We start from the raw sequence: 54,812 nt of genomic DNA, 5'->3' as shown, positions 1-54,812 counted from the left end.
GACGAGAGACACACATGGCAAAGATCATTGCTTTCGATGAGGAGGCCCGTCGCGGCCTCGAGCGTGGCCTCAACACGCTCGCCGACGCGGTCAAGGTGACCCTCGGCCCGCGCGGCCGCAACGTCGTGCTCGAGAAGAAGTGGGGCGCCCCCACGATCACGAACGACGGCGTGTCGATCGCCAAGGAGATCGAGCTCGACGACCCGTACGAGAAGATCGGTGCGGAGCTCGTCAAGGAGGTCGCGAAGAAGACCGACGACGTCGCCGGCGACGGCACCACGACCTCGGTCGTGCTCGCCCAGGCGCTCGTGCGCGAGGGCCTCCGCAACGTGGCCGCCGGCGCCGACCCCATCTCGCTGAAGCGCGGCATCGAGAAGGCCGTCTCGGCCGTCTCCGAGGAGCTCCTCGCCGCCGCCAAGGAGGTCGAGACCAAGGACGAGATCGCCGCGACCGCGTCCATCTCGGCGGCCGACCCGCAGATCGGCGAGATCATCGCCGAGGCGATCGACAAGGTCGGCAAGGAGGGCGTCGTCACGGTCGAGGAGTCGAACACCTTCGGCACCGAGCTCGAGCTGACCGAGGGCATGCGCTTCGACAAGGGCTACCTGTCGGCGTACTTCGTCACCGACCCGGAGCGCCAGGAGGCGGTCTTCGAGGACCCGTACATCCTCATCGCCAACCAGAAGATCTCGAACATCAAGGACCTGCTCCCGATCGTCGACAAGGTGATCCAGTCGGGCAAGCAGCTCCTGATCATCGCCGAGGACGTCGACGGCGAGGCCCTGGCCACGCTCGTCGTGAACAAGATCCGCGGCATCTTCAAGTCGGTCGCCGTCAAGGCTCCGGGCTTCGGCGACCGCCGCAAGGCCCAGCTCCAGGACATCGCGATCCTCACGGGCGGCCAGGTCATCTCGGAGGAGGTCGGCCTCAAGCTCGAGAACGCGACGCTCGACCTGCTCGGCCAGGCTCGCAAGGTCGTCATCACCAAGGACGAGACGACCATCGTCGAGGGTGCGGGCGACCCCGACCAGATCGCGGGCCGCGTCGCCCAGATCCGCTCGGAGATCGAGAACACGGACTCGGACTACGACCGCGAGAAGCTCCAGGAGCGCCTCGCCAAGCTCGCCGGCGGCGTCGCCGTCATCAAGGCGGGCGCGGCCACCGAGGTCGAGCTCAAGGAGCGCAAGCACCGCATCGAGGACGCGGTCCGCAACGCGAAGGCCGCCGTCGAGGAGGGCATCGTCGCCGGTGGTGGCGTCGCCCTCATCCAGGCCGGCAAGGTCGCGTTCGGCAAGCTCGAGCTCGCGGGCGACGAGTCGACCGGTGCGAACATCGTCAAGGTCGCCATCGAGGCTCCGCTCAAGCAGATCGCGCTCAACGCCGGGCTCGAGCCGGGCGTCGTCGCGAACAAGGTCTCGGAGCTTCCGGCGGGCCACGGCCTGAACGCCGCGACCGGCGAGTACGGCGACCTGCTCGCTCAGGGCATCATCGACCCCGCCAAGGTGACCCGCTCGGCGCTGCAGAACGCCGCGTCGATCGCCGGCCTCTTCCTCACCACCGAGGCCGTCGTCGCCGACAAGCCGGAGAAGGTCGCTGCCGCTCCCGCCGACCCGACGGGCGGCATGGACTTCTAGTCCGACCGCGGATCCCGATCCGCAGCGCGGCATCCGCCGTACCACGCGCGAAGGGCGCCTCCCCACGGAGGCGCCCTTCGTCGTGTACGGATGCGCCGTCGGCGAGCGCGCCGCCCGGCGACTCAGCGCACGAACAGCCGCGCGTTCGCCTGCTCGGCATCGGCGTAGTGCATCGCGGCGGCCCCGAGCGCCTGGTTCAGCCCGGCGAGACTCTGCTCGACGTGCTGCTGCGTCACCCGCCAGTCGGCGACGGCGGCCTGGAACGCCGACGACGCCTGCCCGGACCAGGACCCCTGCAGTCCCGTGAGTTGGGCCAGGAGGGCGGCCACCTCGGACTGGATGCGCCCGATCGTCGCCTGCATGCCCTGCGTCGCGGCGTGCACCTGCTCGCTGTCGACCTGGTATCTCGTCATGGTCATCCTCTCGTCGTGACGGTGCGACCGTAGCGGCGCCTCGCGCGACCGCGCCGCGGCGCGTGGCCCACGGGAGGCGACGGACGACGCCCGCACGCGTGTGGAGGACGAGCTGGGCGGTGGACGATCGGCCGGGCGCCGCGTCTCACGCCTGGGTGACGGACTGCGGCGCAGCGCTCGACCCCGCGAGGGGGAGCGCCACCCGGAACGTCGCCCCGCCGCCCGGCGTCTCGACGACGTCGACATGTCCGTTGTGCGCCGAGACGATGGAGGACACGATCGCGAGCCCGAGGCCGGACCCACCGGTCTCCCTCGTGCGGGACGTGTCGGCGCGCCAGAACCGTTGGAAGATCTTCTCGCGGATCTGGGGCGGGATGCCCTCGCCGTGGTCGACGATCTCGAGGAGCGCGCGCTCGGCGTCGTCGTCGACCGACACCCGGATCTCGATCGGGCTCTCGATCGGCGTGAAGCGGATCGCGTTGCCCATCAGGTTCGTGATCACCTGGCGGATCTTGTTCTCCTCGGCGAGCACGATCGCCCGGCGCACGGGGACGACCGCTGCCTGAGCCTCGGCGGGCGCCGTCGTCACGGCGGCATCCGCCGGAGCATCCGCGGCTGCCGTCGCGCGTGCGGAGCCGCCCCGACCCGTCCGTGCCGTCGTGCCGCCGCGACCGCCACGGCGACCGCTTCGCGGCGTCGCCGCGTCGTCGGCGGGCTCGTTCGCTCGGCGTCCGCGCAGACGGGCGAGCGTCGCCCCGGCGAACGCCATCGGACCCGACGAACGCGCCGCGGTCGCGTCGAGGTCGACTTCGACGTCGGCGGACACCACCTCGGTCGAGCCGGTGGCGATCGCCTCGGGTGCGATGACGGTGACGGTTCGCCCCGGGTTCGCCGCCATGGCGTCGAGCGCGGCGTCGCGTGCGAGCGGCACGAGGTCGACCTCGGCGAGGTCCATGGGCTTCGCCTCGTCGAGACGAGCGAGGGCGAGGAGGTCCTCGACGAGGCCGCCCATGCGGATGGCCTCCTTCTCGATCCGGTCCATCGCCTGGGCGACGTCCTCGGGGTTCTGCAGCGCGCCCATGCGGTACAGCTCGGCGTAGCCGCGAACCGAGACCAGCGGGGTGCGGAGCTCGTGCGAGGCGTCCCCGACGAAGCGGCGCATCTGGTCGATCGTGCGTGCGCGGTCGCGGAACGCCCGGTCGATGCGGTTCAGCATCGTGTTGAGCGAACGGTTCAGCCGGCCGACCTCGGTGTTGGGCGTCGCGCCGCCGAGCCGCTGGCTGAAGTCGCCGTCGGCGATCGCGGCGGCCGTGGCCTCGACCTCGCGGAGCGGGGTGAAGGTCGTGGTGACGAGCATGCGCGTGAGCAGCGCGCCGACGAGCACCACGCCGATGCCGAATCCGAGGAAGATCGTGAGGTACGCCGCGAGCAGTCGTTCGGTGTCCTGCGACGAGATCGCGATGATGATCGGCGCGAGGTTGCCCTGTTCGTCGGCGTACATGACGGCGTAGACGCCGCGGAACGTGAGGTCGCCGTTGGCGTCGGGGAGGGAGAAGACGCGGTACCCGCCGCCGGCGTTCTGGGCGTAGACGTCCGCCTGCGTCAGCCGCTTCGGGATGAGCGGGAACGCCCCGGGCTCCCGCGTGCCCCAGTTGTGGTCCAGGAACACGCCCGTGTTCGCGTCGTAGATCGCGACGAACACGTCGTCGGAGGCGTTGAAGTCGAATGCGCCCTCGGACCCGGACGAACCGCCGTCACCGCGCGTGAGGTACTCGGAGATCCTGCTCGAGGCGATCGACTCGAGCTTCGCCTCGAGCTGCGACTCGACGTACGACCGGAGCATCGCCGCCGTTCCGATGCCGGAGACCAGCAGGCCGAGCGTCAGCATGAGGACGGTGACGCCCGTGATCTTGGTCCGGAGCGAGATCCGGCTCCAACGGTCGGCGAGGGTCTGGTGCATGGCGGGCCGAGTCTACGGATCCTCCCTGTACCGGGCCTGTACTACGACTTCGACTTCAGCATGTACCCGAAGCCGCGCTTGGTCTGGATGAGCGGTTCGGAGGAGTGCTGGTCGAGCTTTCGGCGGAGGTACGAGATGTAGCTCTCGACGATGCCCGCGTCGCCGTTGAAGTCGTACTCCCAGACGTGGTCGAGGATCTGCGCCTTCGACAGCACCCGGTTGGGGTTGAGCATCAGGTAGCGCAGCAGCTTGAACTCGGTGGGGGAGAGCTCGACGGGCACGTCGCCGACGAGCACCTCGTGGGTGTCCTGGTCCATGGTGAGTTCGCCGGTGCGGATCACCGCGTCCTCCTCGGCGTGCATCGTGCGACGCAGGATGGCGCGGATGCGCGCGACGATCTCGTCGAGGCTGAACGGCTTCGTGACGTAGTCGTCGCCACCGACCGTGAGGCCGGTGATCTTGTCCTCCGTGTCGTCCTTCGCGGTGAGGAAGAGGATCGGCGCCGTGTACCCGGCGGACCGCAGGCGCTTGGTCACGCCGAACCCGTTCATGTCGGGCAGCATGACGTCGAGGATGATCAGGTCGGGCTCCTCCTCGAGCACGGCCGAGATGGTCTGCGCGCCGTTGGCCACCGCGCGCACCGCGAATCCCGCGAACCGGAGGCTCGTCGTCAGCAGATCGCGGATGTTGGGCTCGTCGTCGACGATGAGGATGCGAGGTCCGTCACTCATGCAACGATTCTGCTGCGCGTGGGCTGAATCTTGGCTGGGAATTGCTCGAATGCGGTGCGAGCGGATGCCATGAGCCTTCGACGCCCGCACCCGGGCGTGAAAGACTCGCGGCATGGCACGCGAACGAGTGGTGGTCGTCGGTGGGGGCCTGACTGCGGCGCGAGCCGTCGAGTCGATGCGGGGGAACGGAGTCGACGACGAGATCGTGGTCGTCACCCGGGAGAACCGGCGGCCCTACGAGCGGCCGCCGCTCTCGAAGGGCTACCTCGCCGGCGACGAGCCGTCGAGCGCGATCTACCCGCTGGATGCCGCGTGGTACCGCGATCACGACGTCGAGGTGCGGCGCGGCGTGCGGGCGACCGCGCTCGACACGTCCGCGCGCACGCTCGCGACCGACGCCGGCGAGCTCACGTGGGACCGCGTGCTCCTCGCGACCGGCGCGTCCCCGAGGCGATTCGACGGACCGGGAGCGGGACTCCGCGGGGTCCACCTCCTGCGTTCGCTCCCCGATTCGACGCACCTGAGGACCGCGCTGCGGCACGGCGACCGGCGGGTCGTCGTCATCGGCTCGAGCTGGATCGGCCTCGAGGTCGCCGCAGCGGCGAGGGCGTACGGCGACGAGGTCAGCGTCCTCGGGCGCAGCGAAGCGCCGCTCGTCGGCGCGGTCGGACGCGAACTCGGCGGCATGTTCGCCGATCTCCACCGCGAGCACGGCGTCGAGGTGCGCACCGAGGTCGCGGTGTCGGCGATCGTCGGCGAGCGGGGCCGCGTGCGCGGTGTGGTGCTGTCGACGGGCGAGGAGGTGCCCGCCGACCTCGTGGTGGTCGGCATCGGCGCGACGCCGAACGTCGAGCTCGCGGCATCCGCTCGTCTCACGATCGACGACGGCATCGTGACGGATGCCTCGTTCCGCACGAGTGCCGACGGCGTGTACGCGGCCGGCGACGTCGCGAACGTGTTCAATCCGACGCTCGGCCACCGCCTGCGCGTCGAGCACTGGGCGAACGCCGACGCGAGCGGGCGGGCGGTGGGGCGCGTGCTCGCCGGCGAGCAGCTCGACTACGACGAGATCCCCTACTTCTACACCGACCAGTACGACCTCGGCATGGAGTACTCCGGCTACGGCGAACTCGCGGACCGGGCCGACCTGGTCGTGCGAGGCGACCTCGCGACACGCGAGTGCATCGCGTTCTGGGTTATCGACGGGAGGGTCGTGGCCGGCATGAACGTCAACGTGTGGGACGTGAACGACGAGGTGCAGCGACTCATCCGCGACCGCATCGCGGTCGACCCGGCGGCCCTCGCCGACCCTCGGGTGCCCCTCGCCGGGATCGGCGCCGCGTGAGCGGCACGGTCCGTCGCATCGGCCCGCGCGAGTTCGACTTCGCCCGTGAGGTCGCGGTCATGGCGATCGTGAACCGGACGCCCGACTCGTTCTACGACCGCGGTGCGACCTTCGCGCTCGACCGCGCGGTCGAGGCCGCTCGGGCCGCGGTGGCCGACGGCGCCGACTGGGTCGACATCGGCGGTGCGAAGTTCGCTCCGGGCCCGCCGATCCCGGTCGAGGAGGAGGCGGAACGCGTGGTGCCCGTCGTCGCCGCGCTCGCCGGATCGGGTGCCGTCGTCTCGGTCGACACGTTCCACCCCGAGGTGGCGCGGCGAGCGATCGCGGCGGGCGCGCACGTGATCAACGACACCACCGGCATCCACGACCCGGTCATGGCCGACGTCGTCGCGGACAGCGACGCGACGATCGTCGTCACCCACAGCCTCGCCGCACCGCGCAGGCCGCACCCGATGCCGCAGTACGGCGACGTCGTCGCCGAGGTCGGCGCGTTCCTCCGCGAGCGCATCGACCTCGCCCGCGCCCACGGCGTGCCCGACGAGCGCATCGTGATCGACCCGGGCCACGACCTGAACAAGAACACCCTCCACTCGCTCGAACTCACCCGGCGCCTCGGCGAGATCGCCGCGATCGGACCGCCGCTGCTCGTCGCCCTCTCGAACAAGGACTTCGTGGGCGAGAGCCTGGGGCGCCGCGATCGGCGCGACCGGCTGGCCGGGTCGCTCGCGGCGGCCGTGTACTGCATCGACCGGGGGGCGCGCATCGTGCGCGTGCACAACGTGCGCGAGACGGTCGACGCGGTTCGCATGGTGGAGGCGATCGAGGGATGGCGCGAGCCCGCCTTCCTCGAGCACAACGTCCGGACGGACGGCGCATCGTGAGCACCGGGATCACGGCATCCGACCGGGGGCCGTTCGACGCGGACCGGATGCACGCCGCGTACGCCGTCGACGTCGTCGACTCGGGCGGCGCGGAGGGGGTCTTCTGCCGGGTCAACATGGTCGAGAGCCTCGACGGCGCGGCGACGCTCGCCGGGCGCAGCGGCGGCCTCGGCGACGACGAGGACCAGCGGCTGATGTCGGTGCTGCGGTCGCACGCCGACGTGGTGCTCGTCGGGTCGGGCACGGTCCGCGCCGAGGGTTACGGCGGCGCCGCGGTCGTCGAGGCGGATGCCGCGTGGCGGGACGCGCGCGGTCGGGCCCTGCAACCGCGGTTCGCCGTGGTCTCGTCGCGGCTCGAGCTCGAGCCGCGACATCCGTTCTTCGCCGATGCCGTCTCGCGGCCGCTCGTCGTCACGAGCGAGGCCGCACCGACCGACCGTCGGGAGGCGCTCGCACGCGTCGCCGACGTGATCGTCGCGGGCGACCGGCGCGTCGACCTCGCCGCGAGCTTCGCCGAGTTCGGGCGGCGCGGCCTCCGCTCGATCCTCTCGGAGGGCGGGCCGGGTCTGCTGGGGGCGCTCGCCGAGGCCGACCTGGTCGACGAACTGTGCGCGACGCTCAGCCCGGTGCTGGTCGGGGGCACCGGCCCGCGGATCGCGGAATCGGCCGCGGAGCGTCCGCGCGCGATGCGGCTCGTGCACGCGATCCCTGGCGAGCGCATGCTGTTCCTGCGCTACGCGCGACGCTGATCGCCCCGATCGGCAACGCATTGACACGGTCCGACGGCGCCGCCTAGCCTCTGCGTGCGGTGCGCGACGCGCGCCCGGCGACGAGGAGAGGTGATGGGGTGAGCGTCGACGCCGCCGACCGGACCCGGCGCGAGGAGTACCCCGAGGAGGCGGCTCGCGTGAACGTCTGGGCGACGCCCGCGTTCTGGTGGCGGGCGGCGATCGTGCTCGTGGTGCTCTGGGGGCTGGTCGCGGGCGAGCGGCGACTGGCGTACTTCACGACCCAGAGCAACGTCATCGTGTTCGCGTACTTCGCGGGCGCGCTCTACTGGATGGCGCGGCGGGGGAGCGCAGCGCCCCCGGCGCCGATCCTGCGCGGCGGCGTGACCACCTGGATCCTCACGACGATGGTCGTCTCGCACGTCCTGCTCAACCACTTCGAGAACCCGCTCCCGGGTCTCCTCGTCGCGGACGCGACCGACCAGCTCGCCAACCGGGCGATCTTCGCGATGCACTACGTCGTGCCGCTCATGGTGCTCGTCGACTGGGTCGCGTTCGGGCCGCACCGCGTGGTGCGGTGGCGGGACGCCGCGTGGTGGCTCGTCTACCCCGCCGCGTACGGGTTCGTCTTCCTCTGGCGCGCGCTGGCGCTGCCCGAGGTGCCCGACCGCTTTCCCTACCCGTTCCTCGACACCGATGCGCTCGGCGCGCTCGGCTCGTTGCTGGAGATGCTCCGGGTCGTCGCGTACATCGCGGTGATCGGGCTCGTCGTGCTGGCGCTCGACCGGCTCGCCTGGTGGGCCGGAACGCGGCTCCGCCGCGCGCGGCCCGAGGCCGCCGCATCCGGCTGAACGCGGCTCAGGCGGCCTCGAGCGCGTGCGCGTCGAGGATCGTGTAGCTGTAGCCCTGCTCGGCGAGGAACCGCTGGCGGTTCAGCGCGAAGTCCTGGTCGACGGTGTCGCGCGCGACGAGCGTGTAGAAGTTGGCCGACAGCCCGGACTCCTTCGGCCGCAGGAGCCGGCCGAGGCGCTGCGCCTCCTCCTGACGCGAGCCGAACGACCCCGAGACCTGGATCGCGACCGTCGCCTCGGGGAGGTCGACCGAGAAGTTCGCGACCTTCGACACCACCAGTACCGGTGTCGTGCCGTCGCGGAACTCCTGGAACAGCCGCTCCCGCTCGTCGACGGGGGTGGCACCGGTCAGCTGCGGCGCGCCGAGCGCCTCCGCGAGCTCGTCGATCTGGTCGAGGTACTGCCCGATCACGAGGATGCGCTCGCCCGCGTGCCTGGCCACGAGCTCCTTGACCACGCCGAGCTTCGCGGGTGCGGTCGCGGCGAGCCGGTAGCGCTCGTCGTCGGCGGATGCCGCGTACGCGAGCCGTTCGGACTGCGGGAGGTCGATGCGCACCTCGTAGCAGGCGGCCGGCGAGATGAAGCCCTGCGCCTCGATCTCCTTCCAGGGCGCGTCGAACCGCTTGGGGCCGATGAGCGAGAACACGTCGCCCTCGCGGCCGTCCTCGCGCACGAGCGTCGCGGTGAGGCCGAGCCGGCGGCGGGCCTGCAGCTCGGCGGTGAGCTTGAACACGGGTGCGGGCAGCAGATGCACCTCGTCGTAGACCACGAGGCCCCAGTCGAGCGCGTCGAGCAGCGCCAGGTGGGCGTACTCGCCCTTCCGCTTCGCGGTGAGGATCTGGTACGTCGCGATCGTGACGGGCTTGACCTCCTTGGCCTGGCCGGAGTACTCGCCGATCTCGTCCGGGGTGAGGCTCGTGCGGCGCAGCAGCTCGTCTCGCCACTGGCGCGCGCTCACGGTGTTCGTCACGAGGATCAGCGTCGTGGTCTTCGCGGTGGCCATCGCGCCGGCGCCGACGAGCGTCTTGCCCGCGCCGCAGGGGAGCACCACGACGCCCGAGCCGCCCTCGAAGAAGTTGTCGACGGCCTTCTGCTGGTAGTCGCGCAGGTGCCAGCCGTCCTGTTCGAGGTCGATCTCGTGGGGCGTGCCGGGCGTGTAGCCGGCGAGGTCCTCGGCCGGCCAGCCGAGCTTCACGAGCTCCTGCTTGAGCGCGCCGCGCGCCCAGGCCTCCACGAGGAAGCTCGTGTCGTCGATCCGCTCCGTGAGCAGCGGCGCGACGCGCTTGGCACCCGCCACCTCGGTCAGCACGGCGAGGTCGTCGCTGCGCAGCCGCAGCTCGCCGTCGTCGGTGCGGTCGACCACGAGTCGGCCGTACCGCTCGACGGTCTCGCGCATGTCGACGGCGACCGTCTGCGGCACGGGGAACTTCGCGTAGCGCTCGAGCGTGCCGAGCATGTCGTCGGCCGTGTGGCCCGCCGCACGCGCGTTCCACAGGCCGAGCCGCGTGATGCGGTACGTGTGGATGTGCTCGGGTGCGCGCTCGAGTTCGGCGAAGATGGCGAGGTCGTGCCGCGCGTCCTCGGCGAGCGGGTTCGCCACCTCGAGGAGCACGGTGCGATCGCTCTGGACGATCAGGGGGCCGTCTGACATAGCGGACCAGTCTATCCGGGATTCCCGAGTCGTCCCCTCGGGTCAGCTCCCCGCTGGAGCCGGCGCTACCGCCGCGATCGCGGAGATCGGCAGCGTCCGCTCGATGTCGGACTTGCGGTCGCGTGCCCGGAGCCGGCCGTTCGCGACGCTCGCCGGGGCGAGGAGGTAGTCGGCGGTGTCGCCGCCCGGCATTCGCACTGTCACCGTGAGCGTCTCCTTGGCGCGCGCGGCGGCCTCGAGCTGACGCGCGAGCCAGGCCTGCTCCGTACCGCCCTCGGCGTCGGCCTCTGCAAGTCGGTCGAGCATGGCCTCGAGGGGGTCGGTTCGCGGCGCCGGGGTCGGCGCGTGGCCGACGTGATGGCGGCGCAGGCGCACGATTCGCCCCTCCGCGTCCTCCGCGGCGACCGGGTAGCGGGCGTCGCTCAGGCCCCAGAACACGACGTCGGGCGTGAAGCGGGACAGCAGGCGGTGCGCGCCGTCCTGTCGGAGCCCGAGCGAGGAGAGGGACTGGTCGACGAGGAGCGTGCCGATGAGCTGGGGGTCGTCGGATCGCACCGATGCGCGCGCGGGCGCCTCCGACGGATCGGCGGCACCGACCCGGACGGCGCCGAATCGCGTCGCCGACTCGCTCAGCAGGTAGGCGAGCGGCTGGGGGATGCCGGTCAGCGAGATCTGCTCGAGGAAGGCGCGGATGCCCTCCTCGCTGTCGCCCGCCGCGAGTGCGCGGTTCACGGATGCCGCGGTCACGCGGTAGCTCGACGCGAGGTCCCGACCCTCGACCTCGGCGAAGGCCCGCAGCCGGGCGTCGAGGGACGGCTCGAGCGGCCCGGGGGAGACGATGGTGAGGTCGTGCTGCACGTAGACCTTGTCGACCTGCTGGGGGAAGTGTCTGGCGAGGCGCTCGGCAGCACCGTCGAGGTCGCCGGAGAGCACGAGGGCCGCCGTCTCGAGGGGCTCGCCGCCGACGGCGAGGCCGAGCGCCTCGGCGTCCTCCAGCAGCCGGTCCATGCCGTCCCGGAGCCAGGCGCCCCCGCCGGGGTAGTACCAGGCGACGTCGTCGCGGATGGACGAGGAACTCAGTGCCTCGCTGCGCCGGACGACGAGGTCGCGCAGCGGGGCGGGGATGCGGGCCCGCCACGCCTCGGCGAGCCGGGTCCACCGCGATCCCGTTCCGAGCATGATCCATTCCGCGCCCGCGTCGGACTCGAGCCACACCGGCCCGTCGCGGACGATCAGCCCCGCCTCGGTCGCCCGGCGCACGAGGCGCGGGAACTCGTCGAGCTCGACCCCTGCGGCTTCGGCCAGTCGCTTGGCATCGGGCAGCGCGAAGCCGCCCTTGGCGAGCTCGCGAGCGGGCTGCACGGCGAGTCCGGAGAGCAGTTCGGCGGTGGCGGCCACGGTGCTGTGCGCCGTCTCGGCGGCTCGTCGATCGAGCAGGCCCGTATCGGGTCGTTCACCGGGAACGGCGACCGGCGGGGCGTGCGCCGCGAGGGATTCGAGGCTCGGCAGGTCGTCGTCGAGCCTCGAGTCCAGGCGAGCGACGATCTCGGTCGGCACGTGGATGCGGGTGCCGTCGCTCAGCAGGAGGAGACGCGCCTCGAGGCGATCGAGCACCGCGCCGGGGTCGCGGACCAGCGCGTCGGCGAGGTCGTCGGAGCCGAGCCGGCGCAGCTCGTCGGCGAGGCGATCGAGGTCGGTCCAGCCCGCGTCGTCGGAGGTCGCCGCGGCGGCGGCGAGCACCGCGAGCGACGGCCGCTCCAACCGATCGACGGCGTGGTCGATGGAGTCGGTGGCGGTGAGGGCCTCAGCGAGGTCGAAGAGATCGCGGACGCTCGAGTGATCGAGTTCGCGTGCGGCCAGCGCGGCTGCGAGGCGTTCGCGCGGAATCGCGCGGAGGCTCGCGGCGAGCACCAGCATGGCCGTCAGTCCGTGCCCTGCCGGGACTCCCGCGAGCGACGCAGGCCGTTGACGATGAGCAGTGCGACCAGCAGGACGAAGCCGATGGGCAGTCCGATGAGGGGGACCACGAGGACGAACGGCCAGATCCCCTCGCTGAACCCGTCGTCGGCGCCGACCCCCGCGAGCGTGCCGATCATGACCGCGAAGAACGCGATGATCGAGAGGCCCACCGTCGCGGCGACCATGTAGGCGAGGATGCGCTCGAGACGATGATCGGTGATCGGGCCCTGATTGCTCACGGTCCCAGAATAGGCCCCACGGCCGTTCCGATGGGTGCCGGACCGTAGACTGGGGGCCGACGTCGCCGCGGTTTCCGGCGCGCCCACCGAGACAGCGGGAGTTCCATCGATGCCCACCGGCAAGGTCAAGTTCTACGACGAGGAGAAGGGGTTCGGCTTCATCAGCGGCGATGACGGCCAGGAGGTCTTCCTCCACGCCTCCGCGCTTCCCGCCGGCGCGACCGTGCGCTCGGGCACCCGACTGGAGTTCGGGATCGCGCAGGGCAAGCGCGGCGCCCAGGCCCTGTCCGTGCGGGTCCTCGATGCGCCGCCGAGTCTCGCGCGCATGCACCGCAAGCCGGCGGACGACATGGCGGTCATCGTCGAGGACCTCGTGAAGCTCCTCGACGGGATCGGCGCGAACCTGAAGCGCGGCCGGTACCCCGACAATGCGCACAGCCGCAAGATCGCGGCCCTCCTGCGCAAGGTTGCGGACGAGCTGGATGCCTGACGAGGAGCTCCCCGGCGGAACGACCGACGCAACCCCCGAGGGCGAGGTCGAGGCATCCGAGCGCGGTGCGATCGCCGAGGAACCGTCTCCGATCGCCGCCGACGAGGTGCTGCTCGCGGCGGTCGACCTCGCACGCGGCGCGCTGCTCGAGGTCACGGCGCCGCAGACGGTCGGCTCGGTCATCGGCCACGTCGCGAACGACGACCACGTGCTCTCGCTGCACTTCGCCGCCGACCTGCCCGGCTACCCCGGGTGGCACTGGTCGGTCACCCTCGCGAGGGTCGAGGAATCGGACCCGACCGTGGTCGAGACGGAACTGCTCCCGGGCGAGCAGGCGCTCCTCGCGCCCGAGTGGGTGCCCTGGTCCGAGCGGCTCGCGGAGTACCGCGCATCCCAGCTCGCGGCCGCCGACGAGGGGGAGCAGGCCGACGACGGCTCCGATGAGGTCGACGCCGTCGACGACGGGTCCGACGACGCCGGACTCGACGACGAGTCCGCCGACGGCGCCGACGACGACTTCGGCGACGAGGACGCCGGCGACGACGTCTTCGACGGCATCGACATCGATGCACTCGACGCAGTCGGCGGGTCCGGAACCGACGACGCCCAGGGCGAGCGTGCCGTGGACGGCGGCGACGATGACGCCGAGGACGCAGACGACGAGGGAGCCGACGACGCGTACCGGACGGACGAGTCGGACTGAGCCGTCCGGCCCGCGTTCAGCGGGCCGGTGGTCGGTCCGGACCCGGGCGATCACGCCGTCGGCGCACCTGCACGACGACGAGCCCGACGAGCCCGAGCGCGACGCCCACGGCGGCGGCGGAGACGAACCATCCGAGCCCCCCGTCGGCCAGTGCGCCGGAGAACGCCAGCGCGAAGCCGAGCGCGACCAGCCATCCGATGGTCCCCGCGAGCAGCGCCTTGCGCGCGTCCGCCCGCACCGGCTCCGGATCCGGACGCCGCTCGGACTCGGAGAGCCACAGCCGCATGGCCGTCACCCTATCCGTTCTGCGCGAGCACCCAGTCCAGCGACGCGGTGAGCGCGCGCACGTCGTCGGGCTCGATCGCGGTGAACGTCGCGACGCGAAGCTGGTTGCGGCCGAGCTTGCGGTAGGGCTCGGTGTCGACGATCCCGTTGGCGCGGAGCGTCTTCGCGAGCGCAGCGGCATCCGTCGTCTCGTCGAAGTCGATCGTGACGACGACCTGCGAACGGTGCTCGGGATCGGCGACGAAGGGCGTCGCGACCGACGTGCGGGCGGCCCAGTCGTAGAGGATGCCGGACGACTCGAGCGTGCGCGCGTCGGCCCAGGCGAGGCCGCCCGACGCGTTCATCCACTCGAGCTGGTTCTCGAGGAGCAGGAGCGTCGCGAGCGCCGGCGTGTTCAGCGTCTGGTCGAGGCGGGAGTTGTCGACCGCGTTCTTCAGCGACAGGAAGTCGGGGATGTAGCGGTCGGATGCCGCGATCCGCTCGATCCGCTCGACGGCGGCCGGCGACATGATCGCGAACCAGAGGCCGCCGTCGGAGGCGAAGTTCTTCTGGGGTGCGAAGTACAGGACGTCGAACTCGGCCGGGTCGGCGGCGGCACCCCCCGCGGCGCTCGTGGCGTCGACCACCGTGAGCGCGCCGTCGTCGCCCCGTACGCGGCGGACGGGCGCCTGGACCCCGGTCGAGGTCTCGTTCTGCGGCCAGCCGTAGACGTCGACGCCCTCGACCGGCTCGGCGTCGACCCGGGAGCCCGGGGCGGCCGTGCGGACGTCGGGGGCATCGAGCCACGGGGCGGCGGCGGCCTTGGCGAACTTCGCGCCGAACTCGCCGAAGGAGCAGAGCTGCGCGCGTCGCTCGACGAGGCCGAACGCGGCGGCATCCCAGAATGCGGTCGAACCTCCGTTGCCGAGGACGACCTCGTAGCCGTCGGGGAGATCGTAGAGGTCGGCGATGCCCTGCCGGACCCGGCCGACGAGCTGCTTGACCGGCGCCTGCCGGTGCGAGGTGCCGAGCAGGCGGGGGCCGACCTCGGCGAGGTGCGCGAGCTGCTCGGGTCGGACCTTCGACGGGCCGCAGCCGAAGCGGCCGTCGGCGGGCAGGAGCGACGAGGGGATCACGAGCTCAGGCATGGTCCGATCCTAGACGCGGCGCGTTCGCCATGGCGGCGGATGACACCGCCCCCGTCGTTCGTCGCGTCCACCCGTGACCACGGCGGCATGCCGGTTGCGGCCAGTAGTCTGTTCTGATGCACGAAGCGCCCGACGGCCGAGGGGGAGCGAATTGACCGACCTCATCGACACGACCGAGATGTACCTGCGCACCATCCTCGACCTCGAGGAGGAGGGCATCGTGCCGCTCCGCGCGCGCATCTCCGAGCGCATCGGGCACTCGGGCCCGACCGTGTCGCAGACGGTCGCCCGGATGGAGCGCGACGGACTCGTCGTCGTCTCCGGCGACCGTCATCTCGAACTCACGGCAGACGGCCGCCAGAAGGCGGTGCACGTCATGCGCAAGCACCGACTCGCGGAGCGACTGCTCGCCGACGTGATCGGTCTCGACTGGGAGTACGTCCACGAGGAGGCGTGCCGGTGGGAGCACGTGATGAGCGAGCACGTCGAGCGCCGCCTCGTCGAGATCCTCGGCCAGCCCACGCACTCGCCGTACGGCAATCCGATCCCCGGGCTGGAGGAACTGGGCGCGCCGCCCGCCGCGCCGTTCATGCAGGGCGTGCGCAACGTGCTCACGGCACTCGATGAGGGCGGCGGTTCCGCCGAGGGCGTGATCCGTCGGCTCGCTGAGCCTGCGCAGTTCGAGCCGGAGCTGCTCGCGCGTCTCAAGGCGGCGGGCGTCCTGCCGGGAACCCGGGTCTCCCTGCGTCGCGACGGGGGCTCGGTGGCGGTCTCGGTCGAGGGCCGAGACGGCGTGCTGGAGCTGCCGTCCGAGCTCGCCGGTCACCTGTTCATCGGAGACTGACGTCGGGCGCATCCGCGCGACCGGGGCGTCGAGGAACCATCGCGTTCGGATCCGGCATCGGCGACCGTCGCCGGATGCGGATTCCGGCGCTCCGTGATCGAAATGTGACAATCGACGACCTCTCGCGTATTCTCGTTCGAGTCCGCCGGCGACAAGCCAGCCGGAGGAACAGGGTCGAGACGCCTCCCGCGCTCACCGCTCGGCCCCGATACCCGTGACGCGCCCCCAAGCGCACAGGTGAGACGGAGCTCAGGCCCCGTGGGGCGGAGGACACGTTTTGGCTCGATTCCCCCGGCGCCGCTCCGGCGCGACCACCGCCCCCAAGCCACGGACCGGGACCGCGCTCGTGCGTCGCGAGACGCCGGCGGCGCCCGCCCCGGCGACGAACGTCGCAACGGAGGCGAAGCTCCAGAAGGACTCGCTGGGTCGTCGGCTCCGGCGCGGCAGCGCGAAGAACGTGATGGTCATGTCCGTCGCTGCGGGCCTGGTCGGCACGCTCGCGATCCCCGCCTACGCGTTCGCCCCCGGCAGCGACGGCATCCAGTTCGGCGCCACCGCCGAGACGCAGCTCACCAAGGCCGCCCCGCAGGATGTCGAGGTGGCGGAGGACGTCATCGCCGCGCCCATCTCCGAGGACGGCTACGACGCCGTCAGCGGCGAGGAGATCCGCGCGGCCGAGGAGGCGAAGCGGGCCGCCGAGGCGGCCGAGGCAGCGCGACAGGCCGCAGCCGAGCAGATGACCTCGTACGCCGCGGCCGCGAGCGAGTACACGCCGGCCGCCGTCTACGGCTCGGCCGATCCGGCCAGCGTGTTCTCCGTGGCCCAGCAGTACCTCGGCGTGCCCTACGTCTACGGCGGTGCCACGCCCGCCGGCTTCGACTGCTCCGGCCTCGTGCAGTACGTCTACGCGCAGTTCGGCATCAACCTGCCGCATTCGTCCTCCGCGCAGGGGGCTGCCGGCACGCAGATCCCCCTCTCGCAGGCGGTGCCCGGCGACCTCGTCGTGATGAGCGGCCACATCGGCTTCTACGCCGGCAACGGCATGATCCTCCACGCGCCGTACGAGGGCACGGTGGTGCGCACCCAGCCGATCTGGACGAGCGACTACTGGATCGTGCGGATCTGACGTGTGAACAGCATGTGAAGCGTGTCTCGAATGGCGTGCCGGGAGGTCCCGGCACGCCATTCGTGTCGTAGCCTTGGATCCTGACGATCTCGATACCGGGTAGGGGAAGTCCGATGGTCGGTCCGCGCAGCAGCACCCATTCCGCGGGTGCGCGCGTGCTCTACGACCAGCGGCGCAGTAGTCAGCCGAGTCGCGACCGCGCCGGGATGCCGACGGGCACTGTCTTCACGACGGTGCCCGTTTCGCGTCTCCGGGGCGGCTGCGCGCACCCCGCGGCATCCGGATCGTCCTTCCCTTCACGCGGCTGGAAGCCATCCAGCACCGATCGAAAGGCTCCCCATGCGCACCCTCGTGCTCAACGCCGGATATGAACCCCTCGCGGTCGTCTCGTTCAAGCGCGCCCTCCTGCTCGTCATGAACGAGAAGGCCACCGTGATCCTGCACGACGAGGGGAACCCGGTGCACGGCACGACCGGCGACTGGGTTCGACCCAGCGTCATCCTCCTCACGAGATACGTGCGGACGCCCCGCGTGCATCAGGTGCCGGTCAGCCGTCGCGGCGTCCTGCGCCGCGACGAGCACCGCTGCGCCTACTGCGGAAAGTCCGCCGGGACGATCGACCACGTGCTGCCGCGTTCGCGCGGCGGGCGCGACACCTGGGAGAACCTCGTCGCGTGCTGCCTGCGGTGCAACAACGCCAAGGGCGACCACACGCCCGCCGAGATGGGCTGGACGCTGCGGATCACGCCCCGCATGCCGCACGGGCGCGGGTGGGTCGTGCGCGGGTTCGAGCGGCCGCTGCCGCAGTGGAGCGACTTCCTCGAACGCGCCGCCTGAGGCTGCGGGCGGAGCGTCGGCGCGGCGCATCGTGACAACCGCTCGGGCCGTGCCCTAGGGTGGGACGAGTCCGGAGCACCCCCGGCTCCGGCCGACCCGCAACGCCCCCGCGACCGCCTCCCCCGAGCCGGTGCGGGACGGAGGTTCAACATCCTTGTACGGTGACGACGCGCACGGCCAGCCCCCGACCATGCGACCCCGACCGCTCTCCGGCATGCCTGCAGATGGCACCGCCGACCGGTGGAGCCGGTCCGGAGGAGCCGCGCCGCGTCCGGACTCCGTGGTGCGTCCGGATGGCGCGGCCCGGCCGCCGGTGACCGGTCGCCGCGCGGACCGCGAGCGTCCGGCCGACGGAGTGGGGCCGCGAGAGGCCACCGCGCTTCGCGACCGCTCGGTCCTGCGCGACGCCGGTGCGGCGCGGGCACTGCCGACCGACCGTCGCGAGCCGGCGCGGCCGGCGGCACCGCCCCGGGCGCCGCAGGCGCCGCACACGCCGCAGGGCGGCGATTCGCCGGAATTCGGCACGATTCCCCGGCGCGCGCCCGTTCCGGGTGGTGCGCCCGTCGACGGTCGGCCGCCGCTCTCCCGCCGACCCGGAGCGTCCGACCGACCCGGAGCGTCCGACCGACCCGTCCGCCCGGCCGGTTCTGTTGCCGCGCCGGGTCATCGTGCACCGATGCCGAGCCGTGCGTCGCGTCCGCCCGTCGAGCGAGCCGCCCCCCAGGCGCCGGTCGCGGGTCGCCCGCCGTTCCCCGCCGTCGTCGCCGCGCCCGCCGCATCCCATGCGGACCCCGCAGCGATTCCGGCCGCCACCGTGGTCGACGCCCGACCTCCGAGCGCCTCGTCCGCCTCCGTCGCCGCCGCGGCCGCTCAGGCGCCCTCCTCGCCGGGCACGCGGACGGCCGGCCGACGCCGCTCCGCCCTCCGCGCCTCCGCCGGACGCGCCGCGAGTCGGTCGTCCGCCCCGGTGGGCGCTCGCGAACCGAGACCCGTCTCGCGTCGCAACGGGCCGATGCGGGTCGCGGCGACGGTCCTCCTCGTACCGGCGCTCGTCGGCACCGTCGCCCTGCCCGCCTACGCCTTCCTGCCGGGCGGCCACCTGCCGGGAGGCGCGCCGACCAAGTTCAGCCTGTCGATCGCCGAGGCGCAGGGCCTCGAGGTCTCCGACCTCGCCGCCGGCGCCGCGGTGTCCAGCGACAGCTTCTCCGTCACGACGAAGGAGGAGATCGACGCGGCGGCCGCCGAGGCCGAGCGCGCGGCCTGGGAGGCCGAGTTGGCCTCCCGGGGAACGGGCGAGTACGCGATCGTCGCCCAGCAGGCCGAGGGCGACGACTACCCGTGGTGGTACGAGACGCCCGATGACTACGGTGGCGGACTCTCCCCGCTGCGCTACTACTACCGCGAGTGCGTCGACTTCGTGGCGTGGCGTCTCAACCGCGATGCGGGCGTGACGGGCGCGCCCTGGAAGTGGGACTGGAGCAACCTCGCCTCCGGCAGTGCCTGGATGTGGGCTGACGAGTGGGCGGCGAAGGGCTGGCCCTCGAGCAGCGAGCCGGTCGTCGGCGCGGTCGCGTGGTTCCCGTACAACCATGTCGCGTACGTGCAGGCGGTCAACGGCGACGGCACGGTCACGATCGAGGAGTACAACTGGAACTCCGATCACTCGTACCACGTGCGCACGATCCCGGTCGGTGAGGCGCTCTACCTGTACCCGCCCGCCTGACGATCTTCATCTGCGCCGATGGGTGACATCATGGCGAAACCTCCGCGGGAACTTGGACGTTCCGGACAATGACCGGGTCGCGTCGCCGACGATAGCCTGAGGGTCCCCCGCCAGAGAAGCGAAGCAAGGTGACCGCGATGACGCAGCCCTCAGACGACAACCGGTTCGACGAGAACGGGTTCGTCGACGAGCTCGCCCCGTCGACGTCGGCGATCGTGGTGCTCGGCTACAACTGAGCCACTCTCCGCCCCGGTCCGCTGCGCGCCCGGCGTTCGGGCCGCTCCCGTGCGCCCGCTAGACTCGACCGGTCAGCCTCTGTAGCTCAATGGAAGAGCAGCTCCGTCCTAAGGAGAGGGTTGGGGGTTCGAGTCCCTCCAGGGGCACCAGGGCCGACCGGGCGTCCCGGCCCGTCTCCCGTAGCCCGGCGTCGCACGGGTTCACGGACCTCTCGGGGGCGGGTAGCGTGAGGCGGGTGAGCACGCCGATCGATCCCACCGCCACCGCCGCCTGGTCCGAGCTCGAGGCCCTCCGCGACGCGTTCGAACCCGACCTCCGCGCCTGGTTCGCCGCCGACCCCGGCCGCGTCGAACGACTCAGCCTGCCGCTGGCCGACCTGCACGTCGACCTGTCGAAGAACCTCGTCACCGACGAGATCGTCGCCTCACTGGTGCGTCTCGCAACGCAGACCGGCGTCGCCGACCGGTACTCCGCGATGCTCGCGGGCGAGCACATCAACACCACCGAGGACCGCGCGGTGCTGCACACCGCGCTTCGTCGCCCGAAGGGCGCGCGGCCCGCGCTCGTCGTGGACGGACAGGACATCGACCACGACGTGCACGAGGTGCTCGACCGTGTCGCGGCGTTCGCCGACCGCGTCCGGTCCGGAGACTGGCTCGGCGTGACGGGCAGACGCGTGACCGACGTCGTGAACATCGGGATCGGCGGTTCCGATCTCGGCCCGGTCATGGTCTCGGAGGCGCTGGAGCCCTACGCCGACGCCGGCATCCGCGCGCACTTCGTCTCGAACATCGACCCGACCGATCTCGCGCAGAAGACGGCCGGCCTCGAGCCGGAGACGACGCTCTTCGTCGTCGCCTCGAAGACCTTCACGACCCTCGAGACGCTGACGAACGCGCGTCTCGCGCGCGACTGGCTGTGGGCCGGGCTCGAGTCGGCGGGTGCGATCGGCGGCGACGAGGCATCCCGCACCGACGCGGTCGCCCACCACTTCGTCGCGGTCTCGACGGCGCTCGACAAGGTGGCGGCATTCGGCATCGACCCGCAGAACGCGTTCGGATTCTGGGACTGGGTGGGCGGCCGGTACTCGGTCGACTCGGCGATCGGGCTGTCGCTCGCGATCGAGCTCGGGCCCGAGGCGTTCCGCGAGCTGCTCGCGGGGTTCCACGTGGTCGACGAGCACGTCCGCACGACGCCGCTCGAGCGGAACGTGCCGGTCCTGATGGGCCTGCTCAACGTGTGGTACACGAACTTCCTCGGCTCGCAGTCGCACGCCGTCCTGCCGTATGCGCAGCAGTTGCACCGCTTCCCCGCCTACCTGCAGCAGCTGACGATGGAGTCGAACGGCAAGTCGGTCCGCTGGGACGGCTCGCCGGTCACGACCACGACCGGGGAGGTGTTCTGGGGCGAACCCGGCACGAACGGCCAGCATGCGTTCTACCAGCTGATCCACCAGGGCACGCGCCTGATCCCGGCCGACTTCATCGCGTTCGCGAACCCGGCCTACCCGCTCGACGACGACGGTCGCGACGTGCACGGCCTGTTCCTCGCGAACTTCCTCGCGCAGACCAAGGCGCTCGCGTTCGGCAAGACGGCTGCGGAGGTCGAGGCCGAGGGGACGACGGGGCCGCTGGTGGCCGCGCGCACGTTCGACGGCAACCGTCCGACGACATCGATCTTCGCGCCCGCGCTCACGCCATCGGTGCTCGGCCAGCTCATCGCCCTGTACGAGCACATCACGTTCACGCAGGGCGTCGTCTGGGGCATCAACTCGTTCGACCAGTGGGGCGTCGAGCTCGGCAAGCAGCTCGCGCTGGAGATCGCGCCGGCGATCGAGGGCGACGAGGCGGCTGCAGCGGCGCAGGATGCCTCGACCCGTGCGCTGCTCGAGTTCTACCGGGCGCACCGGCGCGCCTGAGCGTCGGACGGGCCGGTCTCCCGGAAGACCGGACCGGACCGCTCCCGCCGGGATCGGACTGCGCCACCGCGGGCTGGCAACCCCTGTTCCACCGCACGTCGCGCGGCTACGCTGTGGCTCAGACCATGCTGCGACGGAGGTGGACGTGGGGAAGCTGACGTACGACTCGACCCTCGGTGTCGACTTCGACGACCGTGTGCTCGCGCACCTGCAGCTCGTGATCGGAGCGAAGCTGCGCCGAGGGGAGTCGTTCTACTTCAGTTGGCGTGACGACCCGTCGATCGGCAATGGTCGGACGACGCTGTGGATCCATCCGCGTATCCCGCTCGTGTTCAAGTACGCGGGTGGCCGCCAGCCCTCGATCAACCGATCATGGGTCGATGCGCTGATGGCGACGGCGAACTCGCCCGGTGGACTCGTGCTCGTCCCGGAGCCCGAAGCGCGGAATCCGGTCGAACCGAACGGAGGCCAGGAGTCGTGAAACGCGTCAACATCCTGTACGACGGCCTGCAGTACTCCGTCGGCGAGGCCGACGTCGAGGCGATACGAAGTGCGATCGAGCGGGCGTACGAGAGCGGCACCGCAGACTGGATCACGGTCAACTTCGGCGAGGGACGCCCGCAACCCGCTCAACTGCTCGTCGGCCCGGGCATCCCGATCAGCATCGTGCCGATCCCGCCCGACGACCCGCTTCCCGGCGAGGAAGAGGAGGCCGCGAGCGCGGAGGAAGGCGACCCGGGAAACGGGTCGGAGGAATTCGTGGGCTGAACCCGTCGGTCCTCGCTCAGCGGATCGGCGGCCACTCCAGGTCGTCACGATCGTCATCGTCGTCGAACCCGTCGGGTCCTCCGATGACCGGCCGGACCGCGGAGAGCGCCGACGTGGCGGCCTGAAGGCGGGACACCAACTCCTCGTCCTCGAGTTCGTCGTCATCCGTCTCCACCGGTTCGGTGAGCAGTTGGCTGGCCGGGCCGATGAGGAGGTGCGCGCGGGTCGTGGAACCGTCCGCAGTGCGGATGGGGATGTCGACGGATGCCGCGGACCGCCGCGAGGCGAGCGCGGCGGCGTAGTCGACGATCGCGCCCGCGATCGCGCTTCCGGTCAGCAACTCACCGCCCGCGTAGTGGATCCGCTCCATCCTTCTGGTCTACCGGGCGGGACCGGGTCGGCTCAACGGCTTGCGTTCGAGCGCTGGACGTGGTCTCATCCGACGTCGTCTCAGATCCAGTCGGCGGAGTGGGTCCAGCCCGCGAGGTACGCGCGCTCGTTCGCGCCGAGCCGGACGCCCGAGCGCGGGACCGGGCGATCGTCCAGTTCGCAGAGTTCGAGGATCCTGCGCACGACGACGGCACGCAGCGGAGCGGTCGGGTTCTCGAGGATCTCGCGCTGCAGCGGCGCCTCGAGCATGGGCCACCAGACGCCGATCGACGGCAGGAGGCCGGTCTCGTGCTCGGGACGGTCGAGGATGGAGCTCATTGCGCCCGCTCCTCGGTGATCCGACCGTCGTCGTCGCGGACGGCGACGCGTTCGTCGGCGTCGGCGTCCTCCTGGGCGCGCGCGCGTCGCTCGACTTCCTCGACCGCGGCCTCCGCGACCCGATCACCAGACGCCCGAGCGTCCTCCGGCTCGTGGCCCTCGGGCCTGTGGTCCTCCGATTCGGACATGGTCGTTCCCCACCCTCCGTGGTTCGCGCGCCCCCGAACGCGACTCCGGTTCCCGAGGTTACGCGGCCGGGCGCTCGCCCGGCAGTCCCTTGACCCTCCGGCGGGGCGATGCTACTCGCACGAGTGGGGCGGCTCGCCCGCGCCCGGGTGCGCTCATCGGAGGAGGAGAGCATGATGGGCGGATGGACCTGCCGGTGATGCCTCCCGTCAAGCCGATGCTCGCGAAGTCGGTGAAGGGCATCCCCGACGTCGGACACGTCGAGCCGAAGTGGGACGGCTTCCGGACGATCGTCTTCCGCGACGCCGACGAGGTCGAACTCGGCAGCCGTAACGAGCGTCCGATGACGCGGTACTTCCCCGAACTGGTCGAGGCGCTGCGTCGGCACCTTCCCGAGCGCTGCGTGGTCGATGGTGAGATCGTGCTCGCGACCGACGGACGACTCGACTTCGAGGCGCTCCAGCAGCGCATCCATCCGGCGGCGAGCCGGGTCAGGCTGCTGGCCGAGCAGACGCCGGCCTCGTTCGTCGCGTTCGACCTGCTGGCGCTCGGCGACGACGATCTCATGTCCCGCCCGTTCGCCGAACGGCGGGCCCTCCTCGTCGAAGCGCTCGCCGAGGCATCCGACCCGGTGTTCGTGACGCCGGCCACGGCCGACCTCGCCGAGGCCGAGGACTGGTTCGCCCGGTTCGAGGGCGCCGGGCTCGACGGCGTCGTCGCGAAGCCGCTCGACGGCGCGTACCAGCCCGACAAGCGGACGATGTTCAAGGTCAAGCACGAGCGCACGGCGGACTGCGTGGTCGCCGGCTACCGCTGGCACAAGACGGGCGGGATCATCGGATCGCTGTTGCTCGGGTTGTACGGCGACGACGGGCGCTTGCACCACGTCGGCGTCGCGGCGTCCTTCCCGATGGCGAAGCGCCGCGAGCTCGTCGAGACCCTGGCGCCGTACGTCGAGGAGGATCCGTCGCGGCATCCGTGGGGCGAATGGGCCGACCAGGAGGCCCACCGCAGCGGCCGGATGCCGGGTGCGGTCAGTCGGTGGAGCGGGGGCAAGGACCTCTCGTTCGTTCCGCTGCGACCGGAGCTGGTCGTCGAGGTCGCCTACGACCACATGGAGGGCGACCGATTCCGACACACGGCGCAGTTCCGGCGCTGGCGCTCCGACCGCGAGCCCGAGAGCTGCACCTACGAGCAGCTCGAGACGCCCGACGGGCTCGACCTCGCCGAGATCCTCCCCGTGACGCGCTGACGCGGGCCGCGGCATCCGGCTCGGGGAACGGTCAGAGGACGGCGCGCAGGCCCGCCGATTCGGCCGTGTGGTGCTCGAAGACCAGGTTCGTCTCGGTGAGGGCCACGGCGGGATTCGCCGACAGGTTCTTCAGGACGAACTGGCGCACGTGCTCGCTGTCGCGCACGCGCACGTGGATGAGGAAGTCCTCGCTGCCGCCGAGGAAGAACAATTGCGCGACCTCGGGCTCGCGCCGCAGGTCGTCGGAGATCTGCTCCATGAGATGACGGGCACCGGGTCGGATCCGGACCGAGACGAGCGCCTGGAGCGTGAAGCCGAGCGCTGCGGGGTTGATCTCAGCGGTGTAGCGCGTGATGACGCCGCGCTCGCGAAGCGAGCGCACGCGCGCGAGGCACGTCGACGGCGAGACGCCGACCTCGCGCGCGAGGTCGACGTTCGGGATGCGGGCGTTCTCGTGCAGTCGGGCGATGATCTGCCGGTCGATGTCGTCGAGCACCACGCGGGTCGGTTCGCTGAACTTCGGCAGATCGGTCACGGTGGCGCTCCGGTTCGAATATTCGGGACGGATGTCGAGAGTCTACCGAACAGTATGCGGAACCACTTCACAAAGAACGAACATGCGGCGACCATGGAAGCACACATCCACACAGCATTCGGAGCGACCATCATGCACGTCGGCGTGCCTGCAGAGATCAAGAACAACGAATTCCGCGTCGCGATGACGCCGGCAGGAGCGAACGCGCTCTCGCTGCGCGGCCACCGCGTCGACATCCAGGCGGGGGCCGGCGAGGGCGCGGGCTACCACGACGACGAGTACCGCGCCGCAGGCGCGAACATCGTCGCGACCGCCGAGGAGGCGTGGGCGGCCGAACTCGTGCTGAAGGTCAAGGAGCCCATCGAGCAGGAGTACCGGTTCCTGCGCGCCGACCTCACGCTGTTCACCTACCTCCACCTCGCGGCCGACCTCCCGCTCACCCGCGCGATCCTCGACTCGGGTGTCACCGCGATCGCCTACGAGACCGTGCAGCTCGCCGACCGCTCGCTTCCGCTGCTCACCCCGATGAGCGAGGTCGCCGGCCGACTCGCGCCGCAGGTCGGCGCGTCGTCACTGCACGCGTCCAAGGGCGGTCGCGGCGTCCTCCTCGCCGGCGTGCCCGGCACGGCCCCGGCCAAGGTGCTCGTCATCGGCGGCGGCGTCGCGGGCGAGCAGGCCGCGGCGACCGCGATGGGCATGGGGGCCGACGTCACCGTCATGGACATCTCGCTGCCCAAGCTGCGCGAGATCGACGCCCGGTACGAGCACCGGATCAAGACCCTCGCATCCTCGCCGTACGAGACCGCTCGCCAGGTGCGCGACGCCGACCTCGTGATCGGCGCGGTCCTGGTCCCGGGTGCGGCCGCGCCGAAGGTCGTCACCGACGAGATGGTCGCGACCATGAAGCGCGGCGCCGTGCTCGTCGACATCGCGATCGACCAGGGCGGCTGCTTCGAGGGCTCGCGTGCGACCACGCACGCCGACCCGACGTACCTGGTGCACGACGCGATCTACTACTGCGTCGCGAACATGCCCGGCGCAGTCCCCGCGACCTCGACGCCCGCGCTCACCAACGCGACGCTGCCGTACGCGCTGAAGATCGCCGACCTCGGCTGGGAGGCCGCGCTCGCCGCGGACCCCGCCCTGGCCAAGGGCCTGAATGCCACGGCAGGCAAGCTGACCAACGAGGGTGTCGCGAAGGCCCACGGCCTGGAGTTGTCCTCCCTCGTCTGACGCCGGGGTGCCCGACCAGGCGCTCCGTGAGCACACGACGGCCGCCGTCCCGAATCGAATCGGGCGGCGGCCGTCATGGCGTCGGCCGACGGATCAGGAAAGCGAGAGGAACAGCTTCTCGAGCTCGTCGAAGTCGAGGCGTTCGCCGGAGCCGTCGACCTTGCCCTCGGGATCGGCGGCGCAGTCTCGCATCGCCGTCGAGATGACCGCGAAGCCCGCTCGGTCGAGCGCGCTCGAGACCGCCGCGAGCTGGTTGACGACCGTTCGGCAGTCGGCGCCCGACTCGACGGCGTCGATGACGGCGTTGAGCTGGCCGCGTGCCCGCTTCAGCCGGTTGGCGATGCGGCGCTGGGCGTCGGCGGTCGATTCGGTCGCCATGTTCGCGGTCATTCGGCACCTCCGACGGTGAGGGGGAGTCCGGAGCGATACCACTCGGTGATGCCGCCCGTGATGTTCACGGCGTCGACGCCCTGGGAGGCCAGGTACTCGGTCGCCTGCGCGCTGCGGCCCCCGGCGTGGCACATGACGTAGACGGTGCGGTCGCGCGGCACCTCGTCGAGGCGCTCGTCGAGCGTGCCGAGCGGGATGTGGTGCGCGTCGTCGAGGCGCGCCTGCTCGAGTTCGTGACCCTCGCGGACGTCGAGGATCCACGGATCGGCGACGGCGTGGGCCTCGGTGGGGGAGATCGACTTCATCTGCTGCTCCTCGTGCGGTGGTGTGCCAGGGTAAGCATACCCCCATGGTATCAATACCCGGTGGGTATCGAAATCTCCGCAGCGCGGCGATGCTCCGAAGGATCGCGCCCCTCGGCCGTATGGTGTCGATGTGCAACGGCTCGATCGGAACGACGGGGACGACTTCCTCGACGACGGCACCGAGACCCCGGCCGCCGAGCGTGCCGGGTCGACGGTTCCCGGACGCGACCCCGCGACCCCGCACGCAGTGACACTCGGCGACCCCTCGGTCGTCGCCGGAAACATCGCCGAACCGAGCTGGCGGCGCTGGCACGCGGAACTCCGCGACCTCGGCGGACGTTCCCCGCTCGTGCACTTCGACGATGCACCGCGAACGCGCATCGAACTCTCGACGACCCATCCCGGCGGGCTGCCGCAGTTCATCACCGGCAAGTCCACGCTCCTCTCGAGCCTCATCCGCGACGAACTGGCCCTGCGCAACGCGCGGCTCGCGGCCGCCGAGATCACGCAGAAGGGCGTCGAGCTCCGATCCGTGCGCGGCATCGAGTCGGTGCACCTCGCGATCGGCCTCGCATCGTGGCAGGCCGGGGGCGAGGACTTCCTCGCGCCCGTGCTCCTCCGACCGCTCGCCATCCGCCGCTACGGCCGCGACTTCGAGCTGAAGCTCAAGGGCCAGCCCTTCCTCAATCCCGCGCTGGCGCGTGAACTGCACGAGCGGTTCCAGATCACCCTCGACGCCGATGCGTTCGTCGCGCTCGCCATCACGAACGGCGTCTTCAAGCCGCAGCCCGTGATCGATCGGCTGCGCGGACTGACCTCGCACCTGCCGTCCTTCCACGTCGCTCCGCGTCTGGTGGTCTCGTCCTTCGCCGAGGTCGGCCCGGCGATGGGGGCGGATGCCTCGCGGCTCGAGCACCCGGTCATCGACGCGATCGCCGGCAACCCCAACGCGCGCGCTGCCGTGTCCCGTCAGGCCGAACCGCCGAGCATCGTCCCGCAGGACGAGCGTCCGCCCTCGACCGACCGGCTCCTGCTCGACGCCGACCCCGAGCAGGAGCAGGTGATCGCCCGCATCGAGCAGGGCGACTCGATCGTCGTGAAGACCCTCCCCGGAACCGGCGGCACGCAGACGATCGTCAACGCGATCGGGGCGCTCGTCGCCAACGAGCGTCGCGTCCTCGTCGTCGGCGCCCGACGCGCCAGCCTCGACGGTATCGCGCACCGCCTCGGCCAGGTCGGCCTCGGCGGACTGGCCGTGAGCACCGATCGCCTCCGCCGCGACCTCATCCAGTCGATCGCGCGGAACGAGAAGGCCGAGCAGCCGCGTATCGCCGACATCGACGACGCACTGGTGCGCCTGCGCCGGGTGCTCCTCGACTACCGGCAGGCGCTCACCCGACAGGACGGCGAGCTCGGCGTGTCGGTCCTCGACGCGCTGACCGCGCTCGCGGGGCTCGCGTCGATGCCCGAGCCGCCCGACACGACCGCACGCCTCGACCGCGGTTCGCTCGTCGCGCTCGCCGCGGGCCGCGACGCGGTCGCGGCAGACCTCGTCCGCGCCGCGACGCTCGGCGAGTTCCGCTACGGCCCCGGCGACTCCCCCTGGTACGGCGCCGACTTCGCCACGTCCGAGGAGGCCACGGCCGCCCACGAACTCGCCAAGCGGCTGAGCGCGACGGACGTGCCGCGACTCCTGGACCGCGCTCGCACGCTCATCGCGCAGACCCGCCTGCGCCAGTTCGAGTCGGTCGCCGAGCTGGGCGTCTTCCTCCGGCTGCTGCACGACGTCCGCGACACGCTCGACAAGTTCCTGCCGTCGGTCTACGACCGCCCGCTCGGTGAGCTCATCGCGGCGACGGCGCCGCGACGCGAGACCGGCATGTCCGGTGCGAACCGCCGCCGGCTCAAGCGCCTCGCACTCGAGTACGTGCGCCCCGGTGTGCATGTCGGCGACCTGAACTCCGCGCTCCGCGGCATCCAGCAGCAGCGCACGCTCTGGCACCGGTACTCGGAGGCGGGTGCCGTGCCGAGCGTGCCCGTCGGACTCGACGACGTGCACGTGGCGTACCACACGGTCGCCGCCGACCTGCAGGAACTCGACGCGCCGCTCGGCCTGGCCGGAACGCCGAAACGACTCGGCGCCCGCCCTCTGCGCGACCTCGAGGCGACGCTCGTCGGCCTCGCCGCGGAGTCCGAGGTGCTGCTCAACCTGCAGGAGCGGACGGCGCTGCTGCAGAAGCTCCGCGGGCTCGGGCTCGATCCGCTGCTCGTCGACCTCGCCAGACGTCACGTTCCCGAACAGCAGGTCGCCTCCGAACTCGAGCTCGCCTGGTGGCAGTCGGTGTTCGAGCTCATGCTCGCCGGCGACCCCGCGCTCCTCGGAGCGAACACGAGTGTGCTCGACCGGCTCGAATCCGACTTCCGGCTCGTCGACGACGCGCACGCCTCCGCCGCGGGGCCGCTGCTCGCGTGGCGACTCGCCGAGGCGTGGCGGGTCGCGCTCGTCGACCAGCCTGACGAGGCCGAGCGGCTCCGGCGGATGCTGCGCGGCGACCGTGTTCGTCCTGATCGGCTGCACCGCGAGGCGCCCCACCTGTTCCGGCTGCTCGCGCCCGTCTGGCTCGCGTCGCCGTACGAGGTGCCGGAGATCGACGACGCGATCCGGTTCGACACCGTACTCCTCGTGGATGCGGGCGCGACGACCATCGCCGAGAACCTCGGCGCGATCCGGCGCGCGAGCCAGGTCGTCGCCTTCGGCGACCCGGTCACGCAGACTCCGACACGGTTCGAGCTCGCGATCCGGGCCGACGGCGACGAGCGTCCGCGCGCCGAGCACGGCGTCGACGCGCTGCACGCCGACTCGGCGCTCGCGCGTCTCGCCGACCTGCTGCCGACCATGACCCTGACGCGCAGCTACCGCGCCGGCGGCGAGGACCTCGCCGAACTCGTCAATCGGCGGTTCTACGGTGGGCGCATCGTCTCGATGCCCTGGGCGGGCAGTTTCCTCGGTCACGGCAGCCTCGGGCTGCACTACGTCCGCGGCAACGGGCTGCCCGACCCCGTGACGGGCACGGTGGAGAGTCTCGACGCCGAGGTCGCCAAGGTCGTCGAGCTCGTGATGGAGCACGCGGTGAAGCGACCGCGCGAGTCGCTCATGGTCATCACCGCGAGCGCGCGCCACGCGGCCCGCGTCCACCAGGCGGTGCTCGCCGCGTTCGCCAAGCGCAGCGACCTCTCCGATTTCATCCTGCGCGACCGCGCCGAGCCGTTCACGGTGCTCACGCTCGAGCAGGCGGTGGCGCAGAGCCGAGATCGCGTCGTGTTCTCGATCGGCTACGGCCGAACGCCGCACGGACGGCTGCTGTCGAACTTCGGCGCGCTCGGCGAGCCCGGCGGCGAGCGGCTGCTCGCCGTCGCCATGACGCGCGCGCGCCGCTCGATGGACATCGTCTCGGCCTTCCGGCCCGAGGACATCGACGAGGACCGCCAGCGCCACGGCGTCGTCGCCCTCGCGAGCGTGCTCTCGCACACCGAGGAGCAGAAGGACGCGATGCGCGACCGCGGTCGCGGCGACCCGATGCTGGTCGACCTCGCCTCGCGGCTCGAACGCCGCGGCATCCGGGTGAGCGTGGGCCATCGCGACACGCTCTCGCTCGCCGCGTCGCACGCGGGCAGGGCGGTCGTCGTCGAGACCGACCAGGCACTCGTCGGCCAGAGCCTGCGGGAGTCCCTCCGGCTCCGGCCCGACGTGCTGCGCCGACTCGGATGGCACTACCTGCGCGTGCACAGCTTCGAACTCTTCGGCGATCCCGAGGCGGTCGCCGAACGCGTCGCCTCCCTGCTCGGGCGTGGAGCGCCGGCAGCCGAGGAGGCGGAGACCGCGTGACGGATCCCTCCGACCGCGACGGCGGCGGCGAGGAGGATGCCGTCGCGCCGCGTCAGCGTGTCGAGCGTGCGCGCGGCGCGCGACGCGCCCGACTCACCCCGGCGCCGGGCACGGATCCCGAGCCCGAGTCGGCCGTGCCCGGCGCACACGACGAGCGGGAGGACCGCGGGCCGGGGAGGCCGCGCCCTGACGATGATCGGATCACGCGCGAGCGACCGCCGCACTGGTGAGACGACCGCTGCGCCCGCCGATCGTCGACGCTCACCCGAGCCGGGTGCGAAGCGTGGTCAGTCGGCCCGATGCGATCCCGACTGCCCCTGCCGCTCCGCGGCGAGCAGGTCGCGGATCTCGGCGAGCACGGTGAGCTCGGTCTCGGGGTCCTCGGCCTTCGGTTCACCGGCCTGACGACGCGCCTCCGCTCGCTCCTTGAGGACGTTCATCGGCATGACGAAGACGAAGTAGACGACGGCGGCGACGATGAGGAAGGTGAGGATCGCGCCGAGCACGGCGCCGAACTTCACCTCGGCGACACTGCCGTCCATCGTCGGGATCTCCCACACGAACGCGGAGTCGAGGCTGTCGGCGCGGAAGAGCGCACCGATCAGCGGGTTGAACAGGTTGTTCACGATCGAGTTGACGACCGCCGTGAACGCGGCGCCGATGACGACCGCGACCGCGAGGTCGATGACGTTCCCCCGGAGGATGAACTCCTTGAATCCCTTGAGCACGCGGTGGGCCCCCTTCGCTTCCGTCGTGGTGTGCGCGGTCAGGACGTCGACCTACGCGGCGGTCGACGAGGAGCTCGTCGTCGAGCTCGCGGATGAGGTGGACGACGACCCCGACGAGGACGACGCCGACGACGAGGACCCGCTGGACCCCGACTCCGAGCCGGAGGCCCCACTCGTGGCCTTCCCGCCCGTCGCGTTCGACTCGCGCGAATCGGTGCGGTAGAAACCCGAGCCGTTGAAGGTCACGCCGACCGTGCCGTAGAGCTTGCGGAGCCGACCCGAGCACGCCGGGCACTCGGTCAGGGAGTCGTCGGTGAAGGCCTGCTGGATGTCGAAGGCCTCGCCGCATTCGGTGCAGCGGTAGGAATAGGTGGGCATGGTGATCTCTCGATGTCCGTCGGTGGAGTTCGGGTACGCGAGGTCAGAACGCGACGATCCGCGTGGGGGTCACGACGCCGTTCACGGGCTGGTCGTGCACCTCTCGCGGCACCTCCTCGACGAACTCGCCGTCGAAGACGATGGCGTACACCGGAGGACATTTTCCCATCGAACCGAGGGTCTTGTCGAAATACCCGCGCCCCCAGCCGAGGCGCATGCCGGTCGCATCCACCGCCGCGGCAGGGACGAGGATCAGGTCGACGTCGTTGATGGCCATCGGACCGAGGAGCTCGCCGACGGCCTCCGGCATGCCGTGCAGCCCGGTCACCTCGTCCTCCTCCTCGCCGACGGTCCAGTCGAGGAGGCCGTCCTCACGCGTGATCGGGAAGAGCACCCGGATGCCGTTCGCCTCCGCCCAGTTCACGAACGGTCGGGTGTCCGGCTCGGTCGGCATCGAGAGGTAGCACGAGAGCGACGTCGCCTCGGTCGATCCGACGAGCTCCTGCAGGCGGGAGGTGAACCCCTCGGTCGCCAGTTCCCGCTCGTGCGCGGGCATGTTCCGCCGGCGTTCGCGGAGCTCGGCGCGGAGGATGCGCTTGACCACGGTCGGATCGTCGGGCATGGCAGCCATCCTAGGACGATGCATCCGTCCGACGCCGATCGCGTACGGCTACGCTGAAGCCCATGACAGAACGGATCACGAAGGCCGTCATCCCCGCTGCCGGCCTGGGAACGCGCTTCCTGCCCGCGACCAAGGCGATGCCGAAGGAGATGCTGCCGGTCGTCGACAAGCCGGCCATCCAGTACGTCGTCGAGGAGGCCGTCGGCGCGGGCCTCACCGACGTCCTCATGATCACCGGCCGCAACAAGAATGCGCTCGAGAACCACTTCGACCGCGTCGCCGAGCTCGAGTACACGCTCGAGCAGAAGGGCGACACGGCCAAGCTGCAGAAGGTCAACGAGTCGACCGAGCTCGCGCAGATGCACTACGTCCGCCAGGGCGACCCGAAGGGGCTCGGCCACGCGGTCCTGCGCGCCGAGATGCATGTCGGCGACGAGCCGTTCGCGGTCCTCCTCGGCGACGACATCATCGACGAACGCGACGTGCTGCTCACGCGCATGCTCGACGAGCAGGTCGCGCGCGACGCGAGCATCGTCGCGCTGCTCGAGGTCGACCCCGACAGCATCCACCTCTACGGCGCAGCCGAGATCGAGGAGACCGACGACCCCGACGTCGTGCGGATCACCGGCCTCGTCGAGAAGCCGGCCAGGGAGGTCGCGCCGTCGAACTACGCGGTCATCGGCCGGTACGTGCTGAAGCCCGAGGTGTTCGAGGTGCTGCACCGCACCGAGCCCGGCAAGGGCGGCGAGATCCAGCTGACCGATGCGCTCATGGAGATGGCCGGCGACGTGGAGGGCACGGGCGGCGTGTACGGCGTGGTCTTCCGGGGGCGTCGCTACGACACCGGCGACAAGCTCGACTACATCAAGGCCGTCGTCCAGCTCGCCTCCGACCGCGACGACCTCGGTGCCGACCTGCGCGAGTGGCTCGTCGAGTTCGCTGCCGGGCTCGAACGAGGTTGACGTGCCCGTGGCATCCGTTCCGACCCTCGTCGACGGGTCGTTGACGCTCCGTCCGATCCGGGTGCGAGACGCGCGCCAGCTCGAACGGGTGCTGCTCGACAATCGCGCGTGGCTGCGCCGATGGGAGGCGACCTACCCCGGCGGGGGCACGGTGATCGACGCGCGCGCGAGCATCCGCAACCTGAACGCCCACGCGCGTGCCGGCACGGCGCTCCCGTTCGTCATCGAGTGGGAGGAGGAACTGGTCGGGCAGCTGAACGTCTCGTCGATCACCCACGGGTCGCTCGCGTCGGCGTCGATCGGCTACTGGGTCGCGAAGGAGGTCGCCGGCCGAGGCATCACGCCGACGGCGGTCGCACTCGCGACCGACCACTGCTTCCGCACGCTGCGCCTGCACCGCATGGAGATCTGCATCCGGCCCGAGAACGGGCCGTCGCTCCGCGTCGTCGAGAAGCTCGGCTTCCGATACGAGGGACTGCGCCGGCGCTTCATCCACATCGACGGCGACTGGCGCGACCACTTCGCGTTCGCGCTCGTCGCCGAGGAGGTGCCGGGCGGAGTGCTCCGCCGTTGGCGGGAGGGTCGGGCGCCGGCGGAGTCCGCCTCGATCCCCGAGATCGACCGCCAGGCCGCACGCACCCCCCTTCGGGTGGGGGATCGCTGACACGCCCCACGGCGAGCGGGATCGCCGGCGCCCCGTGACCTAGCGTGGTGCCATGGATCCGATCGGCGGTGGCGTGCTCGTGGCGGTTGCCGCGACGCTCTGGATCGCCTATCTGCTCCCGAGCTGGCTCCGCCGCCGTCAGTACCTCGCCACCGAGCGCAACGCGGTGCGCCTGCAGCAGACCCTCCGCATCCTCGCCGAGACGGCCGAGGCGCCGGAGGAGGTCCGCACGGGCGTGACCGCGCGCGAGGTCGCGGCGCAGGAGCGGATCCTCCACGAGCACGAGCTCGCGTCGCGCCTCGAGGCCCAGGCCGCCGAGAACCTCGCGATCGCCGAGCGCATCGCCGCCGAGGAGGCGGCGGCCGCGGCGGAGCGGGAGCTCGCGGCGCAGGAGGAGCGTGCTGCCGCCGAACACGCGCCGGCGGGACGCCGCGGCGCGCCCGCGCACGGCGCCGCCGACCTCCGTGCCGCCGGACGGGTCCGGCGTCGCCGTCGTGCGATGTGCTCGCTGCTGCTCCTCGCCTCGCTCGTCGCCCTCGTCGTCGGGCTCGTCGTGATCGCCACCGGCGGCACCGTCCTTGTCGCATCGGGCGGGGGCGTGGGCATCGTCGCGGCCATGACGGGCCTCTCCGTCCTCTCCCGTCGGCGGCCGAGCCCGGTCGTCGCGGCGCCCGTCGCGGTGCCGGTCTCCGAGCCCTTCGAGCCCATCGAGGTCGAGGAGGCCGAGCCCTCCCGGGGAACCGGGTGGACGCCGCAGCCGCTGCCGAAACCGCTCCATCTCGCCCGTGGGACGATCGCCGCGAGCGTCATGGCCTCGATCGCCGAAGCCGAGCAGCTCAAGCGGGCCGCGACGGAGGCCGAACTCTCGGAGCGAGCCGAGCGCATGGAACCGCAGGTCCCCGTGCTGCGGCCACCCGCGGCATCCGTCGAACGGGCATCGGCGGAGGCGGTCGGCGACGCGGGGACGCGGCGCCAGGCCGTCTCGGCGTCCGAGCCCGCGAATCCCTACGAGCGGATGGGCATCGTCGAGGGTGCCGAACCGGGACTGGGCGACCTCGACCAGGTGCTGCGGCGCCGTCGCACCGCCGTCTGAGGGGTGGTCCGGACCACCCCTCAGGGGATGGTAGAGTCGTTCACGGCTCGGGCCCATGGCGCAGTTGGTAGCGCGTCTCGTTCGCAATGAGAAGGTCGGGGGTTCGAATCCCCCTGGGTCCACCAACGTGATGTCTCAGGACATTGTGAACGGCTGAACCCGCGGATGACGCGGGTTCAGCCGTTTTCGTTCGTGGCTGGTCGGTCCGCTCGGGGTCGATCGAGACATCCGTTCACGATGTCCTGAAACCAGACAGGTGGCGCCGGTCGGACGCCGCGATCACGATCAACGCCAGCAGGGTCACGACGGTCAGGCCCGCGGGGTCGTAGCCCGACCCGTAGAACGGCACCATCGAGAACGAGGTGTCGTACGTGGCCTGAAGCGCGATCACGGCGAACATCGAACGGTCGGTCATCGTGTACACGCGGGTCATCAGCATCCTGAAGACGATGCTGAACGCCCACTGAGCGAGTATCCACGTCGCCGCGTTGCCGGTCTGCAGGAACGGCACCGCGTGCCACGCCGCCCATGCCGCACCGGTCATGGCGCCGACCAGCCACGGTGACATCGCGGGCAGGAGCGCATCAGTCATGACGGCCGTCCACCCGATCGCCTCGCAGGTTGCGCTGAACCAGTACAGGGCGAAGAACAGCGGAAGCACCGCGAGGGGCGTCGCGGCAGCGCGCGTGGAGTCACGGGCGGAGGTCAGGAGGTACGTGACGGCGACGAGCGCCGGCATGAGCGCGAACACCGCGATCCGCATTGTGACGCCCGGAATCCTGTACACGTCGAGGGATCGACGGAGCAGCGCGCTCGCGACTCCGCCACTGCGGCGCCACACCATCAGCGCCGCGACCGGGACGACGAGGAACTGGAGCGCGCTGAGCGGCAGTCGGATGGGTATCCGATCGCTCCAGTCGAGCAGCCAGCCTGCGACCCAGAACGGCGCGGAAAGGACGAGCAGCCTGACGAGGAATCGTCCTGCGTCGGCGGGGACGAGACCGGCGGGGCGACGCGCCGCCGACGGCGCCGCGTCGGCCGCGGGCACCGCCGCTCGGCGCGCCGCGGACCCATCACCGCGTCGACGTCCGAGGAGACGTCGCCGACCGAAGCGAAGGGACGCCGCGATGCGACCGATCGCGTCCGGGATCCGAGCTGCTCCGTCCATCGGCGGAGAGGTCTACCACGTCGGGCCGCGCGCCGCATCGCCCGACCCGTGTCGAGGCATCGCCGCCGGGGAGCCCGACTCGTACGCTGGAGGCATGAGCGACGCGATCGACCCCGACCGGATCGCCCGATCCGTCGAGCACGCCCTGGCCCGGCGCAAGGACTACGGCGAGGAGCGCCTCGACGAGGCGGCGATCGCCGCCGACCCGTTCGTGCAGTTCGACCGGTGGCTCGCCGAGGCCGACGAGCGCGGCGTGTACGAGCCGAACGCGATGGTGCTCGGCACGGTGGGGCAGGATGGCACGCCCTCGAGCCGGACCGTGCTGCTGCGCGGTGTCGACGATCGCGGGTTCGTGTTCTACACCGACCGTTCCTCGCGCAAGGGCCAGGCGCTCGCGTCGAGCCCGACGGCGACACTGCTCTTCCCCTGGTACCTGATCCACCGGCAGGTGATCGTGACCGGAATCGTCGCGCCGGTCGCCGACGAGGAGTCCGACGCGTACTGGGCGACCCGCCCGTACGGGTCGCGCATCGCGGCGACCGCGAGCCGCCAGTCGCAGCCCATCGGTTCGCGCGCCGAGCTCGAGGAGCGCGTGCGCGAGCTCGAGGAGGAGTACGCGGGCGTCGAGGACATCCGTCGACCGGATCGGTGGGGCGGCTACCGGCTGCGCCCGTGGCGCATCGAGTTCTGGCAGGGGCGGACCTCTCGGCTGCACGATCGGATCGTGTTCGAGCGCGATCCCGAGGCTGTGGCGGAGTCGGCGTGGCGGGTCGGTCGCCTGCAACCGTAGGCCGCACCCGATCCCGGAGGTCGGTCGGCGACGGCAGGCCCGAGGCCGGCGCAGCCGACGTCCGGGCGTAGGCTGGAGCGGATGTCGCAACCCCCGGTGCCTCCCGTTCGCGAGGCGAACGATCACCGCTGGCGCGCCTACTGGGTGTGCGTCGGCGTCGCAGCACTGACGATCATGGACCTGACCAAGGTCAACGTCGCGCTGCCGTCGATCGAGGACGCGCTCGGTGCCGGGCCGACCGAGCTCGGCCTGCTCGTCTCGGGCTTCGTGCTCGCGTTCGGGCTCACGCTCGTGCCGGCCGGGCGACTCGGCGACCAGGGTTCGCGGAAGACGATGTTCATCGTCGGCCTCAGCCTGTTCGCGGCCACGAGCCTCGTCTGCGCGATCGCGCCGAGTGCGCCCGTGCTGCTCGTCGGCCGCCTGCTGCAGGGCGTGGCCGCCGGCATCCAGATGCCGCAGGTGCTCGGCATGGTGCAGCAGCTCTTCCAGGGCGCGGAGCGCGGGGCGGCGTTCGGCCTCTTCGGCGCGACGATCGGCATCGCGACGGCGTTCGGCCCCACACTCGGCGGTCTCGCGATCGCGATCGGCGGGCCCGACGACGGATGGCGCGGGATCTTCTGGATGAACGTGCCCCTCGCGCTCATCGCCATCGCGTTCGCCGCGCGCCTGCTGCCGGGACGCCCGCCGGGCGACGCGCGGCGCATCTCGCTCGATCCGATCGGGGTCGTCATCTTCGGCGTCGTCGTCGCGTCGCTCATGTGGCCGTTCCTGCTCACCACGGGTTCGCCCGACGACGACCCGGCGCGGTGGTGGACGCTCGTCGTCTTCGCGGTCGCGCTCGGCGCGTTCCTCTGGTGGGAGCGCCGGTACGCGGCATCCGGGCGCGCCCCGCTCGTGCCCCTCGACCTGTTCTCGCTCCGCTCGTACCGGAACGGCACGCTGCTCGCGACCGTGTACTTCGCGGCGATGCCGGCGTCCTTCCTGCTGACGACGCTGTACCTGCAGCAGGGGCTCGGGCTCGAGCCGGTCTTCGCCGGCATGGTGACGATCGGCTTCGCGCTCACGAGCGCGTACACGTCGTGGCTCGGCGGTCGGCTCGTGAACCGGGTCGGGCGCCCGCTCGTGGTCGGGGGTCTGGTCCTGCTGCTCATCGGGTTCGGCCTGCTCGTGCTCGTCGCCGTGGCCACGCCGCCCGAGCTCACGCCGTGGCTCATGGCCGCCGTGATGCTGGTCGGCGGCGCAGGCGGCGGGCTCGTCATCGCGCCGAACCAGGTGCTCGCGCTCGCCGACATCCCGATCCAACGCGGCGGGCTCGCCGGCTCGGTGGGGCAGCTCGGTCAGCGCATCGGCACGGCGATCGGCACCGCCGTCGCGCTCTCGCTGTTCTACTCGACGGTGTACCGCGAGCAGGGTGCCGAGTCCCGCATCGACGTGTTCCACCAGGCGTACGCGGTCGGCATCGCGGCCGTGGGGGCGCTCCTCGTCGTCGCGCTCGTCGTGGGGCTCGTCGACCTGCGGCAGCGCCTCGGCGGCACTCGCCGCGAGCGCGGGCGCGAGCGCGAGCGCGAGTCATCCGACGGTGACGCATCCGACGGTGACGCGCAGGCCCGACCGCTGATCGACCCGCAGAGCGACGGGCCGGTCTCGGCCTGAGGGTGCCGTGCGGCACCGCGCTGTCGCGTCAGGCGGCGACCGCGCGCTCGGCCTCGAGCAGGCGGGCGAGCTCCCGCGCCGAGAGCTCCCGCCCGAAGGCCGGATGGCCCGGCTCGAGCGCGCGACCGTTGGCGAGCACGCCGCCGTCGACCGGATCGAAGCCGAGGTCGTCGACGATGCAGGCGACCGCCGCGCGCGCATCGGCGTCGTCGCCCACGACCGCGATCGCGCGTCGGAGCGGCGAGCCCGACGGCATGGGGGCGTCCTCCATGTCGTGGTAGCCGAGGTGGTTGAGGGACTTCACGACGCGAGCCGAAGGGTTCAGGGCCGCGTGGATCTCGCTGGTCGTGCGCTCATCGGCGTCGACATCGGGGATGTGCCCGTCGACCGGTGGCCAGTAGTTCGTGGCATCCACCACGACCTTGCCGTCGAACGCGCTCCACGGCACGGTCGGCGCCTTGCCGAACGGCACCGCGACGACGATCACGTCGGAGTCCGCGGCGAGGCGGTCGGCGTCGGCCACGCGGGCCCCTGGCGCGACGACCGAGACGAGGAGCTCGAGCGCCGTCTGACGGGGTGAGCCGGTGAGCGCGACCTCGTAGCCCGCGTCGACGAGCAGGCGCGCGAGCGCGGTGCCCACCTTGCCGGCGCCGAAGATGCCGATCGTCGGTCGTTCCGCCACGCGCTCCTCCATTCCCGCCCGGACGCGGGGCGCGCCGACGAGATGTCGGCCGTCCGGCGCCGTCTCCATCGTGAACGCGCCCGCCGGGGCGGGCATTCCCCGAGCCCCACGGAATAGTCTCTCAGCAGACGGGGTTCCGATCAGGTGCATGCACGTGCATCGATCACACGACGGGAGCAGCGGATGGCGCGCAACCACGAATTCGGACTCGACACCTTCGGCGACGTGACCCTCGGTCCGGACGGCGAGCCGCTGCCGCAGGCGCAGGTCCTCCGCAACGTCGTCGAGGAGGCCGAGCTCGCCGATCGCCTCGGCCTCGACTTCTTCGGCGTGGGCGAGCACCACCGGCACGAGTTCGCGATCTCGGCGCCCGAGGTCGTGCTCGCGGCCATCGCCGGCCGCACCGAGCGCATCCACCTCGGCTCCGCCGTCACGGTCCTCAGCTCGGACGACCCCGTGCGCGTCTACCAGCGCTTCGCGACGCTCGACGCGGTCTCGGGCGGACGAGCCGAGGTCATCCTCGGCCGCGGCTCCTTCATCGAGTCGTTCCCGCTGTTCGGCTACGACCTCAGCCAGTACCAGGACCTCTTCGAGGAGAAGCTCAACCTGTTCTCGGCACTGCTGCCGCAGGAGCCCGTGACCTGGACCGGCAAGCTGCGCTCGTCGCTGACCGACCAGGAGGTCTTCCCGAAGGTCGAGCACGGCGGCCTGCGCACGTGGGTCGGGGTCGGCGGCAGCCCGGAGTCCGTCGTGCGCGCCGCGCAGTACGGCCTGCCCCTGGTGCTCGCCATCATCGGCGGCAGCCCGGCACGATTCGCCCCGCTCGCCGACCTCTACCGGAAGGCACTCGCGCAGTTCGGCCACGAGCCGCAGCCGATCGCGGTGCACTCCCCGGGCATCGTCGCCGACACGGACGAGCAGGCGCTCGAGACGCTGTGGCCGCACTACGAGGTCATCATGAATCGCATCGGGCGCGAGCGCGGCTGGGGTGCCGTCACGCGCGAGCACTTCGAGGGCGAGGCGAGCCCGAACGGTGCGCTCTACGCGGGTTCGCCCGACACCGTCGCGCAGAAGATCGCCGCGACGATGCGTGCGCTCGGCGCGCAGCGCTTCGACCTCAAGTACTCCAACGGCACGCTGCCGCACGAGGCGATGCTCCGCACGATCGAGCTGTACGCGACCGAGGTCGTCCCGCGCGTGCGCGAACTCCTCGCCGCCGATGAGGCGGATGCCGCGGGCGAGGCGGATGCCGCGGGCGAGGCGGATGGCGCGGGGGACTCCGACTCGACCGCGGCGGCTCCCGGCGCCTGACCGGGGTCGCCTACGGCTCCCGACGCCTGACGCGCCGCCTACGGCTTCGCCGCGGACAGCCCCGCGCGGCCCGCGGCGGACCGCCGTCGCACGGCGGTGCGGAACCACGCGGCATCCGGCAACCGGGCCAGGAAGCTGCCCGCGAGGATCGTGATCAGCACGTAGCCGGTGGCGAGCGGAGCGAGTGCGGGCTCGATGCCCGAGCCGACCGCGAGCCCCGCGATGACGATCGAGAACTCGCCCCGCGGGGCGAGCACGAGCCCCGCACGCCACTGGCCGAGCGTGCCCACTCCGGCGCGCCGGGCGGCGTACGCACCCGAGACGAGCTTGGTGAGGATCGTCAGGGCGGCGAGCCCCGCGGCCGGCAGCAGCATCGAGAGGATCGCCGCCGAGTCGGTCGCGAGCCCGAAGAAGACGAAGAAGATCGCCGCGAACAGGTCTCGAAGGGGCGTGAGCACGGCGCTCGCGTTCGCCGCCACCCGACCCGAGAGCGCGATGCCGACGAGGAAGGCGCCGACCGCGGCCGAGACGCTCACCTCCGCGGCGAGGCCGGCGACGAGCATGACGAGCCCGAGCACCCCGAGCAGCAGCGGCTCCGCGTGCTCTGCGGGGAAGAAGCGCGAGATCACGTGGCCGTGGCGGAGCGCCAGGAAGAGGATGACGATCACGATCGTGACGGCGATCGCGACGCCGATCGCGCCCTGGACGAGGCTCGCCCCGACGACCAGCGCCGACAGCACCGGCAGGTAGAACGCCATGGCGAGGTCCTCCATGACGAGGATGGCGAGCACCCCGGGCGTCTCGCGGTTGGAGAGCCGACCGAGGTCGCGCAGCAGCTTGGCGATGACGCCCGATGAGGAGACCCAGGTGACGCCCGCGAGGGCGACGGCCGCGATGGGGCCCCAACCGAGGAGGAGTGCGAACGCCGCGCCGGGCAGGGCGTTCATCAGCGCATCGAGGATCCCTGCACGTCGCGAGGAGCGCAGGCCGATGACGAGCTCCTCGGCGGTGTACTCGAGGCCGAGGAGCGCGAGCAGCAGGATGACGCCGATCTCGGCGCCGGTGGCGAAGAACTCCTCGCTCGCATCGAAGGGGAGCAGCCCACCGTTGCCGAAGGCGAGTCCGAGCAGCAGGTAGAACGGGATCGGGGAGAGGCCGATGCGGATGGCGAGGCGCCCCAGGAGGCTCATGGCGAGGAGCAGCGCGCCGACTTCGATGAGGAGCAGCGTGGTCTCGTGCATCGGGCCCCCGGGGTCAGTCGGGGCCGTTGGCGAGCAGTCGGGCCAGTCCGTCGAGTCCGTCGCGCGTTCCGACGGCGACGATCACGTCGCCGGCGCGCAGCATGTCTGCGGGGGTCGGCGACGGGATCACCTGTCCGTCGCGCATGATCGCCACGATCGACGAGTGCGTCCGGGTGCGCGCCTTGGTGTCGCCGAGGGGGTGGTTCAGGTAGGGCGAGTCCGTCGGCAGGGCGATCTGCTCGGTGAACAGCCCGGTCGTCAGGTCGGAGAGGCTGGTGAGCCGGGCGAGCATGACGGAGGCGCCGAGGACGTCGGCGAGGGCTGCGGCCTCGTCGTCGCTCAGCGGAATGGTGTCGCGGCACTCGTCGGGGTCGTCTTCGTCGAAGACCCCGAGATCGCGCTCGCCGTCCCGGTGCGACACCACGCTGATCCGTCGACCGCTCTCGGTCACGAGGTCGTGGCGGAAGCCGATCCCGGGCAGGTCGACCTTCTCGATGCGAATTCCCACGTCCGCCATGCTAGACCCGTCCGGCGACGTCCGGTCCGAGGAACGCTCAGGATTCCGAGGCGCGCGCCCTCGGTTCGGGAGCCGACGGCTCGTCGCCGAGCCGGCGCCGGCTCAGGCGGATGCGGCGGCGCGCGTCGTCATCACGAGCACGGGCGTGCCGCCGTCGTCCTCGACGGCGAACGAGACGCGGACCCCACCCAGCTCGTCGAGTGAGTCGACGTGCGTTCCCCCGCACGGGATCCGCGCGGAGGCGTGCGGGAGCTCGCACACCCACGTGCGGCGGTCGGTGAGGTCGTCGCCCACGCGTTCGATGCGGACCCTCGCGTCGGCGCCGACCCATTCAGCGAGCGTCGCGTCGACGGATGCCGCGAGCTCGTCGAGGCCGTCGGCGAGCCCGGTCGCGTCGAATCCGGCCCGGCGCAACGACTTGTTCAATCGGTAGCGATCGATCGATCCCGACGATTCGATCCGCGACGATGCGATCGCGATGCCGTCGAAGTCGGGGGAGCCGAGGGCGTCCTCGCGCGCAGCCTTCGACCATCGGCCGGCGAGCGCGCGGTTCAGGGCGAGCGAGGCCGCATGGCACGCGGTGTGGCCGATCGAGAGCGCTCGACGGGTCGCGGCATCCGCCTCGAGTTCGACCTCGTCGTCCTCGTGGACGTCGGCGTCGGCGTCGAGGAGGTGCGCGACGAGGAAGGACCAGCCCTCCGTGCCGGGACGCACGGGGAGTGCGCCGACGTGCAGTTCGCCGCCGTCGGTCGCGGCCACCACCGCATCGCGGATCGCGTACTCGCGAGCGCCGACCCGGAGCACGCCCGCGTCGGCGGGCTGGTCGGGCCAGGCGGCATCGACGGGGTGGATGCTCGTCCGGTCCGTGATCACGGCGAGGCGGTCGCCGTGCGGTGCGACGACGAGGACCCGGGCCTCGGCGCGCAGGTCGCCCGCCGGATAGGTGACGATGGTGTCGGTGTCGGGCAGCCCCATCAGACGCCGGACTCGCGCCGGCCGAGGACGTTGAACGGGATGGCGAGCGAGAGCGACACGAGCACGATGCCGCCGAAGAAGACGGGTGCCTCGAAGCCGACCACCACGTCGGCGATGCTGAACACCCACATTCCGAACACGAACAGCGCCATGGCGATGAGGAACGGGAACATGCTCACGAGGGACCTCCTTCGGACGCGGCGCACCGCCGCGGCGCCAGTCTAGCCATGGGACGGGGTCCGCGCGGGGCCCTCAGTCCTGCACCGGTCCGAGCCAGGCGTTCGCGATCGTGTTCAGCGCGGCATCGTCGCTCGAGGGGTGGAAGACGCCGGCGAGCACGTCGCGCTGGAGGCGCCCGAGCTCGTTCCCGGCGAAGTAGGTCGCGCCACCGGCGACCCGGACGGCGGCGTCGACGACCTCGCGCGCCGTCTGCACGGTCCGCACCTTCACGCCCGAGAGCTTGGCGAACCAGAAGGCGCCATGGTCGGTGCCGTCGGCGACGTCGTCCGCGAGCGCGACGAGCTGGGGCGCGACGGCGTCGAGTGCGAGCGCGGCCTCGGCGATACGTCGGCGCACGGCGGGATCCTCGGAACGGGGGAGGCCGGTGCGAGCCGAGGTGCGCGAGCGTGCGGCGTCGACCGCGAGCACCAGCGCCCGCTCGGCGAGCCCCGCGTAGACGGCGCTCAGGAACAGCTCGAAGCACGCGAAGATCGCGAACACGAACGGGTCCGGGTTGGGACCGGGGTCGAGGCGGCGCACGATCCGGTCGGATGCCGCGGCCGCGCCGTCGAGCACGGTGGTGCGGCTCTGCGTGGCGCGCATGCCGATCGTGTCCCAGTCGTCGAGGGTCCGCACGTCGGGGTCCTCGCGGTCGATGAAGCCGTAGACGAGCTTCGGGCCGTCGGCCGACGCCGTGTCGAGCCCGTGCACCCCGAGCCGCGTCCACGCGGGCGAGAGCGAGGTGAAGATCTTCCGGCCGGTGTACCGGACGCTCCCGTCGGGCTGCGGATCGGCGACGGTGCCCGAGCCGAACAGCATGAGGTCGTTCCCGGCCTCGCTGATGCCGAAGGCGAAGACCTCGCCGGCGGCCGCCTCGGACAGCACGAAGTCGAGGGCGTCGTCGCCGCGGTCGTGGAGCACGCGTGCGACGCCGGTCCAGACCAGGTGCATGTTCACGCCGAGGGCGGTCGCCGGGGCCGCGGTCGCGAGCCGCGACTGCGCCCGCACGACGTCGGCGAGGCTCCAGCCGAGGCCGCCGAGACCGGCGGGCACGAGTGCCCCGAGGTAGCCGAGGTCCGCGAGCTCGGCGAGGTCCTCGGCGAAGAACGCGTTCTCGCGATCGTAACCCGCGGCGCGTTCGCGGAACCGGGTGAGCAGGTCGTCGTCGAGCAGGGATTCCGGGGTCGTGTCGGCGGTCACGGCGCCAGCCTACGCCGGGCGGTCGGTCTCGCTTCCGGTGCCCGTCGGGGCGTCGGCGGCCTCCGGCGGGCCGCTCGCGCTCGCGGGAGTCGCGGTCCCGCTTCCGCTCCCCGCCGTCGTGGCACCGTGACCATCTCGCGACCCGCGCCCGCCGCGGGTCGCGAGCACGATGATCCCGACCACGATCGCGGCGATCACCGCGAGCAGTGCGAGCCACGGCAGCATGACGCCGATCACCACGAGCAGGCCCGACACGAACCCGACCAGCGCGTTCCATCCGGCGACGATGCCGCTCCAGAAGTCGTTCGGGCCGGCCTCGGGTGCGAGGCCCTCCGACAGCAGCTCGACCGTGAGCGTCGAGTAGTCGACCTGATCGACGAGTGCGTCGCGTTGGGCCGTGAGCGCGTCGAGCTCCGACTGACGGGTGGTGAGCTCGGACTCGATCGCGATGAGGTCGCCGACGTCGTCGGCCTCCGCGAGGAGCGAGCGCAGCCGATCGACGGAGGTCTGCAGCGACTCGATCCGCGAGTCGAGGTCCCGCCGCTGCCGGCTCACGTCGGTGGAGTCGAGCTGGACCGAGTCGACCTCGCCGAGTTCCCTGAGATCGGCGAGCACGTCGTCGAAGCGGTCGGCGGGGATCCGCACGACGAGCGTCGCCCGCGCCTGCTGGGTCTCGGTGCCGGGGGTCTCGTTGCGGCTGTCGATGCGTCCGTCGGCGGCGTCGACCAGCGCGGCGACCTCGGCGGCCGAGTCGATGGGGTCGTCGACGGTGATCGCCATCCAGCCGGTCGTGATGACGTCCTGGTCCTGCTCGATCGAGCCGGCCTGCTCGTCCTCGGTGAACGGCTGCTCGTCGCGCGGCGCGACGCCGCCGCCGTCGGCGGGCGCCTCCATTCCGATGTCGGGCTCGGACGTGCCGCTGTCGGAGCCTCCCGAGGCCATGCTGCAGCCCGTGAGGAGGAGCGCGGAGAGGGCGACGAGCCCTGCGATTCGGATTCCTCGGCTGTCCATGCGGTCACCGTAGCCCCGCGGCCGGATCCGATGTCTGGATGCCGGCTGCAAGTCGGGTCACGATCGGGTTGCGGCCCGCTGTGAGCGTGCAGGCCGAGACGGATGCCGCGTCCCGCGCGCCTCGTCAGTCGGAATCGGGGTCCCGGCCCGTGCGCTCGCCGGACTCGAGGGTGGCGATGGCCGCGACATCCGCGTCGTCGAGCTCGAACGAGAACACGTCGAGGTTCTCGGCGATGCGCTCCGGGCTGGAGGCCTTCGGGATCACGATCGTGCCCTGCGCGACGTGCCACGCGAGGACGACCTGCGCGACCGAGCGGCCGTGCTTCGTGGCGATGGGCTCGAGCACCGGGTCGCCGAGCAGGCGCCCGCGCGCGAGCGGCGACCAGGCCTCGGTGCGGATGCCCGCCTGCTCGTGGAACGCCCGGAGCCCCCGCTGCGGCAGCCACGGGTGCAGTTCGACCTGGTTCACCACGGGCGCGACGCCGGTCTCGTCGATGATCCGCTCGAGGTGGTGCGCGTGGAAGTTCGAGACGCCGATCGAGGTGGTGCGACCCTCGTCGCGGAGGCGCACCAGCGCCCGCCAGGTGTCGACGTACCGGTCGCGCGACGGCACCGGCCAGTGGATGAGGAAGAGGTCGAGCCGGTCGAGCCCGAAACGCTCCATCGCCCCATCGAACGCGCGGAGCGTCTCGTCGTAGCCGTGGTCGTCGTTCCACACCTTGCTCGTGACGAAGAGCTCCTCGCGGGGCAGGCCGCACTCGCGCACGGCGGCGCCCGCCTCGGCCTCGTTCCCGTAGAGGGCCGCGGTGTCGAGGTGGCGGTAGCCGAGCTCGATCGCGGAGAGCGCGAGCCGCGTGGCATCCGCCACCGGCACCTTGTACATGCCGTAGCCGACCTGCGGGATCGCGCGGCCGTCGGCGAGGGGGATCATGGGTGCGAGGGGCGGATGCGGCATCCGTTCGCCTTTCGTCTCTGGGTCGCGTCGGCGTCGAGCCCGTCAGCTCGGCGTGATCGTGACCGGTTCGGTGTCGGGGATCGGGCTCGCGTCGCGGCCGCGCAGGTCGGGGTGCCATCGCCGCGCGAGCGCGGGGACGACGAAGCCGAGGAAGGCGAGCACGGTCGCCGCCCAGAACGCGCCGACCGCGTCGAAGCCGTCGATGAGGAAGCCCGCGAGCGCCGAGCCGAGCGCGGCGCCGATGAGCTGGCCCGTGCCGACCCATCCGTAGGCCTCGGCGGTGTCGGAGAACTTCACGCTCGCCGAGACGATCGCGAAGAGCACCGCGAGCGCCGGCGCGATGCCGATGCCCGCGATGAAGAGCGTGAGCGCGAGCCACCAGAAGTCCATCGAGAAGGCCGCGAGCGCCGTGCCGGCGAACACGATGAACATGCGGCGGGCCGTCGACCACGGGCCGATCGGGACGTGCCCGAGGCCGAGCCCGCCCGCGAGGCTGCCGATCGAGAAGATCGCGAGCACGATGCCGGCCTCGGCGCCGTCGTGGCCGAATGCCGCGACCACGCCGGCCTCGATCGCGGCGCACGCGCCGATGAGGAGGAAGCCCACGATCGTCGCGAGCATGACGGGCGGGCGCGTGAGCACCGTGCCGAACGCGCGCTTGGAGCGGGGGATGCGCACGCGACCCAGTTCGGGCGACGAGATGAACCAGATTCCGCCGACGACCATGAGCGCCGCGGCGAGCAGGATGCCCCACACCGTGCCGATCTGCGTCGAGACGAACGTCGTGACGACCGGGCCGACGACCCAGATGATCTCCTGCGCGGAGGCGTCGAGCGAGAAGAGCGGCGTCAGCTGCCGGGAGTTGACCATCTTCGGGTAGATCGTGCGGACGGCCGGCTGCACCGGCGGCGTCGAGAGCCCGCACACGAGGCCGATCGCCATGTAGAGCGGCACCGTGAGCGGCAGCACGCCGATGGCGACGACGGAGGCCACGCAGACGACGAGCGTCGTGATGAGCACGGGTCGCATGCCGAACCGGCCCATGAGTCGACTCGTCAGCGGTCCGGCGATCGCCTGCCCGATCGAGGTGGCCGCGAGCACGAGGCCGGCCGCGCCGTAGGAGCCGGTCTGCTGCTCGACGTGCAGCAGGAACGCGAGCGAGAGCATGCCGGAGGGGAATCGTGCGGTCAGCTGGGCGGCGATGATGCGCGCGACGCCCTTGGTCCTGAGGAGATCTGTGTAGCCGGCCACGGTGGCTCGATCCTATCGACGCGGATGCCGCCCGCCCGCGCGGCTCGATCGCATCAGTCCTTCCGTATATAACAGCAGGATGATAGGATGTGGCCGTGCACGCGTTCGATGTCCTGGGCGACCCGGTGCGCCGCCGCATCCTCGACCTCCTCGCCGACGGCGAGCGCCCGGCGGGATCGGTGGTCGACGTCGTCGCGGGGGAGTTCGGCATCACGCAGCCGGCCGTGTCGCGGCACCTGCGGATCCTGCGCGAGCACGGATTCGCAACCGTCCGCGCCGACGGCGCTCGCCGGATCTACGCGCTCGAACGTGCCGGTCTCGACGAGGCCGGCGCACAGCTCGAACGCTACCGGCGGCTCTGGCCGCAGCGACTCGACGCGCTGCACACCGAGATCGCGCGCGGTGCGCGCGCCCGACGGAAGGACGCATGATGGCCGTCACCGGGGAGATCCACGCCGACGAGCCCGGCTTCCGGCTCTCGTTCGACGATGTCTACGACACCGACCCCGACGATCTCTGGGAGGCGATCACCACCCCCGAGCGCCTCGCGCGCTGGATGGCGGCGTATCGCGGCGACTTCCGGCTCGGTGGGCACTGGCAGGCGCTCACGCGCGACGGCGAGGTCTACTGCGACGGCGAGGTCGTCTCGTGCGACCGGCCGAACGGCTTCACGACGACGTGGACCGTGGTCGGCGAGGCGCCGACGTTCCTCACGGTCCGCCTCGAGCCCGAGGGGGCGCGCACCCGACTCAGCCTCCAGCACGAGCACGTCACACGGCCCGACTACGGGCCCGGCTGGCACACCTACCTCGAGAGCCTCGCCTGGCACCTCGCCGACCCGGCCGCCCCGAAGGACCGCGCCCGGTGGGACGCCCGGTTCGACGAGCTGGAACCCGGCTACGCCGAGCGGCTCGCCGCGCTCACTCGGTGAGCGCCTTGACGACGCGCTTGACCGAGACGGTCTCGGCCGTGCGCAGTTCCTGCGCGAAGAGGCCGACGCGGAGCTCCTCGAGCATCCACCTGACCCGCACGAGCCGGGCATCGGCCTCGGCGGCGATCGGGAACGTGCCGCCCGCCTTCTCGTAGGCCGTCCGGGCCTGGTCGAACTCGGTCACGACCTGCCGGTCGCGCCCCGGGTTCTCCTGCATGCGGCGCACCCGGACGGTGATCGCCTCGAGGTAACGCGGAAGGTGCCGCAGCCGATCGAGCCCCGTGGCCGACACGAATCCGGAGGGCACGAGCGCCTCGAGCTGCGACCGGGCGTCGGCGAGCGCCGACATGAGCTGCAGGCTCGAGGCCTTCGAGATCGCCCGGTCGGCGTCCCGCGCTGCGACGAGGATCCTCGACACGAGGCCCACGGTCTCGAACATCCGATCCACGACGTTCGCCGACACGGCGTCGCGCGCGGCCTCGAACTCGGCGCGCGTGCGCACGAGCCCGTCCGCGTGCCGCTCGCGCAGCTCGGCGTCGACGACGGCCGCGAGGCAGTCGTCGAGCAGTGCGCGCGGGCCCGCATAGGCGCTCGAGGCCAGCGCGAGCTTCTCCTGGTTCGACAGGTGCTCCTGCACGTACGCCACCGGCGTCGGCGTCGCGATGATGAGCAGGCGGCGGATGCCGCGGCGCGACTCACGGTCGCGCTCGTCCTCGGTCGCGACCAGGCGCAGTGCGACCGAGGCGCCCTCGTCGACGAGCGCGGGATAGGCGCGCACCACGTTGCCCGCCTGCCGGGTGTCGACGTGCGACGGCAGCTCGTCCCAGTCCCAGGTCGTGAGGCCGGTGCGTTCGGCGAAGGTCGGGCCCGACGCACCGGTTCCACCGGGCGCCCCGCCGTGGGCGCCGCGACGCGACGGGTCACGGTCGTCGCGAGCTGGGGCTCCCGTACCCGTCGCGCGGCCGCCGTCCGTCGAGCCCGCGGCATCCGCCCGGCCATGCCCCCGGCGACCGCTGGGTGCGTCGGCGAACGTCGAGGCGACGGCCCTGGCCGCCCGCTCGGCGAGGCGCGCCTGCAGTGCGGCGAGGTCCTTGTCGTCGCCCGCGGTCCGTCCGCGTTCGTCGACCGCCCGGAACGTCACGCGCAGGTGCGGGGGGACCCGCTCGAGGTCGAAGTCGTCGGCCGTGACCGGCGCATAGGTGAGGCGCTTGACGATCCCGGCGACGGTCTCGGCGAACGGCGGGCGCGACTCGCCCGATTCGGGCCCCTCCGGCAGCTCGGCGGCGATCTTCGCCGCCCACTCCGCGGCCGGCACGACCTGCCGGCGCAGCACCTTCGGGAGCGTCCGCAGCATCGCGGTGATGAGCTCATCGCGGAAGCCCGGCACCTGCCAGTCGAAGCCGGCGGGCTCGAGGCGCGGCAGCAGCACGAGCGGCACCTGCACGGTCACGCCGTCGTCCTCGGCGCCGGGTTCGAAGCGGTACCGCAGCGTGAGCGTCTGATCGCCCTGCCGCCACCGGTCGGGCAGGCCGCCGTTCGTCTCGACCTCGTCATCGCCCAGGAGATCGGCCCGCGTCATCGTGAGGAGATCCGGATGCGCACGGTGCTCACCACGCCACCAGCGCTCGAACGCGCGCGCGTCCGTGGCATCCGCCGGCAGTCGCTGATCGTAGAAGGCGACCACGGCCTCGTCGCCCGCGAGCACGTCGCGGCGACGAGTGCGTTCCTCGAGCTCGCCGAGCTCGCGACGAAGCTCGCGGTTGCGACGCACGAACGCGAACACCCGCGTGTCGAGCCGGTTCCAGTCCCAGTCCTCCTCGACGAGCGCATGCCGGATGAACAGCTCGCGCGCGAGGGCGGCGTCGACCCGGGCCAGCTGGATGCGGCGCTTCGGGATGATCGGGACGCCGAACAGCAGCACCTTCTCGTCGGCGACGGCCGAACCCTGGCGTCGCTCCCAGCGCGGCGACGAGTACGAGCGCTTCGCGAGGGGGCCCGCGAGCTGCTCGGCCCACGCCGGGTCGATCGCCGCGGCGGTGCGGGCGAACAGGCGGCTCGTCTCGACGAGCTCGGCCGACATGATCGCGGCCGGCGGCTTCTTCGCGAGGGCCGAGCCCGGGAACACCACGAAGCGCGCGTTGCGGGCGCCCGCGAACTCGGGCGTCTGGCGGCGGCCGCGACGCTCGGCCTCGCGCTGGGTGCCGGCCCCGCCGCGCCCGCTCGAGGTGCGGCTGTCGTCGCGGATGCCGATCTGCGAGAGCAGCCCGGCCAGCAGCGACCGGTGGATGCCGTCGGGGTTCGGCGCACCCGGCGCCGTCGCCACGTGGAGCCCCAGCGGCTTCGCGAGCCGCACGAGCTGTCGATAGAGGTCCTGCCACTCGCGCACGCGCAGGTAGTTGAGGTGTTCGGAGCGGCACATGCGGCGGAAGGCGCTGCCCGAGAGCTCGCGCTGCTGCTCCTCGAGGTGGTTCCAGAGGTTGAGGAGCGTCAGGAAGTCGCTCGTCGGGTCGACGAACCGCCGATGCATCTCGTCGGCCTGCTCGCGACGCTCGAGCGGGCGCTCGCGCGGGTCCTGGATGGTGAGCCCCGCGACGATCGCGAGCACCTCGCGGCTCACGCCCTGCGCCTTCGACTCGAGCACCATGCGCGCGAACCGCGGCTCGATCGGCAGTCGCGCCAGCTGCCGCCCGATCCGGGTGAGCTGCGGGCCGCGATCGACGTCCGGTGGTCGAGTAGCACGCGGCGTAGCCGCGCGCGTATCGAGACCCTCGTCGATCGCCCCGAGCTCGCGCAGCAGGTCGACGCCGTCGCGGATGCCGCGCGCGTCGGGCGGCGTCAGGAACGGGAAGTCCTCGACCGCGCCGAGCCCGAGCGAGGCCATCTGCAGGATGACGGCCGCGAGGTTCGTGCGGAGGATCTCCGGGTCGGTGAACTCCGAGCGCTTCTCGAAGTCGTCCTCCGAGTAGAGGCGGATGGCGATGCCGTCGCTCGTCCGGCCCGACCGCCCGGACCGCTGGTTCGCCGACGCCTGCGAGATCGGCTCGATCGGGAGTCGCTGCACCTTCGACCTGGCCGAGTAGCGACTGATGCGTGCGGTGCCCGCATCGACGACGTACCGGATGCCGGGAACGGTGAGGCTCGTCTCGGCGACGTTCGTGGCGAGCACCACCCGGCGCCGCAGCCCCGCGACCTTCGACGGCTCGAACACGCGGTGCTGGTCGGCCGACGACAGCCGCCCGTACAACGGCAGCACCTCGGTCACGTCGGCCGCGCCGCGCCGCGCGGCGTGCGCGCGCACGGCCGCCTCGGCATCGCGGATCTCGCTCTCGCCGGAGAGGAAGACGAGCACGTCGCCGGGCGCCTCGCGCCCCAGCTCGTCGAGGGCGTCGAGGATGCCGCGCTGGATGTCGCGATCCTCGGCGGCCGCGCCCTCGTCGTCGGCCTCGTCGCCGCCCGATCCGGCGGACTCGGCCGCGAGCGGCCGATAGCGGACCTCCACCGGGTACGTGCGGCCCGACACCTCGATGATCGGGGCCGGCTCGCCCGAGCCATCCGCGAAGTGCGCCGCGAAGCTCTCGGGGTCGATCGTCGCACTCGTGATGACGACCCGCAGGTCTGGTCGGCGGGGGAGCAGGCGCTTCAGGTACCCGAGCAGGAAGTCGATGTTGAGGCTGCGCTCGTGGGCCTCGTCGATGATGATCGTGTCGTAGCGGCGCAGGTCGCGATCGCGGTGGATCTCGTTCAGCAGGATGCCGTCGGTCATCACCTTGATGCGCGTGGCCTCGCTCGCGCGATCGGTGAACCGCACCTGGTAGCCGACGAGGTCGCCGAGCTCGACGCCGAGCTCCTCCGAGACGCGCTCGGCGATGGTCCGCGCCGCGATCCTCCTGGGCTGCGTGTGCGCGATCGACTCGCGCCCCAGCTCGAGGCAGATCTTCGGCAGCTGGGTCGTCTTGCCCGAGCCGGTCGCGCCCGCGACGATGACGACCTGATGGTCTCGGATGGCGCGTGCGATGTCGTCGCGTCGACCGCTGACCGGCAGGTCGGCCGGGTACGTGATCGTGGCGGGGACGGGCGCAGGCATAGCCCTCCATCCTAACGACGGATGGCGCATGACCCCTCGCACCGCGGGGACGGCGGGGAGGCTGCGACATCCGCCTTCGCGCCGGGCGAACAGGGGATGGAATTCACGCGGCAGCCGTGTTGCATGTGCGTATGACCCAGATCTCGACCAATCCGGTTCCACGCGTGCAGCTGAACGACGGCCACTCGATCCCCCAGCTCGGCTTCGGGGTGTTCAAGGTCGACCCGGCGGAGACCGAGCGCATCGTCGCCGACGCGCTCGAGGTCGGGTACCGACACCTCGACACCGCGCGCATCTACGGCAACGAGGAGGGCGTCGGTCGGGCGGTCGCGGCCTCCGGCCTCCCGCGCGAGGAGCTGTACGTGACGACCAAGCTCTGGAACGACGACCAGGGAACCCGATCGGCGTTCGACGCCTTCGAGGGAAGCCTGGAGCGCCTCGGCCTCGAGTACGTCGACCTGTATCTGATCCACTGGCCGGTTCCCGCGCAGGACCGCTACGTCGAGTCGTGGCGTGCGCTCGAGCAGATCCGCGAGTCGGGCCGCGCCCGCTCGGTCGGCGTCTCGAACTTCATGGTCCCGCACCTGCGGCGACTGCTCGACGAGACCGACATCGTGCCGGCTGTCGACCAGATCGAGCTCCACCCGGCTCATCAGCAGCCCGAGACGACCGCCTTCGCCGCCGAGCACGGCATCGCGATCGAGTCGTGGGGTCCCCTCGGACAGGGCAAGTACCCCCTGCTCGAACTGCCCGAGGTGGTCGACGCGGCAGCGGCCCACTCGAAGTCGCCGGCGCAGGTGGTCATCCGGTGGCACCTGCAGCGGGGCTTCATCGTCTTCCCGAAGTCGAACCGGCGCGAGCGCATGGCGGACAACTTCGACGTCTTCGACTTCGCGCTCTCCGACAGCGAGATGGATCGCATCACGGCGGTCGAGCGCGTCGGTCGGCTCGGCCCCGACCCGCAGCACTTCGGCTGAGCGATCTCGCCCCTGATCGGGGGCTCGGCCGGGCGGGCCGGCGCCCGCCGCGGGCGAGCGGATGGCGCGACACGCGCGGGATCCGAGACCGATTTGTGATCCCGGGGCGGCGCTGCGTATGGTTATACCCGTCGCCGCAGCGGCCGGGAGCGAACGCCCCGGATGCCGCGGAACGGTCTTAGCCAAACAGCCTCGAAGGCGCTCCATTGCGACTCGGTTGCTTCAAGCCTAAGATGACGATTCCACTCCTCCTCGGACTCACGGCCACGCGGTCGGGGTCCCGGATCACACATGCGGTCGGTTCGGCCGGCTGGGATCCGCGGGAGTGCGTGGTACAGTAGGGAAGTTGCCCTGAGGGCAGGCCGTGAGGCTGGAACTCGGGTGCGTCCGTTCCTTGAGAACTCAACAGCGTGCACTATGTTCAATGCCAATTTTTGAACCCCGTGTTTCCTGCT

The 54,812-nt window shown here is 71.7% G+C and carries 55 protein-coding genes, 2 tRNA genes and 1 pseudogene; 30 read left to right on the top strand and 28 right to left on the bottom strand.

Annotated features, from left to right (window positions below; genetic code table 11):
• Positions 1-14 precede the first annotated feature (14 nt).
• Positions 15-1,634 carry a chaperonin GroEL gene (gene groL, locus ACIQH8_RS05585; RefSeq protein ID WP_400995859.1) on the top strand — a complete coding sequence of 540 codons (1,620 nt, stop codon included), beginning with the start codon at positions 15-17 and terminating at the stop codon, positions 1,632-1,634.
• A 122-nt stretch (positions 1,635-1,756) separates the two neighbouring features.
• On the opposite strand, the gene ACIQH8_RS05580 is transcribed toward groL, so the two are convergent.
• The 3 genes from ACIQH8_RS05580 to ACIQH8_RS05570 all read right to left on the bottom strand — a co-directional run bounded on the left by ACIQH8_RS05580 (position 1,757) and on the right by ACIQH8_RS05570 (position 4,738).
• Positions 1,757-2,047, bottom strand: coding sequence for a WXG100 family type VII secretion target (locus ACIQH8_RS05580; protein ID WP_155842102.1), 291 nt, complete (start codon positions 2,045-2,047; stop codon positions 1,757-1,759).
• Positions 2,048-2,192: 145 nt separating this feature from the next.
• Positions 2,193-4,007: a sensor histidine kinase gene (locus tag ACIQH8_RS05575; RefSeq protein WP_400995856.1), complete on the bottom strand. Its 1,815-nt coding sequence runs from the start codon at positions 4,005-4,007 to the stop codon at positions 2,193-2,195.
• Positions 4,008-4,048: 41 nt separating this feature from the next.
• Positions 4,049-4,738 carry a response regulator transcription factor gene (locus tag ACIQH8_RS05570; RefSeq protein WP_155053295.1) on the bottom strand — a complete coding sequence of 230 codons (690 nt, stop codon included), beginning with the start codon at positions 4,736-4,738 and terminating at the stop codon, positions 4,049-4,051.
• Between the two features lie 112 nt (positions 4,739-4,850).
• On the opposite strand from ACIQH8_RS05570, the gene ACIQH8_RS05565 reads away from it, so the two are divergent.
• From ACIQH8_RS05565 to ACIQH8_RS05550, 4 genes are all read left to right on the top strand, one after another.
• The gene (locus ACIQH8_RS05565; protein WP_400995854.1) at positions 4,851-6,083 is read left to right on the top strand and encodes an NAD(P)/FAD-dependent oxidoreductase; all 1,233 of its coding nucleotides are present in this window, start codon (positions 4,851-4,853) and stop codon (positions 6,081-6,083) included.
• Positions 6,084-6,142: 59 nt separating this feature from the next.
• Positions 6,143-6,964, top strand: coding sequence for a dihydropteroate synthase (gene folP, locus ACIQH8_RS05560; protein ID WP_400997838.1), 822 nt, complete (start codon positions 6,143-6,145; stop codon positions 6,962-6,964).
• On the top strand, positions 6,961-7,713 hold the full coding sequence (locus tag ACIQH8_RS05555) for a pyrimidine reductase family protein (RefSeq protein ID WP_400995852.1): 753 nt from the start codon (positions 6,961-6,963) through the stop codon (positions 7,711-7,713). The genes folP and ACIQH8_RS05555 overlap by 4 nt, the downstream gene beginning before the upstream one ends.
• A 98-nt stretch (positions 7,714-7,811) precedes the next feature.
• Positions 7,812-8,543, top strand: a complete 732-nt coding sequence (locus ACIQH8_RS05550) for a Pr6Pr family membrane protein (protein WP_400995850.1) — start codon at positions 7,812-7,814, stop codon at positions 8,541-8,543.
• Between the two features lie 7 nt (positions 8,544-8,550).
• Here the strand turns inward: ACIQH8_RS05550 and ACIQH8_RS05545 are convergent, their stop codons facing one another.
• From ACIQH8_RS05545 to ACIQH8_RS05535, 3 genes are read right to left on the bottom strand one after another with little or no spacing between them, the layout of a single operon-like run.
• Positions 8,551-10,194 (bottom strand): DNA repair helicase XPB, encoded by a 1,644-nt coding sequence (locus ACIQH8_RS05545; RefSeq protein WP_400995847.1) that lies wholly within the window; start codon positions 10,192-10,194, stop codon positions 8,551-8,553.
• Positions 10,195-10,236: 42 nt separating this feature from the next.
• A complete protein-coding gene (locus tag ACIQH8_RS05540) occupies positions 10,237-12,111 on the bottom strand; it encodes a helicase-associated domain-containing protein (protein WP_400995845.1) in 1,875 nt (624 codons plus the stop codon).
• A 5-nt stretch (positions 12,112-12,116) separates the two neighbouring features.
• Positions 12,117-12,392 (bottom strand): hypothetical protein, encoded by a 276-nt coding sequence (locus ACIQH8_RS05535; protein ID WP_400995842.1) that lies wholly within the window; start codon positions 12,390-12,392, stop codon positions 12,117-12,119.
• Positions 12,393-12,501: 109 nt separating this feature from the next.
• On the opposite strand from ACIQH8_RS05535, the gene ACIQH8_RS05530 reads away from it, so the two are divergent.
• Together ACIQH8_RS05530 and ACIQH8_RS05525 are read left to right on the top strand one after the other, a co-directional pair.
• Positions 12,502-12,882 carry a cold-shock protein gene (locus ACIQH8_RS05530; RefSeq protein WP_155053289.1) on the top strand — a complete coding sequence of 127 codons (381 nt, stop codon included), beginning with the start codon at positions 12,502-12,504 and terminating at the stop codon, positions 12,880-12,882.
• Positions 12,875-13,585: a DUF3027 domain-containing protein gene (locus ACIQH8_RS05525; protein WP_400995840.1), complete on the top strand. Its 711-nt coding sequence runs from the start codon at positions 12,875-12,877 to the stop codon at positions 13,583-13,585. Before ACIQH8_RS05530 ends, ACIQH8_RS05525 begins: the two co-directional genes overlap by 8 nt.
• 16 nt (positions 13,586-13,601) lie before the next feature.
• Here the strand turns inward: ACIQH8_RS05525 and ACIQH8_RS05520 are convergent, their stop codons facing one another.
• Together ACIQH8_RS05520 and serC are read right to left on the bottom strand one after the other, a co-directional pair.
• The gene (locus ACIQH8_RS05520; RefSeq protein ID WP_400995838.1) at positions 13,602-13,871 is read right to left on the bottom strand and encodes a DUF2530 domain-containing protein; all 270 of its coding nucleotides are present in this window, start codon (positions 13,869-13,871) and stop codon (positions 13,602-13,604) included.
• Positions 13,872-13,881: 10 nt separating this feature from the next.
• A complete protein-coding gene (serC, locus tag ACIQH8_RS05515; RefSeq protein ID WP_400995835.1) occupies positions 13,882-14,997 on the bottom strand; it encodes a phosphoserine transaminase in 1,116 nt (371 codons plus the stop codon).
• Between the two features lie 151 nt (positions 14,998-15,148).
• Between serC and ACIQH8_RS05510 the strand changes: the two genes are divergently transcribed.
• The 8 genes from ACIQH8_RS05510 to ACIQH8_RS05475 all read left to right on the top strand — a co-directional run bounded on the left by ACIQH8_RS05510 (position 15,149) and on the right by ACIQH8_RS05475 (position 22,450).
• Complete coding sequence (locus tag ACIQH8_RS05510; RefSeq protein ID WP_400995832.1) at positions 15,149-15,841, top strand: metal-dependent transcriptional regulator; 693 nt, start codon at positions 15,149-15,151, stop codon at positions 15,839-15,841.
• A 346-nt stretch (positions 15,842-16,187) separates the two neighbouring features.
• Positions 16,188-16,967, top strand: coding sequence for a C40 family peptidase (locus tag ACIQH8_RS05505; protein ID WP_400995830.1), 780 nt, complete (start codon positions 16,188-16,190; stop codon positions 16,965-16,967).
• A gap of 339 nt (positions 16,968-17,306) precedes the next feature.
• Positions 17,307-17,804 (top strand): HNH endonuclease, encoded by a 498-nt coding sequence (locus tag ACIQH8_RS05500; protein WP_155053284.1) that lies wholly within the window; start codon positions 17,307-17,309, stop codon positions 17,802-17,804.
• A 1,012-nt stretch (positions 17,805-18,816) separates the two neighbouring features.
• Positions 18,817-19,527, top strand: coding sequence for a CHAP domain-containing protein (locus ACIQH8_RS05495; RefSeq protein ID WP_400995827.1), 711 nt, complete (start codon positions 18,817-18,819; stop codon positions 19,525-19,527).
• 311 nt (positions 19,528-19,838) lie between these two features.
• Positions 19,839-19,913, top strand: a tRNA-Arg gene (locus ACIQH8_RS05490).
• A gap of 86 nt (positions 19,914-19,999) precedes the next feature.
• Positions 20,000-21,682 (top strand): glucose-6-phosphate isomerase, encoded by a 1,683-nt coding sequence (gene pgi / locus ACIQH8_RS05485; protein ID WP_400995824.1) that lies wholly within the window; start codon positions 20,000-20,002, stop codon positions 21,680-21,682.
• 145 nt (positions 21,683-21,827) lie between these two features.
• The gene (locus ACIQH8_RS05480) at positions 21,828-22,163 is read left to right on the top strand and encodes an ATP-dependent DNA ligase (RefSeq protein ID WP_400995821.1); all 336 of its coding nucleotides are present in this window, start codon (positions 21,828-21,830) and stop codon (positions 22,161-22,163) included.
• A complete protein-coding gene (locus ACIQH8_RS05475; RefSeq protein ID WP_400995819.1) occupies positions 22,160-22,450 on the top strand; it encodes a hypothetical protein in 291 nt (96 codons plus the stop codon). The genes ACIQH8_RS05480 and ACIQH8_RS05475 overlap by 4 nt, the downstream gene beginning before the upstream one ends.
• Before the next feature lie 16 nt (positions 22,451-22,466).
• Here ACIQH8_RS05475 and ACIQH8_RS05470 read toward each other — a convergent pair whose 3' ends face one another.
• The 3 genes from ACIQH8_RS05470 to ACIQH8_RS05460 form a co-directional block, all read right to left on the bottom strand.
• Positions 22,467-22,820, bottom strand: coding sequence for a hypothetical protein (locus ACIQH8_RS05470; RefSeq protein ID WP_400995818.1), 354 nt, complete (start codon positions 22,818-22,820; stop codon positions 22,467-22,469).
• A gap of 80 nt (positions 22,821-22,900) precedes the next feature.
• Entirely contained in the window at positions 22,901-23,158 is a 258-nt protein-coding gene (locus tag ACIQH8_RS05465; RefSeq protein WP_400995815.1) for a hypothetical protein, read from the bottom strand.
• Positions 23,155-23,346: a hypothetical protein gene (locus ACIQH8_RS05460; protein WP_400995812.1), complete on the bottom strand. Its 192-nt coding sequence runs from the start codon at positions 23,344-23,346 to the stop codon at positions 23,155-23,157. The genes ACIQH8_RS05465 and ACIQH8_RS05460 overlap by 4 nt, the downstream gene beginning before the upstream one ends.
• A 182-nt stretch (positions 23,347-23,528) precedes the next feature.
• Between ACIQH8_RS05460 and ACIQH8_RS05455 the strand changes: the two genes are divergently transcribed.
• The gene (locus ACIQH8_RS05455) at positions 23,529-24,596 is read left to right on the top strand and encodes an ATP-dependent DNA ligase (RefSeq protein WP_400995810.1); all 1,068 of its coding nucleotides are present in this window, start codon (positions 23,529-23,531) and stop codon (positions 24,594-24,596) included.
• A gap of 31 nt (positions 24,597-24,627) precedes the next feature.
• Here the strand turns inward: ACIQH8_RS05455 and ACIQH8_RS05450 are convergent, their stop codons facing one another.
• Positions 24,628-25,131, bottom strand: coding sequence for an Lrp/AsnC family transcriptional regulator (locus ACIQH8_RS05450; RefSeq protein WP_400995807.1), 504 nt, complete (start codon positions 25,129-25,131; stop codon positions 24,628-24,630).
• A gap of 132 nt (positions 25,132-25,263) precedes the next feature.
• Here ACIQH8_RS05450 and ald point away from each other — a divergent pair, with 132 nt between their 5' ends.
• Positions 25,264-26,364 (top strand): alanine dehydrogenase, encoded by a 1,101-nt coding sequence (gene ald, locus ACIQH8_RS05445; RefSeq protein ID WP_400995805.1) that lies wholly within the window; start codon positions 25,264-25,266, stop codon positions 26,362-26,364.
• Between the two features lie 93 nt (positions 26,365-26,457).
• Here ald and ACIQH8_RS05440 read toward each other — a convergent pair whose 3' ends face one another.
• Positions 26,458-26,754, bottom strand: coding sequence for a metal-sensitive transcriptional regulator (locus ACIQH8_RS05440; protein ID WP_400995802.1), 297 nt, complete (start codon positions 26,752-26,754; stop codon positions 26,458-26,460).
• Entirely contained in the window at positions 26,751-27,059 is a 309-nt protein-coding gene (locus ACIQH8_RS05435) for a rhodanese-like domain-containing protein (protein WP_400995800.1), read from the bottom strand. Before ACIQH8_RS05435 ends, ACIQH8_RS05440 begins: the two co-directional genes overlap by 4 nt.
• Before the next feature lie 130 nt (positions 27,060-27,189).
• Here ACIQH8_RS05435 and ACIQH8_RS05430 point away from each other — a divergent pair, with 130 nt between their 5' ends.
• A complete protein-coding gene (locus ACIQH8_RS05430; RefSeq protein WP_400995798.1) occupies positions 27,190-30,945 on the top strand; it encodes an AAA family ATPase in 3,756 nt (1,251 codons plus the stop codon).
• On the top strand, positions 30,942-31,175 hold the full coding sequence (locus tag ACIQH8_RS05425; protein ID WP_400995796.1) for a hypothetical protein: 234 nt from the start codon (positions 30,942-30,944) through the stop codon (positions 31,173-31,175). The genes ACIQH8_RS05430 and ACIQH8_RS05425 overlap by 4 nt, the downstream gene beginning before the upstream one ends.
• Before the next feature lie 57 nt (positions 31,176-31,232).
• On the opposite strand, the gene mscL is transcribed toward ACIQH8_RS05425, so the two are convergent.
• A complete protein-coding gene (gene mscL, locus ACIQH8_RS05420; protein ID WP_328289327.1) occupies positions 31,233-31,673 on the bottom strand; it encodes a large conductance mechanosensitive channel protein MscL in 441 nt (146 codons plus the stop codon).
• Between mscL and ACIQH8_RS05415 the strand changes: the two genes are divergently transcribed.
• Positions 31,657-31,896: a hypothetical protein gene (locus ACIQH8_RS05415; RefSeq protein ID WP_400997917.1), complete on the top strand. Its 240-nt coding sequence runs from the start codon at positions 31,657-31,659 to the stop codon at positions 31,894-31,896. The two genes, mscL and ACIQH8_RS05415, sit on opposite strands and share 17 nt — an antisense overlap.
• A 14-nt stretch (positions 31,897-31,910) precedes the next feature.
• On the opposite strand, the pseudogene ACIQH8_RS05410 reads toward ACIQH8_RS05415, so the two are convergent.
• A pseudogene (locus ACIQH8_RS05410) lies at positions 31,911-32,051 on the bottom strand (FmdB family zinc ribbon protein); the annotation flags it as partial.
• Between the two features lie 43 nt (positions 32,052-32,094).
• A complete protein-coding gene (locus ACIQH8_RS05405) occupies positions 32,095-32,673 on the bottom strand; it encodes a 5-formyltetrahydrofolate cyclo-ligase (protein WP_400995793.1) in 579 nt (192 codons plus the stop codon).
• Positions 32,674-32,735: 62 nt separating this feature from the next.
• On the opposite strand from ACIQH8_RS05405, the gene galU reads away from it, so the two are divergent.
• The 4 genes from galU to ACIQH8_RS05385 all read left to right on the top strand — a co-directional run bounded on the left by galU (position 32,736) and on the right by ACIQH8_RS05385 (position 35,517).
• The gene (galU, locus tag ACIQH8_RS05400; protein ID WP_400995791.1) at positions 32,736-33,635 is read left to right on the top strand and encodes a UTP--glucose-1-phosphate uridylyltransferase GalU; all 900 of its coding nucleotides are present in this window, start codon (positions 32,736-32,738) and stop codon (positions 33,633-33,635) included.
• A gap of 7 nt (positions 33,636-33,642) precedes the next feature.
• Positions 33,643-34,299 (top strand): GNAT family N-acetyltransferase, encoded by a 657-nt coding sequence (locus tag ACIQH8_RS05395; RefSeq protein WP_400997835.1) that lies wholly within the window; start codon positions 33,643-33,645, stop codon positions 34,297-34,299.
• A 52-nt stretch (positions 34,300-34,351) separates the two neighbouring features.
• Positions 34,352-35,392, top strand: coding sequence for a hypothetical protein (locus tag ACIQH8_RS05390; RefSeq protein ID WP_400995789.1), 1,041 nt, complete (start codon positions 34,352-34,354; stop codon positions 35,390-35,392).
• Positions 35,393-35,441: 49 nt separating this feature from the next.
• Positions 35,442-35,517: transfer RNA gene (locus ACIQH8_RS05385), tRNA-Ala, on the top strand.
• A 107-nt stretch (positions 35,518-35,624) separates the two neighbouring features.
• On the opposite strand, the gene ACIQH8_RS05380 is transcribed toward ACIQH8_RS05385, so the two are convergent.
• Positions 35,625-36,440: a type II CAAX prenyl endopeptidase Rce1 family protein gene (locus ACIQH8_RS05380; protein WP_400995787.1), complete on the bottom strand. Its 816-nt coding sequence runs from the start codon at positions 36,438-36,440 to the stop codon at positions 35,625-35,627.
• Between the two features lie 214 nt (positions 36,441-36,654).
• On the opposite strand from ACIQH8_RS05380, the gene pdxH reads away from it, so the two are divergent.
• Positions 36,655-37,350, top strand: a complete 696-nt coding sequence (gene pdxH / locus ACIQH8_RS05375) for a pyridoxamine 5'-phosphate oxidase (protein ID WP_400995785.1) — start codon at positions 36,655-36,657, stop codon at positions 37,348-37,350.
• A gap of 81 nt (positions 37,351-37,431) precedes the next feature.
• A complete protein-coding gene (locus tag ACIQH8_RS05370; RefSeq protein ID WP_400995783.1) occupies positions 37,432-39,003 on the top strand; it encodes an MFS transporter in 1,572 nt (523 codons plus the stop codon).
• Between the two features lie 28 nt (positions 39,004-39,031).
• Here the strand turns inward: ACIQH8_RS05370 and ACIQH8_RS05365 are convergent, their stop codons facing one another.
• Positions 39,032-39,685 (bottom strand): NADPH-dependent F420 reductase, encoded by a 654-nt coding sequence (locus ACIQH8_RS05365; RefSeq protein WP_400995781.1) that lies wholly within the window; start codon positions 39,683-39,685, stop codon positions 39,032-39,034.
• Positions 39,686-39,868: 183 nt separating this feature from the next.
• Here ACIQH8_RS05365 and ACIQH8_RS05360 point away from each other — a divergent pair, with 183 nt between their 5' ends.
• The gene (locus ACIQH8_RS05360) at positions 39,869-40,996 is read left to right on the top strand and encodes an LLM class flavin-dependent oxidoreductase (protein WP_400995779.1); all 1,128 of its coding nucleotides are present in this window, start codon (positions 39,869-39,871) and stop codon (positions 40,994-40,996) included.
• A gap of 38 nt (positions 40,997-41,034) precedes the next feature.
• Here ACIQH8_RS05360 and ACIQH8_RS05355 read toward each other — a convergent pair whose 3' ends face one another.
• The 8 genes from ACIQH8_RS05355 to ACIQH8_RS05320 form a co-directional block, all read right to left on the bottom strand.
• Positions 41,035-42,237, bottom strand: coding sequence for a cation:proton antiporter (locus ACIQH8_RS05355; protein WP_400995777.1), 1,203 nt, complete (start codon positions 42,235-42,237; stop codon positions 41,035-41,037).
• A gap of 13 nt (positions 42,238-42,250) precedes the next feature.
• Positions 42,251-42,745: a cation:proton antiporter regulatory subunit gene (locus ACIQH8_RS05350; RefSeq protein ID WP_400995775.1), complete on the bottom strand. Its 495-nt coding sequence runs from the start codon at positions 42,743-42,745 to the stop codon at positions 42,251-42,253.
• 111 nt (positions 42,746-42,856) lie between these two features.
• Complete coding sequence (locus ACIQH8_RS05345) at positions 42,857-43,729, bottom strand: metal-dependent hydrolase (protein WP_400995772.1); 873 nt, start codon at positions 43,727-43,729, stop codon at positions 42,857-42,859.
• Positions 43,729-43,908 carry a hypothetical protein gene (locus ACIQH8_RS05340; RefSeq protein WP_400995769.1) on the bottom strand — a complete coding sequence of 60 codons (180 nt, stop codon included), beginning with the start codon at positions 43,906-43,908 and terminating at the stop codon, positions 43,729-43,731. The genes ACIQH8_RS05345 and ACIQH8_RS05340 overlap by 1 nt, the downstream gene beginning before the upstream one ends.
• Before the next feature lie 73 nt (positions 43,909-43,981).
• Positions 43,982-45,148: an acyl-CoA dehydrogenase family protein gene (locus ACIQH8_RS05335; protein ID WP_400995768.1), complete on the bottom strand. Its 1,167-nt coding sequence runs from the start codon at positions 45,146-45,148 to the stop codon at positions 43,982-43,984.
• Between the two features lie 9 nt (positions 45,149-45,157).
• Positions 45,158-46,159: a DUF4349 domain-containing protein gene (locus ACIQH8_RS05330; protein WP_400995765.1), complete on the bottom strand. Its 1,002-nt coding sequence runs from the start codon at positions 46,157-46,159 to the stop codon at positions 45,158-45,160.
• Positions 46,160-46,283: 124 nt separating this feature from the next.
• Positions 46,284-47,114, bottom strand: coding sequence for an aldo/keto reductase (locus ACIQH8_RS05325; RefSeq protein WP_400995763.1), 831 nt, complete (start codon positions 47,112-47,114; stop codon positions 46,284-46,286).
• Positions 47,115-47,156: 42 nt separating this feature from the next.
• On the bottom strand, positions 47,157-48,365 hold the full coding sequence (locus tag ACIQH8_RS05320; RefSeq protein ID WP_400995761.1) for an MFS transporter: 1,209 nt from the start codon (positions 48,363-48,365) through the stop codon (positions 47,157-47,159).
• 95 nt (positions 48,366-48,460) lie between these two features.
• On the opposite strand from ACIQH8_RS05320, the gene ACIQH8_RS05315 reads away from it, so the two are divergent.
• Entirely contained in the window at positions 48,461-48,796 is a 336-nt protein-coding gene (locus ACIQH8_RS05315; RefSeq protein WP_400995759.1) for an ArsR/SmtB family transcription factor, read from the top strand.
• Positions 48,793-49,296 carry an SRPBCC domain-containing protein gene (locus tag ACIQH8_RS05310; RefSeq protein WP_400995757.1) on the top strand — a complete coding sequence of 168 codons (504 nt, stop codon included), beginning with the start codon at positions 48,793-48,795 and terminating at the stop codon, positions 49,294-49,296. The genes ACIQH8_RS05315 and ACIQH8_RS05310 overlap by 4 nt, the downstream gene beginning before the upstream one ends.
• Here ACIQH8_RS05310 and hrpA read toward each other — a convergent pair.
• Entirely contained in the window at positions 49,286-53,380 is a 4,095-nt protein-coding gene (gene hrpA / locus ACIQH8_RS05305; RefSeq protein WP_400995755.1) for an ATP-dependent RNA helicase HrpA, read from the bottom strand. The genes ACIQH8_RS05310 and hrpA overlap by 11 nt on opposite strands.
• 131 nt (positions 53,381-53,511) lie before the next feature.
• Here hrpA and ACIQH8_RS05300 point away from each other — a divergent pair, with 131 nt between their 5' ends.
• Positions 53,512-54,357 carry an aldo/keto reductase gene (locus tag ACIQH8_RS05300; RefSeq protein ID WP_400995753.1) on the top strand — a complete coding sequence of 282 codons (846 nt, stop codon included), beginning with the start codon at positions 53,512-53,514 and terminating at the stop codon, positions 54,355-54,357.
• The last annotated feature ends 455 nt before the right edge of the window (positions 54,358-54,812 follow it).

This window comes from Agromyces sp. GXQ0307 (assembly GCF_044769845.1).
Taxonomy (GTDB): Bacteria; Actinomycetota; Actinomycetes; order Actinomycetales; family Microbacteriaceae; genus Agromyces.
The sequence above is the reverse complement of the archived record's forward strand: the minus strand, read 5'-3'. Positions and strand labels throughout refer to the sequence as shown.

What these genes read in the sequence shown, in the direction of transcription:
- ald (WP_400995805.1), top strand. Translation starts at nt 25,264, where the DNA reads ATGCACGTCGGCGTGCCTGCAGAGATCAAGAACAACGAATTCCGCGTC.
- ACIQH8_RS05330 (WP_400995765.1), bottom strand. Translation starts at nt 46,159, where the DNA reads ATGGACAGCCGAGGAATCCGAATCGCAGGGCTCGTCGCCCTCTCCGCG.
- ACIQH8_RS05530 (WP_155053289.1), top strand. Translation starts at nt 12,502, where the DNA reads ATGCCCACCGGCAAGGTCAAGTTCTACGACGAGGAGAAGGGGTTCGGC.
- ACIQH8_RS05355 (WP_400995777.1), bottom strand. Translation starts at nt 42,237, where the DNA reads ATGCACGAGACCACGCTGCTCCTCATCGAAGTCGGCGCGCTGCTCCTC.
- ACIQH8_RS05460 (WP_400995812.1), bottom strand. Translation starts at nt 23,346, where the DNA reads ATGTCCGAATCGGAGGACCACAGGCCCGAGGGCCACGAGCCGGAGGAC.
- ACIQH8_RS05545 (WP_400995847.1), bottom strand. Translation starts at nt 10,194, where the DNA reads ATGTCAGACGGCCCCCTGATCGTCCAGAGCGATCGCACCGTGCTCCTC.
- ACIQH8_RS05495 (WP_400995827.1), top strand. Translation starts at nt 18,817, where the DNA reads ATGCGGGTCGCGGCGACGGTCCTCCTCGTACCGGCGCTCGTCGGCACC.
- ACIQH8_RS05325 (WP_400995763.1), bottom strand. Translation starts at nt 47,114, where the DNA reads ATGCCGCATCCGCCCCTCGCACCCATGATCCCCCTCGCCGACGGCCGC.
- ACIQH8_RS05565 (WP_400995854.1), top strand. Translation starts at nt 4,851, where the DNA reads ATGGCACGCGAACGAGTGGTGGTCGTCGGTGGGGGCCTGACTGCGGCG.
- ACIQH8_RS05525 (WP_400995840.1), top strand. Translation starts at nt 12,875, where the DNA reads ATGCCTGACGAGGAGCTCCCCGGCGGAACGACCGACGCAACCCCCGAG.
- ACIQH8_RS05370 (WP_400995783.1), top strand. Translation starts at nt 37,432, where the DNA reads ATGTCGCAACCCCCGGTGCCTCCCGTTCGCGAGGCGAACGATCACCGC.
- groL (WP_400995859.1), top strand. Translation starts at nt 15, where the DNA reads ATGGCAAAGATCATTGCTTTCGATGAGGAGGCCCGTCGCGGCCTCGAG.
- ACIQH8_RS05360 (WP_400995779.1), top strand. Translation starts at nt 39,869, where the DNA reads ATGGCGCGCAACCACGAATTCGGACTCGACACCTTCGGCGACGTGACC.
- ACIQH8_RS05520 (WP_400995838.1), bottom strand. Translation starts at nt 13,871, where the DNA reads ATGCGGCTGTGGCTCTCCGAGTCCGAGCGGCGTCCGGATCCGGAGCCG.
- serC (WP_400995835.1), bottom strand. Translation starts at nt 14,997, where the DNA reads ATGCCTGAGCTCGTGATCCCCTCGTCGCTCCTGCCCGCCGACGGCCGC.
- ACIQH8_RS05455 (WP_400995810.1), top strand. Translation starts at nt 23,529, where the DNA reads ATGGACCTGCCGGTGATGCCTCCCGTCAAGCCGATGCTCGCGAAGTCG.
- ACIQH8_RS05470 (WP_400995818.1), bottom strand. Translation starts at nt 22,820, where the DNA reads ATGGAGCGGATCCACTACGCGGGCGGTGAGTTGCTGACCGGAAGCGCG.
- ACIQH8_RS05300 (WP_400995753.1), top strand. Translation starts at nt 53,512, where the DNA reads ATGACCCAGATCTCGACCAATCCGGTTCCACGCGTGCAGCTGAACGAC.
- ACIQH8_RS05465 (WP_400995815.1), bottom strand. Translation starts at nt 23,158, where the DNA reads ATGAGCTCCATCCTCGACCGTCCCGAGCACGAGACCGGCCTCCTGCCG.
- ACIQH8_RS05435 (WP_400995800.1), bottom strand. Translation starts at nt 27,059, where the DNA reads ATGAAGTCGATCTCCCCCACCGAGGCCCACGCCGTCGCCGATCCGTGG.
- pdxH (WP_400995785.1), top strand. Translation starts at nt 36,655, where the DNA reads ATGAGCGACGCGATCGACCCCGACCGGATCGCCCGATCCGTCGAGCAC.
- ACIQH8_RS05405 (WP_400995793.1), bottom strand. Translation starts at nt 32,673, where the DNA reads ATGCCCGACGATCCGACCGTGGTCAAGCGCATCCTCCGCGCCGAGCTC.
- folP (WP_400997838.1), top strand. Translation starts at nt 6,143, where the DNA reads ATGGCGATCGTGAACCGGACGCCCGACTCGTTCTACGACCGCGGTGCG.
- ACIQH8_RS05440 (WP_400995802.1), bottom strand. Translation starts at nt 26,754, where the DNA reads ATGACCGCGAACATGGCGACCGAATCGACCGCCGACGCCCAGCGCCGC.
- ACIQH8_RS05570 (WP_155053295.1), bottom strand. Translation starts at nt 4,738, where the DNA reads ATGAGTGACGGACCTCGCATCCTCATCGTCGACGACGAGCCCAACATC.
- hrpA (WP_400995755.1), bottom strand. Translation starts at nt 53,380, where the DNA reads ATGCCTGCGCCCGTCCCCGCCACGATCACGTACCCGGCCGACCTGCCG.
- ACIQH8_RS05540 (WP_400995845.1), bottom strand. Translation starts at nt 12,111, where the DNA reads ATGCTGGTGCTCGCCGCGAGCCTCCGCGCGATTCCGCGCGAACGCCTC.
- ACIQH8_RS05390 (WP_400995789.1), top strand. Translation starts at nt 34,352, where the DNA reads ATGGATCCGATCGGCGGTGGCGTGCTCGTGGCGGTTGCCGCGACGCTC.
- ACIQH8_RS05500 (WP_155053284.1), top strand. Translation starts at nt 17,307, where the DNA reads ATGCGCACCCTCGTGCTCAACGCCGGATATGAACCCCTCGCGGTCGTC.
- ACIQH8_RS05575 (WP_400995856.1), bottom strand. Translation starts at nt 4,007, where the DNA reads ATGCACCAGACCCTCGCCGACCGTTGGAGCCGGATCTCGCTCCGGACC.
- ACIQH8_RS05345 (WP_400995772.1), bottom strand. Translation starts at nt 43,729, where the DNA reads ATGGGGCTGCCCGACACCGACACCATCGTCACCTATCCGGCGGGCGAC.
- ACIQH8_RS05580 (WP_155842102.1), bottom strand. Translation starts at nt 2,047, where the DNA reads ATGACGAGATACCAGGTCGACAGCGAGCAGGTGCACGCCGCGACGCAG.
- ACIQH8_RS05310 (WP_400995757.1), top strand. Translation starts at nt 48,793, where the DNA reads ATGATGGCCGTCACCGGGGAGATCCACGCCGACGAGCCCGGCTTCCGG.
- galU (WP_400995791.1), top strand. Translation starts at nt 32,736, where the DNA reads ATGACAGAACGGATCACGAAGGCCGTCATCCCCGCTGCCGGCCTGGGA.